Annotated in this window: 53 protein-coding genes (1 of these 53 running past the window's edge); 28 read left to right on the plus strand and 25 right to left on the minus strand. The window is 49.3% G+C overall.

The genetic code is table 11. From position 1 onward, the window contains the following. Positions 1 to 671: the 5' portion of a S1 family serine peptidase gene (locus ACNQKP_RS10360; protein WP_417864646.1), read on the minus strand. Its footprint begins 100 nt before the window's first position; only the first 671 of its 771 coding nucleotides appear in the window; its start codon is at positions 669 to 671; its stop codon lies beyond the left edge, outside the window. A gap of 277 nt (positions 672 to 948) precedes the next feature. Here ACNQKP_RS10360 and ACNQKP_RS10365 point away from each other — a divergent pair, with 277 nt between their 5' ends. The 6 genes from ACNQKP_RS10365 to ACNQKP_RS10390 all read left to right on the plus strand — a co-directional run bounded on the left by ACNQKP_RS10365 (position 949) and on the right by ACNQKP_RS10390 (position 10,019). Next, entirely contained in the window at positions 949 to 2,478 is a 1,530-nt protein-coding gene (locus ACNQKP_RS10365; protein ID WP_417864647.1) for a carboxylesterase/lipase family protein, read from the plus strand. Positions 2,479 to 2,598: 120 nt separating this feature from the next. Next, positions 2,599 to 4,062 carry a xanthine dehydrogenase small subunit gene (locus ACNQKP_RS10370; protein WP_417864649.1) on the plus strand — a complete coding sequence of 488 codons (1,464 nt, stop codon included), beginning with the start codon at positions 2,599 to 2,601 and terminating at the stop codon, positions 4,060 to 4,062. After that, a complete protein-coding gene (xdhB, locus tag ACNQKP_RS10375) occupies positions 4,053 to 6,380 on the plus strand; it encodes a xanthine dehydrogenase molybdopterin binding subunit (RefSeq protein ID WP_011165030.1) in 2,328 nt (775 codons plus the stop codon). The genes ACNQKP_RS10370 and xdhB overlap by 10 nt, the downstream gene beginning before the upstream one ends. Continuing rightward, the gene (xdhC, locus tag ACNQKP_RS10380; protein ID WP_417864651.1) at positions 6,373 to 7,164 is read left to right on the plus strand and encodes a xanthine dehydrogenase accessory protein XdhC; all 792 of its coding nucleotides are present in this window, start codon (positions 6,373 to 6,375) and stop codon (positions 7,162 to 7,164) included. The genes xdhB and xdhC overlap by 8 nt, the downstream gene beginning before the upstream one ends. Next, positions 7,161 to 8,921: an adenine deaminase gene (gene adeD, locus ACNQKP_RS10385; protein WP_417864653.1), complete on the plus strand. Its 1,761-nt coding sequence runs from the start codon at positions 7,161 to 7,163 to the stop codon at positions 8,919 to 8,921. The genes xdhC and adeD overlap by 4 nt, the downstream gene beginning before the upstream one ends. A gap of 114 nt (positions 8,922 to 9,035) precedes the next feature. After that, complete coding sequence (locus ACNQKP_RS10390; RefSeq protein ID WP_417864655.1) at positions 9,036 to 10,019, plus strand: PHB depolymerase; 984 nt, start codon at positions 9,036 to 9,038, stop codon at positions 10,017 to 10,019. On the opposite strand, the gene ACNQKP_RS10395 is transcribed toward ACNQKP_RS10390, so the two are convergent. After that, positions 10,016 to 10,429 carry a group II truncated hemoglobin gene (locus ACNQKP_RS10395; RefSeq protein ID WP_417864657.1) on the minus strand — a complete coding sequence of 138 codons (414 nt, stop codon included), beginning with the start codon at positions 10,427 to 10,429 and terminating at the stop codon, positions 10,016 to 10,018. The genes ACNQKP_RS10390 and ACNQKP_RS10395 overlap by 4 nt on opposite strands. 139 nt (positions 10,430 to 10,568) lie before the next feature. Between ACNQKP_RS10395 and ACNQKP_RS10400 the strand changes: the two genes are divergently transcribed. Both ACNQKP_RS10400 and ACNQKP_RS10405 read left to right on the plus strand, forming a co-directional pair. Next, positions 10,569 to 13,397 carry a hypothetical protein gene (locus ACNQKP_RS10400; protein WP_417864659.1) on the plus strand — a complete coding sequence of 943 codons (2,829 nt, stop codon included), beginning with the start codon at positions 10,569 to 10,571 and terminating at the stop codon, positions 13,395 to 13,397. A 13-nt stretch (positions 13,398 to 13,410) separates the two neighbouring features. Then, the gene (locus ACNQKP_RS10405) at positions 13,411 to 16,056 is read left to right on the plus strand and encodes a CHASE2 domain-containing protein (protein WP_417864661.1); all 2,646 of its coding nucleotides are present in this window, start codon (positions 13,411 to 13,413) and stop codon (positions 16,054 to 16,056) included. Positions 16,057 to 16,088: 32 nt separating this feature from the next. Here the strand turns inward: ACNQKP_RS10405 and ACNQKP_RS10410 are convergent, their stop codons facing one another. Together ACNQKP_RS10410 and ACNQKP_RS10415 are read right to left on the minus strand one after the other, a co-directional pair. Then, positions 16,089 to 18,068, minus strand: a complete 1,980-nt coding sequence (locus tag ACNQKP_RS10410; protein ID WP_417864663.1) for a tetratricopeptide repeat protein — start codon at positions 18,066 to 18,068, stop codon at positions 16,089 to 16,091. Between the two features lie 30 nt (positions 18,069 to 18,098). Continuing rightward, positions 18,099 to 19,016 carry a FecR family protein gene (locus tag ACNQKP_RS10415; RefSeq protein ID WP_417864665.1) on the minus strand — a complete coding sequence of 306 codons (918 nt, stop codon included), beginning with the start codon at positions 19,014 to 19,016 and terminating at the stop codon, positions 18,099 to 18,101. Between the two features lie 251 nt (positions 19,017 to 19,267). Here ACNQKP_RS10415 and ACNQKP_RS10420 point away from each other — a divergent pair, with 251 nt between their 5' ends. The 8 genes from ACNQKP_RS10420 to mtnN all read left to right on the plus strand — a co-directional run bounded on the left by ACNQKP_RS10420 (position 19,268) and on the right by mtnN (position 27,595). Then, positions 19,268 to 21,937, plus strand: a complete 2,670-nt coding sequence (locus ACNQKP_RS10420; RefSeq protein WP_417864667.1) for an RCC1 domain-containing protein — start codon at positions 19,268 to 19,270, stop codon at positions 21,935 to 21,937. Positions 21,938 to 22,049: 112 nt separating this feature from the next. Beyond that, entirely contained in the window at positions 22,050 to 22,670 is a 621-nt protein-coding gene (gene udk / locus ACNQKP_RS10425) for a uridine kinase (protein ID WP_417864669.1), read from the plus strand. 113 nt (positions 22,671 to 22,783) lie between these two features. Next, a complete protein-coding gene (locus ACNQKP_RS10430; RefSeq protein ID WP_417864671.1) occupies positions 22,784 to 24,532 on the plus strand; it encodes a GMC family oxidoreductase N-terminal domain-containing protein in 1,749 nt (582 codons plus the stop codon). 142 nt (positions 24,533 to 24,674) lie between these two features. Further along, a complete protein-coding gene (locus tag ACNQKP_RS10435; RefSeq protein WP_417864673.1) occupies positions 24,675 to 25,292 on the plus strand; it encodes a hypothetical protein in 618 nt (205 codons plus the stop codon). Between the two features lie 80 nt (positions 25,293 to 25,372). Beyond that, the gene (locus ACNQKP_RS10440; RefSeq protein ID WP_417864675.1) at positions 25,373 to 25,747 is read left to right on the plus strand and encodes an META domain-containing protein; all 375 of its coding nucleotides are present in this window, start codon (positions 25,373 to 25,375) and stop codon (positions 25,745 to 25,747) included. Beyond that, complete coding sequence (locus ACNQKP_RS10445; protein ID WP_417864677.1) at positions 25,744 to 26,484, plus strand: substrate-binding periplasmic protein; 741 nt, start codon at positions 25,744 to 25,746, stop codon at positions 26,482 to 26,484. The genes ACNQKP_RS10440 and ACNQKP_RS10445 overlap by 4 nt, the downstream gene beginning before the upstream one ends. A gap of 32 nt (positions 26,485 to 26,516) precedes the next feature. Then, the gene (locus ACNQKP_RS10450) at positions 26,517 to 26,873 is read left to right on the plus strand and encodes a zinc ribbon domain-containing protein YjdM (protein WP_417864679.1); all 357 of its coding nucleotides are present in this window, start codon (positions 26,517 to 26,519) and stop codon (positions 26,871 to 26,873) included. Beyond that, complete coding sequence (gene mtnN, locus ACNQKP_RS10455; RefSeq protein ID WP_417864680.1) at positions 26,873 to 27,595, plus strand: 5'-methylthioadenosine/S-adenosylhomocysteine nucleosidase; 723 nt, start codon at positions 26,873 to 26,875, stop codon at positions 27,593 to 27,595. Before ACNQKP_RS10450 ends, mtnN begins: the two co-directional genes overlap by 1 nt. On the opposite strand, the gene ACNQKP_RS10460 is transcribed toward mtnN, so the two are convergent. Beyond that, positions 27,596 to 29,020, minus strand: a complete 1,425-nt coding sequence (locus tag ACNQKP_RS10460) for a glycosyltransferase (protein ID WP_417864681.1) — start codon at positions 29,018 to 29,020, stop codon at positions 27,596 to 27,598. It lies immediately after the preceding gene. Further along, complete coding sequence (locus tag ACNQKP_RS10465; protein WP_417864682.1) at positions 29,020 to 29,766, minus strand: hypothetical protein; 747 nt, start codon at positions 29,764 to 29,766, stop codon at positions 29,020 to 29,022. Before ACNQKP_RS10465 ends, ACNQKP_RS10460 begins: the two co-directional genes overlap by 1 nt. A 170-nt stretch (positions 29,767 to 29,936) precedes the next feature. Here ACNQKP_RS10465 and wecB point away from each other — a divergent pair, with 170 nt between their 5' ends. Together wecB and ACNQKP_RS10475 are read left to right on the plus strand one after the other, a co-directional pair. Next, positions 29,937 to 31,100 carry a non-hydrolyzing UDP-N-acetylglucosamine 2-epimerase gene (wecB, locus tag ACNQKP_RS10470; protein WP_417864683.1) on the plus strand — a complete coding sequence of 388 codons (1,164 nt, stop codon included), beginning with the start codon at positions 29,937 to 29,939 and terminating at the stop codon, positions 31,098 to 31,100. Positions 31,101 to 31,108: 8 nt separating this feature from the next. Beyond that, the gene (locus tag ACNQKP_RS10475) at positions 31,109 to 32,263 is read left to right on the plus strand and encodes a hypothetical protein (RefSeq protein ID WP_417864684.1); all 1,155 of its coding nucleotides are present in this window, start codon (positions 31,109 to 31,111) and stop codon (positions 32,261 to 32,263) included. Here ACNQKP_RS10475 and ACNQKP_RS10480 read toward each other — a convergent pair. Then, complete coding sequence (locus ACNQKP_RS10480; RefSeq protein WP_417864685.1) at positions 32,257 to 33,495, minus strand: glycoside hydrolase family 113; 1,239 nt, start codon at positions 33,493 to 33,495, stop codon at positions 32,257 to 32,259. The two genes, ACNQKP_RS10475 and ACNQKP_RS10480, sit on opposite strands and share 7 nt — an antisense overlap. A 136-nt stretch (positions 33,496 to 33,631) precedes the next feature. On the opposite strand from ACNQKP_RS10480, the gene ACNQKP_RS10485 reads away from it, so the two are divergent. Then, positions 33,632 to 34,087, plus strand: coding sequence for an SRPBCC domain-containing protein (locus ACNQKP_RS10485; RefSeq protein WP_417864686.1), 456 nt, complete (start codon positions 33,632 to 33,634; stop codon positions 34,085 to 34,087). A 214-nt stretch (positions 34,088 to 34,301) separates the two neighbouring features. Then, entirely contained in the window at positions 34,302 to 34,733 is a 432-nt protein-coding gene (locus ACNQKP_RS10490; protein ID WP_417864687.1) for a hypothetical protein, read from the plus strand. A 51-nt stretch (positions 34,734 to 34,784) separates the two neighbouring features. On the opposite strand, the gene ACNQKP_RS10495 is transcribed toward ACNQKP_RS10490, so the two are convergent. Genes ACNQKP_RS10495 through ACNQKP_RS10505 form a run of 3 tightly spaced genes read right to left on the minus strand, consistent with a single transcriptional unit; the run spans position 34,785 to position 36,060 of the window. Beyond that, positions 34,785 to 35,393, minus strand: a complete 609-nt coding sequence (locus ACNQKP_RS10495) for a M15 family metallopeptidase (RefSeq protein WP_417864688.1) — start codon at positions 35,391 to 35,393, stop codon at positions 34,785 to 34,787. Further along, positions 35,390 to 35,785, minus strand: a complete 396-nt coding sequence (locus ACNQKP_RS10500) for a hypothetical protein (protein WP_417864689.1) — start codon at positions 35,783 to 35,785, stop codon at positions 35,390 to 35,392. The genes ACNQKP_RS10495 and ACNQKP_RS10500 overlap by 4 nt, the downstream gene beginning before the upstream one ends. Further along, the gene (locus ACNQKP_RS10505) at positions 35,782 to 36,060 is read right to left on the minus strand and encodes a hypothetical protein (protein ID WP_417864690.1); all 279 of its coding nucleotides are present in this window, start codon (positions 36,058 to 36,060) and stop codon (positions 35,782 to 35,784) included. Before ACNQKP_RS10505 ends, ACNQKP_RS10500 begins: the two co-directional genes overlap by 4 nt. A gap of 208 nt (positions 36,061 to 36,268) precedes the next feature. Here ACNQKP_RS10505 and ACNQKP_RS10510 point away from each other — a divergent pair, with 208 nt between their 5' ends. After that, complete coding sequence (locus ACNQKP_RS10510; RefSeq protein ID WP_417864691.1) at positions 36,269 to 36,658, plus strand: hypothetical protein; 390 nt, start codon at positions 36,269 to 36,271, stop codon at positions 36,656 to 36,658. Here the strand turns inward: ACNQKP_RS10510 and ACNQKP_RS10515 are convergent, their stop codons facing one another. From ACNQKP_RS10515 to ACNQKP_RS10540, 6 genes are all read right to left on the minus strand, one after another. Continuing rightward, entirely contained in the window at positions 36,659 to 37,453 is a 795-nt protein-coding gene (locus ACNQKP_RS10515) for a hypothetical protein (protein WP_417864692.1), read from the minus strand. 54 nt (positions 37,454 to 37,507) lie between these two features. Continuing rightward, positions 37,508 to 38,209, minus strand: a complete 702-nt coding sequence (locus tag ACNQKP_RS10520; protein ID WP_417864693.1) for a hypothetical protein — start codon at positions 38,207 to 38,209, stop codon at positions 37,508 to 37,510. A gap of 152 nt (positions 38,210 to 38,361) precedes the next feature. Then, the gene (locus ACNQKP_RS10525) at positions 38,362 to 38,733 is read right to left on the minus strand and encodes a response regulator (protein ID WP_417864694.1); all 372 of its coding nucleotides are present in this window, start codon (positions 38,731 to 38,733) and stop codon (positions 38,362 to 38,364) included. Further along, a complete protein-coding gene (locus ACNQKP_RS10530) occupies positions 38,730 to 39,152 on the minus strand; it encodes an Hpt domain-containing protein (protein ID WP_417864695.1) in 423 nt (140 codons plus the stop codon). Before ACNQKP_RS10530 ends, ACNQKP_RS10525 begins: the two co-directional genes overlap by 4 nt. Before the next feature lie 114 nt (positions 39,153 to 39,266). Next, the gene (locus ACNQKP_RS10535) at positions 39,267 to 39,773 is read right to left on the minus strand and encodes a hypothetical protein (protein ID WP_417864696.1); all 507 of its coding nucleotides are present in this window, start codon (positions 39,771 to 39,773) and stop codon (positions 39,267 to 39,269) included. A gap of 149 nt (positions 39,774 to 39,922) precedes the next feature. Continuing rightward, positions 39,923 to 40,993, minus strand: a complete 1,071-nt coding sequence (locus ACNQKP_RS10540) for an NADH:flavin oxidoreductase (protein ID WP_417864697.1) — start codon at positions 40,991 to 40,993, stop codon at positions 39,923 to 39,925. A gap of 198 nt (positions 40,994 to 41,191) precedes the next feature. Here ACNQKP_RS10540 and gstA point away from each other — a divergent pair, with 198 nt between their 5' ends. After that, entirely contained in the window at positions 41,192 to 41,800 is a 609-nt protein-coding gene (gene gstA / locus ACNQKP_RS10545; protein WP_417864698.1) for a glutathione transferase GstA, read from the plus strand. On the opposite strand, the gene ACNQKP_RS10550 is transcribed toward gstA, so the two are convergent. From ACNQKP_RS10550 to ACNQKP_RS10585, 8 genes are all read right to left on the minus strand, one after another. Beyond that, positions 41,797 to 43,344, minus strand: coding sequence for a hypothetical protein (locus ACNQKP_RS10550; protein WP_417864699.1), 1,548 nt, complete (start codon positions 43,342 to 43,344; stop codon positions 41,797 to 41,799). The genes gstA and ACNQKP_RS10550 overlap by 4 nt on opposite strands. 9 nt (positions 43,345 to 43,353) lie before the next feature. Next, positions 43,354 to 44,574: a hypothetical protein gene (locus ACNQKP_RS10555; RefSeq protein ID WP_417864700.1), complete on the minus strand. Its 1,221-nt coding sequence runs from the start codon at positions 44,572 to 44,574 to the stop codon at positions 43,354 to 43,356. 8 nt (positions 44,575 to 44,582) lie between these two features. After that, complete coding sequence (locus tag ACNQKP_RS10560) at positions 44,583 to 46,499, minus strand: leucine-rich repeat domain-containing protein (RefSeq protein ID WP_417864701.1); 1,917 nt, start codon at positions 46,497 to 46,499, stop codon at positions 44,583 to 44,585. Between the two features lie 21 nt (positions 46,500 to 46,520). Beyond that, entirely contained in the window at positions 46,521 to 46,958 is a 438-nt protein-coding gene (locus ACNQKP_RS10565; RefSeq protein WP_417864702.1) for a hypothetical protein, read from the minus strand. Positions 46,959 to 46,969: 11 nt separating this feature from the next. Beyond that, positions 46,970 to 47,407 carry a hypothetical protein gene (locus ACNQKP_RS10570; protein WP_417864703.1) on the minus strand — a complete coding sequence of 146 codons (438 nt, stop codon included), beginning with the start codon at positions 47,405 to 47,407 and terminating at the stop codon, positions 46,970 to 46,972. Positions 47,408 to 47,556: 149 nt separating this feature from the next. After that, positions 47,557 to 48,762, minus strand: a complete 1,206-nt coding sequence (locus ACNQKP_RS10575; protein WP_417864704.1) for a hypothetical protein — start codon at positions 48,760 to 48,762, stop codon at positions 47,557 to 47,559. 137 nt (positions 48,763 to 48,899) lie between these two features. Then, positions 48,900 to 50,045 carry a winged helix-turn-helix domain-containing protein gene (locus ACNQKP_RS10580; RefSeq protein ID WP_417864705.1) on the minus strand — a complete coding sequence of 382 codons (1,146 nt, stop codon included), beginning with the start codon at positions 50,043 to 50,045 and terminating at the stop codon, positions 48,900 to 48,902. A gap of 50 nt (positions 50,046 to 50,095) precedes the next feature. Then, positions 50,096 to 50,662 (minus strand): hypothetical protein, encoded by a 567-nt coding sequence (locus tag ACNQKP_RS10585; RefSeq protein WP_417864706.1) that lies wholly within the window; start codon positions 50,660 to 50,662, stop codon positions 50,096 to 50,098. A 603-nt stretch (positions 50,663 to 51,265) separates the two neighbouring features. On the opposite strand from ACNQKP_RS10585, the gene ACNQKP_RS10590 reads away from it, so the two are divergent. The 3 genes from ACNQKP_RS10590 to ACNQKP_RS10600 all read left to right on the plus strand — a co-directional run bounded on the left by ACNQKP_RS10590 (position 51,266) and on the right by ACNQKP_RS10600 (position 53,565). Continuing rightward, positions 51,266 to 52,183 (plus strand): type I restriction endonuclease, encoded by a 918-nt coding sequence (locus ACNQKP_RS10590; protein ID WP_417864707.1) that lies wholly within the window; start codon positions 51,266 to 51,268, stop codon positions 52,181 to 52,183. A 20-nt stretch (positions 52,184 to 52,203) separates the two neighbouring features. After that, a complete protein-coding gene (locus tag ACNQKP_RS10595; protein ID WP_417864708.1) occupies positions 52,204 to 52,626 on the plus strand; it encodes an NfeD family protein in 423 nt (140 codons plus the stop codon). 150 nt (positions 52,627 to 52,776) lie between these two features. Continuing rightward, positions 52,777 to 53,565, plus strand: coding sequence for an SPFH domain-containing protein (locus ACNQKP_RS10600; RefSeq protein WP_417864709.1), 789 nt, complete (start codon positions 52,777 to 52,779; stop codon positions 53,563 to 53,565). 84 nt (positions 53,566 to 53,649) lie between these two features. Here the strand turns inward: ACNQKP_RS10600 and ACNQKP_RS10605 are convergent, their stop codons facing one another. Beyond that, a complete protein-coding gene (locus ACNQKP_RS10605) occupies positions 53,650 to 54,138 on the minus strand; it encodes a hypothetical protein (RefSeq protein WP_417864710.1) in 489 nt (162 codons plus the stop codon). Positions 54,139 to 54,891: 753 nt separating this feature from the next. On the opposite strand from ACNQKP_RS10605, the gene ACNQKP_RS10610 reads away from it, so the two are divergent. The 3 genes from ACNQKP_RS10610 (at position 54,892) to ACNQKP_RS10620 (ending at position 57,417) form a co-directional block, all read left to right on the plus strand. After that, positions 54,892 to 56,316, plus strand: coding sequence for a hypothetical protein (locus ACNQKP_RS10610; protein ID WP_417864711.1), 1,425 nt, complete (start codon positions 54,892 to 54,894; stop codon positions 56,314 to 56,316). Positions 56,317 to 56,319: 3 nt separating this feature from the next. Next, entirely contained in the window at positions 56,320 to 56,610 is a 291-nt protein-coding gene (locus tag ACNQKP_RS10615; RefSeq protein WP_417864712.1) for a hypothetical protein, read from the plus strand. 153 nt (positions 56,611 to 56,763) lie between these two features. After that, positions 56,764 to 57,417 carry a helix-turn-helix domain-containing protein gene (locus ACNQKP_RS10620; RefSeq protein WP_417864713.1) on the plus strand — a complete coding sequence of 218 codons (654 nt, stop codon included), beginning with the start codon at positions 56,764 to 56,766 and terminating at the stop codon, positions 57,415 to 57,417. Positions 57,418 to 57,671: the final 254 nt, after the last annotated feature.

The raw sequence follows: 57,671 nt of genomic DNA on the forward strand, positions 1-57,671 counted from the left end.
CCAACCAAGTATGTCTGGTTGTTTTCGTCCTGAGCTACCAATGGACCACCAGAGTCACCTTGGCAAGAGTCTTTTCCGCCACCTTCATAACCAGCACAGATCATGCTGTCAGTAATACCGTTGTTGTAAGCTTTGTTACAAGCTGCTGTAGAAACCAATGGAACGTCCACTTTTTGCAGTTTTGTCGGCAAAGAGTAAGAACCTTCACGAGTTGCACCCCAACCAGCCACTGTCGTCAAAATTTCAGAGCCGTCAGTTGGAAGAGCGATTTCAGCAGGGTTCAACGCCACTGGAGCATAAGAAGAATCCTGAGAAAGCTCGATCAATGCAAAATCGTTTTCCATTGTGCGTGCATTGTAGTTCGGGTGAGCGATGATTCTTTTGGGAGCGATGGATTCTGCATTCACCGCATTTGTACGGTCATGCAAGCCGATCACAACTTTTTTAACCGTGCCGCCACGAACACAGTGAGCTGCTGTCAATACCCAGTTCTTCTTGATCAAGGAACCGCCGCAGAAATGGCTGCCGCTCTGCAAAGACACGATGTATGGGAACTCACCGATGGAAGCCTCAACGCCACCAACGATTTTAGCCCCTACAGAGCCAGATTTCGCGAATACTGGAGCAGACATCATCATAAGGCCTGCGATAACAAGATGGTTCATTTTCATTTTATTCCCCTCTGGTCTTGAATCCTTCAAAACCTGATATCAATCGTTGTCTGTTTTTTCCCAATGCTCAAAGACTCTCGGCGACCCACTTTGGAACTGGCCTTTTTTCGGACCTTTGCAGAGGGGAAATTATTGCCCCCAAACATTTCTTCCTCGACGGTAATTACCGAATTTTTTAAAAGAACTTGCCAAGCCTGCATGATTTTTATGAAATTCGTTTTCTTTATTCTTGGAAGATCCTCCGAAGCTCGCTAAGACTGAAATTGACGGAGGCCCCATGCGATCACTTGCTTACTCTGCTTTTTTGCTGGTCTTGTTTACTGGATGGTCCTGGAATTCACAGGCGGCGCAGCCTTCTGCTCGGGTGGCTGATGGAAAGATCCAAGGCCTTCGTACGGCTCACAACACCGAAGCCTTTCTGGGAATCCCTTACGCCGCTCCTCCGGTGGGTTACCTTCGCTGGAAAGCACCCAGATCCCCGGCCCCTTGGTTCGGCACTCTCAACGCCACAAAACTTCCTGTCGCCTGCCCTCAGAAAGGAAACTTCTTTGCCAATGTGCCGCCAGAAAAATTCGGAACTCCGGTTGGCAATGAAGACTGTCTTTATCTGAACGTATGGAAACCGGTCGCGGCAAAAAAACGCCCCGTGGTTTTATGGATTCACGGCGGATCGAATTTCAAAGGCACTTCTGCCGATCCTCTTTATGATGGCGCGTGGCTTGCTTCTTCTTCAGACGTTGTCTTTGTCAGTGCCAACTATCGCCTGGGCATGCTGGGCGCATTGGCGCACGAAGCTTTGAATAAAGGCAGCAAGTGGGACAGTTCCGGCAACTACGTGACCCAAGATCTGGTCGCCGTGCTCAAGTGGATCCACACTAACATTGAAAACTTCGGCGGAGATCCTGACAACATCACCATCATGGGTCAATCCGCAGGCTGCATGAATGTGTGGGGTCTTTTGCAGACGCCCCTTTCCAAAGATCTTTTCCACCGTGCGGTTTGTTCTGCGGGTGTGCCGAATGCCTATCCTCGCTGGGTTGCGGAAACCCGCTCTGAAGACTTCATCGAAAATCTGGTGGTGAATGCCGGCTTGGTGAAAGTAAAATCCCAAGCGGAAGCGTATCTGCTAGCCAAGGGCACCAAGTGGATCCGCCAGTTCCTGTATTCCCGAACCACCGAAGAACTGGTGCAGGCGCAAGAATACATCGTGCCGTTTCAGCACTTCAAAGATGACGCCGTCTTCCCACATGGGGTGGAGGGAATCTTATTCGGAAACTTCCACCGCGTTCCGCTGATCCTGGGTTTAACCACGGATGAGGCGACCTATCTTTTGGGCGGCGCCCTGATCAAGCCCACCGATAAAGAGCTGTGGTCCCTGATCCAAAATCCTCCAGCAGATCTGAAAGAGGAAGACCTTATCAAAGACAACAAGGTGACTCTGTACCATTCCAGCACCGCTGCCGGGTCCCTGGCGATGCAGATGACGATGGAAGAAATCTTCTGGGCAGTGAAAGCCTACAACCCACAGACCTATCGTTATTCCTTTGAATGGAAAGAAACCCCCTCCCCGTGGAAAGAAGTTTTTGGCGCTGTGCACGGCATGGATGCGATGTTCTACCTGGGGAACTTTGAAACCGAAAAGCCCAGCTTTGCCCGATTTGCCTGGACGGAACAGAATCGTCAGTCCCGGGAAGCTCTGCGGGACTCGATGGCGCCGTACTTCAAATCCTTCTTCTGGGACGGAAATCCCAACACCCAGCTCCCCGCCCAAGCGCCCGTCTGGGACGGCCGAATGGTCTTTAAATAGACTTGAGGCGGCTTAATGGCTCACATTTGAATTTTTGAGGACATTGAGGCCCCCAAAAGGGGCTAAACTCATAAGGGAAATTCTATTGTCATGGGACCCCTTTTATGAGAACCAATTTAGATGTCTGAAAACAAAATTCGCAACGAAATTCATGTCTTTATCAACGGCGCTGAACACCGCATTTCCGGCGAAAAAGCCTTCCTTCCGCTAGCCCAGTATTTACGCTATCACAGCTCCCTTCCGGGAACGAAAGTGGTTTGCGCTGAAGGCGACTGCGGTGCCTGCACGGTGCTTTCAGCAAAACTTGAAAACAACAGCTGGTCTGAATTCCAAGCCATCAATTCCTGCATCGCCCCGATGTACCTTTTCGACATGGGCTCACTGGTCACAGTGGAAGGTCTTTCTGAGCAGGACGACTTAAGCGAAGTGCAAAACAAGATGCGCGAATTCCACGGCGGTCAGTGCGGTTACTGCACGCCGGGCATGGTGTGTTCGTTGTCTTCACTGGCAGAAAAAAGCGCGTGTTCAGGAAAAGCCATCACCGAGAAAAAAGCCCGCAACTTCCTTACCGGCAACCTGTGCCGTTGCACCGGATATGAACCAATCCTGGCGGCAGCGACCAATCTGGATCTGTCAAAATGGAAGTCTCTGTCTGCCAAGTACTTGACGGACAGTCAGAAAAAACAATTCCAGCCACTGGCTTCTGATTCTTTGATGATTGAAGCTGGCGCCAAGAAATTCACCGCCCCGGCGAACTTCCAGGTGGCGACCGAGCAAAAATCCAAATCCCCACAAACTCGTCTGGTGGCCGGCGCCACTGATTTGGGCGTTTTGCACAACAAAGGCAAAGCCTTCATGGATGACGTGATGAGCTTGCACAAGATCACCGACACCAATGAAATCAGAATGACCGCTGACGGCGTGTGGGTCGGAGCCCGCGTCACCCTGACAGCCCTGGAAAACTTCCTGGAAGACAAACTGCCAGAGCTTTCGCGCCTGCTGCGCATCTTCGCTTCACCGCAAATCAAAAACCAAGGGACTCTGGTCGGTAACGTCATGAACGGCTCCCCGATTGGTGACAGCATCCCCGCTCTTTTGGCGCTGGATGCGGAAGTGCACTTGCAGTCCACCAAAGGTCTTCGCAAAGTGGCTTTGCCAAAGTTTTATAAAGCCTACAAGGTCTTTGACGTGACTGCGGATGAGATTGCCACAGGGATTCTGATCCCGGTGCCGGGACCAGAATGGAAGTCCAAGTTCTTTAAAGTGTCCCTGCGTAAGGATCTGGATATCTCTGCGGTGACCTTTGCCGCTTTGCTAAAAGTCGAGGGCAATACCATCAGTGACGCTCGCATCGCCATGGGCGGTGTCGGCCCCACAGTGGTTCGTCTAAGCGAGATTGAATCCGCGATGAAGGGACAAGCCTTCAGCGAAGACACCTTTGCCCGTATGGGTGAAAAGGTGCGCACTTTGATCAAGCCTATTTCTGATCTTCGCGCCACGGATGAATACCGCCTGAAGGTCGCCGAAAACTTATTCAAGAAATGCCATATTGAACTTCAACAGGAAATGACAGCATGTCCGTAGGTCAAAACATCCCTCATGATTCTTCCCGTGGCCACGTCACTGGTGGCAGTGTGTTTATCGACGACCGCCCGATGATGGCGGGCGAAGTCTTGGTGCTGCCAGTGGGTGTTCCCGCGGCCGCCGGCCGCCTGAAGTCTATTGATTATTCCCAAGCCCTGAAGTGCCGCGGAGTACTGGCGGCCTTCACGGCCAAAGACCTTTCCCACAATTCCTGGGGCACCATCGTCCCAGAACAGCCTATTCTGGTTGCCGACAAGATCGGCCACTATGATGAACCGGCTGTGCTTCTGGTCGGCACCGACATGGAAGACCTGTTGCGCGCGAAAAAACACGTGCAGTTTGAAATTGAAAAAGAAAATGGCGTCTTCACCATTGATGAAGCCATTAAACTGGATCGTTTCATCTATAAAGCCAACGCCTTCAAAGTCGGCGATGCCGACGCCGCGATGGCCCAAGCCCCGCACCGCCTTAAAGGCGCCTTTGAGTGCGGCGGTCAGGAGCATTTTTATTTAGAATCCAACGCCTGCATTGCCTACCCAATGGAAGACGGTCAGATCGAAGTTCACGCCAGTTCCCAGCACCCGACTGAAACCCAGCACGTGGTGGCCGAAGCCTTGGGCCTGAGCCTGCATGAAGTCGTCTGCGTCGTTAAACGCATGGGCGGCGGCTTTGGTGGCAAAGAAAGTCAGGCCGCCCCGTTTGCGGCGATGGCAGCATTGGTGGCAAGTAAAATGAAACGCCCGGCTCGTTTGTGTTTGTCGAAAGACGACGACATGATGATGACCGGAAAACGCCACCCGTTTAAAAACTATTACGAAGTGGGTTTTGATAACGACGGCCGCATTCTTTCTTTGAAGGCGCACCTTTACGCCGATGGGGGCGCTTACGCCGATCTATCAAGCTCGATCCTGGATCGGGCGATGTTCCACGTTGATGGCGCGTACTATCTGCCCGCCGCGCACATCGAAGGTGCCGTGGTTCGCACCAATCTATATTCCAACACCGCCTTCCGTGGTTTCGGGGGCCCGCAAGGGACCATGACCATTGAAAGCATTATCGAGGACATGGCCCTGCACCTGAAAAAGGATGCTCTCGCCATCCGCGAACTGAATTGTTATCAAAAAGATCACAACAACGTGACCCACTATGGTCAGGCGCTGGGACACAATCCCCTGCCAGAACTTTTTGCGGATCTTAAAAAGTCTTCCGACTATGAAAAGCGCCGTCAAGAAATCGACGCCTTCAATGCCAGCAGTAAAACCGCTGTGCGGGGGCTGTCCATGACAGCGACCAAGTTCGGTATCGCCTTCACCGCACGCTTCCTGAATCAAGGAAATGCTTCGGTGAACGTTCACAAAGACGGCACCGTGCAGGTTTCCACCGGCGCCACCGAAATGGGTCAGGGTGTGAACACCAAGATCCAGCAGGTCGTGGCTCACGCCTTTGGTATTCCAGCCCACGACGTCAAAGTCATGGCAACCTCGACCGAGAAAAACCACAACACGTCACCTACGGCGGCCTCCAGTGGATCTGACATCAACTGTGCGGCAGCTTTGAAGGCCGCCGTCGGGATTCAGAAACGTCTGGCATGGTTGTTCCAAAACATTCTGGCTGGCACACCGATGAACGACATCGCCGAATGCCCGCCTTTGGATGAAGCCAAATTGAAATTTGAAGAATTCCATTTTGAAAACGGACTTCTGACTCACAAACCCTCCAGCAAATCCATGACTTGGCTTGACGCTGTTAAACAAGCTTACTTCAACCGTCTTTCTTTGGGAGAGTACGCTCACTTTAAAACCGAGGGCCTTGGTTTTGACAAAAAGACCAGCCAAGGGACGCCGTTTAAGTATTTCACCAACGGTGTTGCCGTCAGTGAAGTGCAGGTGGATCTGTTCACAGGTGAGTATAAAGTTCTTCGCACCGACATCCTGATGGACCTGGGCCGCCGAATCAATCCGGGTATCGACAAGGGCCAAGTCACGGGTGCGTTCGTGCAAGGCATGGGCTGGGTGACTTCAGAAAAACTTTTCCACAACAAAGAGGGAAAACTTTTAAGCCACTCCCCGACTACTTACAAGATCCCGAACGTGCAAGACACGCCAAGGGTGTTTAATGTGGAATTCATTGAAAACCACGAGAACCGCGAAAACGTCCACCGCTCCAAGGCCGTGGGGGAACCGCCGTTCTTATTGGGAATCAGCGTATGGACTGCTTTGAAAGACGCCGCCAATGCCAAAAGCAAAGGCCTGATTTCGACCCTGAAGTCCCCTGCCACCCCGGAAGAAATGCTGATGGAGATCGCTCGTCATGAGTAAAATGAACTTTGAAGACTATCTGTCCGCGATGAAGTCCCTGCAGGACTCTGGAAAGTCCTTTGTCAGCGTGACACTGGTAAAACAACAAGGATCCTCGCCCCAGGACGTGGGCGCTCGGGCGCTCGTGTCAGCCGACGGATTGGAATACGGCACCGTGGGTGGTGGCAAAGTTGAAAAACGCGCCATCGAAGAAGCCCAGAAAATGATCCGCGAAAAGAGCCATCATCACTACGCCGACTGGAATCTGCAAAAAGATATCGGCATGACCTGCGGTGGTGTGGTCAGCTTCTTCTTTGAATTCTTTGAATACAACCACCCGTTCAACATCTGGGTGTTCGGTGCCGGGCACATTGCCCAGGAACTGGTGCGCCTGTTGATGCGCTTGGATTGCAAAATCACGTGCGTGGATCCGCGCCAGGAATGGATCGACAAACTTCCGACCTCCAGTCGTCTGACCACAGTTTGCACCGAGGACATGAAGGGCCTGGTTTCCCGAATTCCAGAAAAGTCCTTTGTGACTTTGATGACCATGGGCCATGGCACTGACCTGCCTATTTTGGTGGAAGTCATGAAACAGCGCGATCGCTTCGCTTATGTGGGTAACATCGGCAGCGACCAAAAAGCCCGCCGTTTGCGTCAGGACTTGATCGATGCCGGCATTGCTCAAGAGTCACTCGACAAGTTCCACTGCCCTATGGGAGAAAGCTTTGGCACCAACGCGCCAGTGGAAATCGCCTTCAGTATTGTGGCGCAGATTCTTAAAACAAGGGATTTGGTTCTATGAGTTTAAGCAACAAGAAAACCCAAAAGATCGCCTCCGACCTTCTGCCGGCCCGCCTGTCCCAAGCACGGGGCGATGGCACCTTGGATCTGCTGATCACGAATGTGCAGATGCTCGATGTGATCACAGGCGACATCTATCCCACGTGCATTGCCATCGGTGGTGAACATATCGTCGGCGTGGGGATGGAATATCAAACCCAGTCCGCCCGTCGCACTTGGGACGCCCAGGGGGCCTTCGTGACTCCGGGGTTCATTGATGGTCACCTGCATATTGAATCCTCAATGATGTCGCCTTTTGAATTTGAAAAAGCGACGTTGCCGCTGGGAACCACCACGGCCATCTGTGATCCGCACGAAATCACCAACGTTCTGGGTGGCCGGGGTTTTAGCTGGTTCTTGCGTTCTTCTGAACTGATGCACCAGAATCTTTTTGTGCAGATGTCTTCCTGTGTTCCAGCTCTTCCGGGTTTTGAAACCACCGGCAGTGACTTCCCATTGGAAGAAATGAAATCCTTCAAGGATCACCCTTCCGTTTTGGGTCTGGCCGAGATGATGAACTTCCCCGGCGTGATTCACGCCGATAAAGAAGTCCTGGCAAAAATTGAAGCCTTTGATGATCTGAACATGGACGGCCATGCGCCCCTTTTGCGCGGTAAAGCCTTGAATGCGTACCTGCTGGCGGGAATTCAAAACTGCCACGAAACCGTGACGCTGGAAGAAGGCCGCGAAAAGCTGCAAAAAGGCATGGGCCTGATCATTCGCGAAGGCAGTGTTGCCAAGAACCTGCGCACTCTGGCTCCGCTGGTGAACGAGTTCTCGTCCCCGCAGTGCTTGCTGTGCACCGATGATCGCAATCCCTTTGAAATTGCACACGAAGGACATATCAACTATCTGATCAAAGAACTGATCAACAAACACGGCGTGGCTGTGCATGTGGCGTACCGTCTGGCGACTTATTCCGCCGCCCGCCACTTTGGTTTGAAACGTCTGGGGCTGGTGGCACCGGGCAAGAAAGCCGATCTGGTTTTCCTGAAGGACCTGAAAGCTGTCGATATTCAGGAAGTGATGATCGGTGGGAAGTTTGTTTCTGAATTAAAACTTCAGGATTCATTGCAGGAAAAACTGCAGACGTCGCAACCACCTCTTGAAAACACCATGAAGCGAGCGTCATTGACAGAAAAAGAACTGACCGTGAATCTGATTCCGGGAGTTTACAACGTGATTGAAATCGTGCCTCACGAAATCATCACACAACATCTGACCGTGGCTTTTGACGGGCAAAAGTTTGCTGAAAGCGATGTGCTTTACATGGCCAACATCGAACGCTATGGCAAAGGTTTGCCTCCGGCGTTGGGCCTTGTAAAAGGCATGGGGTTAAAAAGCGGCGCTCTAGCCAGCTCTGTGGCGCATGATTCTCACAACATCATGGTCATCGGGACCAACCCGGCGGATATGGCTTTGGCCGTGAACACATTAATCAAATCTGGCGGCGGCTTTGCCGTGGCTGATCAGGGTGAAATCAAAGCCCTGGTGGAACTGCCAATCGCGGGTCTTCTCAGCCTCAAGAGCGCCGAAGAAATCAAAGACGGCATCGCCGACCTTAAAACCGCCTTCCGATCCTTGGGAGTCCATTTAGATGAACCGTTCATCCAAATGGCTTTCCTGGCTTTGCCGGTGATTCCAACCTTGAAGCTCACTGATCGTGGGTTGGTGAACGTCACAAACTTCAGCTTCATACCCTTACAAGTAGAGGCTTAGGTCCTTGAAGCAATTACTCTAAAGCCCCTTTCTGACAGAACGGGGCTTTTTCTTCTCGACAGTCCAGCAAATTCCGTGATTCATTCGGGGTGATTTCTTCATCAGGAGGTCACCATGTTTGAAACATTATGCGCAATGCTTGTGCCCTTTTGCATTCAGGCTTCGGATCCTGCCACCGACAGCTTAAAAAGTTACAACATTGATCCCCACAGCATCACTATTTCCGGTGTTTCCTCTGGCGGCTTTATGGCCGTGCAAATGGATGTGGCCTTTTCCTCGGTCTTTTCCGGAGCTGGTGCGATTGCTGGTGGCATTTACTGGTGCTCAGAAGGCGAATCTAAAAAAGCCCAATCCCAGTGCATGGGAAATCCTGATAAAATCGACAGCCGCTTGATGATTGAAAAGGCCCGTGAATTGTCAGCCCAGGGTGATATTGATTCTCTTGAAAACTTAAAAGATCACCGCATCTATATTTTCGCCAGCCCGAAAGATTCCGTAGTGAAACTGGGTAACAGCGACAAGCTGATTGAGTTTTACGAAAGCTATGTTCCTAAAAATCAAATCCATCGGGTGACGACTCCAGAAACCGCCCACGGCTTCCCGACCCTTTCCAGTGGTGGTCCATGCTCGATAGCCGCCCTGCCGTGGCTTTTGAAATGCAACTTTGATACAGCAGGCGACATTCTTTCGCACATGTATACGGATTTAAAACCGCGCGGGACAGCGGTGGCGGAAAATCTGCACAAGTTCCAGCAGTCCGATTTTGGTGACAGTAAAACGCCGCTTTATCGCGATGGCTGGATCTATGTTCCCGAAGCTTGCAAAAAAGGAGCTTCCTGCAAACTGCACGTGGCGTTGCATGGCTGCCAGATGAATCCGGATTTTATTCAAGATAAGTTTGCCACCCAGGCCGGATACAACGACTGGGCTGAAAGCAACAACATCGTTGTGCTGTATCCACAGTCGGCCCGCGACAGCCGCGGAAATCCTTATGCGTGCTGGGACTGGTTTGGCTTCACCGGACCTGATTACGTCAGCAAATCCGGCGCACAAATGTCGGCTCTGATGAAAATGATCGAACGCGTGCGCGGACTTTAATCCGCGCTTTCCGGAAATTCGGGTTCTTCCACATTTCTCATGTGATCTGCCAGACGCAGCAGTGAATGCAAAAGTTCACTGCGCAGCGGCTCGGCGATATTCACCTCATCAAAAGCCTGAACCATGCACATCATCCACTGATCGCGCTCAGACTTTCCAATCTTGAACGGAAAATGGCGCATGCGCAGTCTTGGGTGCCCGTATTTTTCCACGAACAACCCAGGTCCTCCCAGCCAACCGGACAAAAACATAAACAGCTTTTCCTCGGAACCTTGCAGGTTCCCTGGATGCATGTCGCGGATGCCTTTGGCTTCCGGAAGGGCTTCCATAATCTCATAGAATCTTTTGCACAGACGACGAAGGACTTCTTCGCCACCCAGCAATTGGTAGGGCTTTTTCTCTTCAGACATTACAAGAACTTACTACTCCCGGACCAAAGTATCAACTCGCTTCATTCTGAGACATCTTGAGACTTAATTGAGCCCGAGATTTCTTCAGATTCCCTGTAAAAAAGCCGATAAAAATGAACACGCCGTGGAGTCTAAGTTCATGAAAAAATTAAATATTCAGCAGGTCACTTCGATCCTTTCCATGCTCTTGTTATTGAGTGCCTGTGATCGAATGGCCGTGGAAGACAGCAAAGTCTCTTTGAAACTTCCAAAAACCGTTTCTGGAAAAGCCGGTGCCCAATCCGTTTCTGCGCTAAAGCACATTGCCGTGCAAGTCACCGCAGCGGATATGGCCGAGCCGGTCACGTTGATTTTGGATTCCCACGACAGTCAGTCTCTTCCCTCTGAGGTGACTCTGGAAATCCCTTCCGGTAACAACCGTCTGATTCAAGTGCTTGCGGCGTACGGCACTGGAAGCAATGATGACAATGCGATCATCTACTATGGCGATGTGACAAAAACTTTGATCGGCGGAACCGATTCAGCGGATGTGCCGTTGGATAACCTCAGCGGAACGCAACCCGAAGAAGAAGGTCGTGTGTACGGTCGCTACCTGACGGCTGCGAATCAAGGGCCTTCCGGGGAATTGAAGATGGTCTACCGCCCTGCTGGCAAGCCTGGCATTGTGGTGGATCGCCGTCACATTCTGGGTGGTTGGTTTGAAGCGACTGTTTTCAAAAACGTGGCTGTGGACTATGTCCTGCCCGACGGCTCATTGCTGGGAAATCAATGGACTTTGGATTCTTTGCCAGTTTCAAAACACCTGATGCGCATTCGTATGCCTGCTCATTCGGAGCGCAAGTGGGAGAACAACTCAAACTATTGGCAGGATCGTGGTATCGACAACAGATTTCTCGGGTTCTTTGCCGCTCAAGCGGCGCTGTTGGATGATAAAAAAGTCTGCTCTTTCAGCAAGACCACCAAAAACAATGGCGACGTCTATTTCGGGAACAAATACCTAAGTCACTCCGTTTTGGACATCATGCCAATCAAGGCTTTCTTTACAGGCACAACGCCGCAGGTGTCGGCGGGTTTTGCATCCATCATCGGAGGTATGGACATCACCGCCTGCTCTTCACTGCCATTGGCGGAAGAATTCAAGCGTTATCTGATTCTGGATAACTCGAGTTTCGGCAATGAGCTCTGGGAATCGATTGAAGGACTCTCTGGTTTGCGCCGGGGATTGGCGGCCGTCAGAGAAAAATCCACTGATGGAATTACAACTTATCGCAACACCTTCAAGCAGGGAGCCAATGCCAACGGGCCTTACTTTGAAGTCTCTCTTTTGCCGGGCCTTAAAGAGGCGGTCACAAGCTATCAAATCTATAAGTCAACCCAGAGCACCTACGCACCAATGGGGTATGACAATCGCTGTGAACCCGAAGAACTGAGTAAGCAAGGCTGGTCTTTACTAAGAACCAACTCACTTCCGGGCGGCCCCGGTGACTCCGCACAGTTCTCTATAGGCAATATTGGATTTACACCTGATCAATACACCAACTACATCATTTGCCTTAGCAAAAACAACATCCCTTTTGGCTCTCAGGTACCATTTAGCATGTGGTCCTTTTCCTCCCAGCCTCCTACAGGCATGAACCTGCATCTGGGCAGCAATCAATACAATCAATCCTCCCAACCTCTGGTCAATGAATGCCGCCGAATCGAAGTCACGCTGACAAGTTCTGCCGGAGGAATCTTAAATGCCAACGGAGTCACGGCAACAATCGATGCGGAAGGACAGTCCGTTCTGTACACCAATGCCACTTGCACCAGTACCAGCGCATCAACAATAAATGTGACCATGGCAGCAGGAAGTACCTTTGTCCACTTCTACACGAAAAGTGCCTCTCCGCTGTCTTACAACATCAGCGTAACCAGCAACTCAGCAGGCTTGACCCCGCCGGCTCCGCTTTATGTTTCAGTCACAGAGCCGCCGACCACCATTTATCAGATGGAAATGGCGATGAACTCTTCAAGTTGGTATTCAGGCACGACTGCCGAACTGAAGCTCTTCAAAAATGGCTGTTTCCCGATGATGGTGCGCCTGACAAACTCAGGTTATTCCGTCGAGTCCTCCGGGACAGTGGATCTTTTCTGGTATAAATTGGATGGAAGCACAGCTTACACTCCGCCAGCCGGCACGCGCCTGGTGAATAACTGCATCACCAAATCCCCTATCACCCAGCTAAGCTACAGCAATTCCGCTATCGCCGAATTTGCAATCGAAGTCGGTACTGAGATTCCAAACAACGCCACCTTAAAAGCCGAGGGCTTTGGCAACACCGTTCAAAGCACTATCAACAACTCTCCGCTGGTTCATCATTTGGCGGTGCGTTTGCCGGGCGGCTCGACTTCAACCCCTCCGGTGGGAAGCTGCCAGGCACTGGAGTTTGTTGCCAAAAATGCCTCAGACCAGGACGTGACAATTCCGGCCGGGCAGATTCTGAGATTTATGCCGACAACGATCATGCAAGGTTCGGGTTCCACCGCCCTTGTTGATTTCTATGACAGCAGCAGTTGCAGCTACAATTCCAACAACTACACAATGGCCGCAGGTGAAAGTGTCAAAACCATCTATATGAAGGCCAAAAGCCCTCAAACGGCAAATATCACCTATAGCTCTGAACATGCAGAACGAACTCAAGGTTACAATTCGGATCTGATCAGTAAACTGACCATCAATCCGGTGGTCATGCCTTTGCTTGTTCCGGTGCCGGATCCGATAGTTCTGGTTGGCAACTCGATCACGCTTTATATCCAGGGTGGTGTACCTCCGTACACTGTTCAAAAAACTTCGGGTGCAGCAAGCCACTACTATTCTGAGTACAGCAGTTCCATCTCTGTCACCGCCGAAGGGGTCGGGGCCATTCAACTGTCTGTGACCGACAGTATGGGAAATGTTCAGCTTATTAACTTAACAGGGCAATAAAAGAATACACAGCATGAAAACAGAAAAGATTAGCATCCTGATTGGCATCACCGTGTCGGCCCTCTTCATGTGGTTCGGGTTCCATTACTTCAAATACGTCGACACCCCCGCGATCCAGCGCCCCTACAGCCCCTTCCTGGAAGGCATTGAGGTTCTGGATCTGCGCTTTAACGATATCAAATACAAGCTCCGCCCCCCGTCACAAAGTCAGGCCCCCGTGGCGTTGATTGCGATTGACGATGCATCGGTGCGCGAAATAGGTCGTTTCCCATGGAGCCGTGAAATGGTCGCGGAGATGACTGACAACCTGCTGAAGCTTGGCGCCAAGTCCATCAGCTTCGATGTGATCTTTGCCGAACCAGAAACATCCAACCCACAGGCCGACACTGCCTTTGCCAAAGTGATCGCGGACAACCCGGATCGCATTGTTCTGGGAACTTTCAGTGAAAACCTGGTCGACTTCCAGCCTCATCAAGACCTTTGCGTGGCAGAAGCTTTTCTGGCCACTGGCGGAGACCAACTGGTTAAAATCAATCCCAGCTTTGCGATTGATGAAGAAACCCATGCTATCGATGACCTGAACTGGGCACCGCTCTTCACCGCCCTGTTTCAAACCATTCAGGATCGTGAACAAAATGACCTGCTAAAAAGCCTGGGAAAAAAATCCCCTGAAGACCTTTCAACGTTCCAAAAGAACAATCTAAAGGCCCGTCAGTCCATGGCGTTGTTTGAATACTGCAAAACCTGGCTGACCAAGCACGACATCTTCCTGTCGCCAGAAAATATCGGTCAGGTCGAAACGCTTTACCATGACGTTGTCGCCGAAGCTCCAGATTTGAAAAATCTGAAATTCGAAGACCTGCGTTCCCGCATTCGTAAAGCCTATAAAACCCATCCGATCCCGCAATACGGCGAATGGACTCCGAACACGCTGGAACTGCAAACTCCGGCGAACTACACCTCAAGCTTTATCGCACAGCTGGATGCCGATGGTTACGTTCGTCGTTATCCCCTGTTCTTCCGGTCCGGTCACAAACTGGGCACAAGCTTCATTCCTTCCATGGCCTTGCAAAGCTTCCTGCTGTCCGGCCCATATCGGGCTGAACTGAAAATGGCGACCGCCAAAGACGGCGAAAAAAGTCTGGAGCAGTTTAATATCTATGACACCTCCCAAGAACCGGAAGTCAAAATCGCAAGTTATCCAGTGGATGGATCAGGCCAGCTGTTGATCAACTATTATGGCCGTCAAATGTCCTTACCGTATGTTTCCGCCAAAGAGCTGTTCAATGACGAACCGACCGTGAAAGTCACCACCAGCGTGATGAATCAGGACTCCAAGCAGCTCGTGATCGAAACCAAAGAATACGACAAGAAAGAATTCTTCAAAGACCGCAGCCTGATCGTGGGTGCCACCGCTGTGGGCCTGTATGATCTGCGTAATACTCCGCTAGAAGCCAACTATCCCGGGCCAGAGCTGCATCTGACCATGCTGGCGAATCTTTTTGACAAACACTTCCTAAAACAGTGGAACCAAGAAGCCCAATGGCTTCCGGTGGTGCTGTTTGCGGGCGGAACCGCCTTGGCCGTCGCTTGGGCTTTGCTTGGATCGTTGTCATCCCTTCTGGGCTTTGTCGTCTTCATCCTTGCCCTGGGGGCCTTGGATCTATGGCTGTTTATCAAGAACAACTTATTGGTTCATTCCTTCCTGATTTATGCCTGTGCCTTTGTGGGCTTTGGTGCGATTCAGGTCTTTAAGTACTTCACGGAAGAAAAGAAAAAGAAGGAACTTAAGTCGACCTTCTCTAAATACGTCTCCCCGGCGGTCGTGGATGAACTATTAAAAGACGCCGCAAACCTGAAATTGGGGGGCCGTCGTGAGCGCATGACAGCGTTCTTCTCGGATGTTCGTGGATTCACGACAATTTCAGAGAAACTTCCGCCGGAAGAACTGTCCCGCGTGCTGAATCTTTATCTGACCCCCATGACCGATATCGTCTTTAAAAACAGCGGTACGCTCGACAAATACATGGGTGATGCGATCATGGCCTTCTTTGGTGCCCCGGTGAAAGACCCGAATCACGCCGCCCACGCCTGCCGTTGCGCTCTGGAAAGTCTGGTGAAACTGAAAGAACTGCAAAAAGAGTTCTCGGACAAGGGACTTCCGCACATCGATATCGGGATCGGCATCAACACCGGTGAAATGAGCGTGGGTAACATGGGCTCCAACATCGTTCAGAACTACACGGTGATGGGTGACTCAGTAAACCTGGCGTCCCGTCTTGAGGGGATTAACAAAGAATACGGCACTCGTATTGTGATCAGCGAATTCACCTACAATGACGTCAAAAGTGCCTTTACGGCCCGCGAAATTGACCGCGTGCGAGTCAAAGGCAAACTTGAACCCGTGCGCATCTTTGAACTGGTGTGCGAGGGCCCGGCCAAAAACAAAACCGCCGAATTAATGACATCGTTCCAGTCAGGATATGAACTGTATCATCAAAAACGCTTTGCCGAAGCCAAAGAGGTCTTTGAAAAAGCCCAAAGCAACTGGGGCTCGGAAGAACCCGTCAGTGAGCTTTATATTGAGCGCTGTCAGGAGTATCTGGATTCTCCGCCACCACAGGACTGGGATGGGGTTTACGTCATGAAAACAAAATAAAAGAAGCCACCTTCAAGGTGGCTTCTTCATTCCTACTTACCCAGAATACTGTGGGTGAAGGTGAAAAGACTGGTCACAACGAACTTGTTGTAATCGTAAGAATCCTCGTCCGAGTCCCCCACATTGTACTGCAGGCTTAGGAGCATGTTCACATTGCGCTTTAGATCCTTATTAAAGGCAGCTGTCACAATGGGGTTCGTATCAATACGCGGGCTTGTGGCTTCGTCATAGTTCTGACTGGAATACTCGCCACGCAGACTGCCATTGAACTTCCACCACGCCGGGAAGGCATAAGTCAGCCCCAGCGCCGAACGTTTATAGCGGTAGTTGCGCCCTTCTGCCTGATTGATCAGATAAGATGCATCCAGTGTCAGGGACTTTTCGCCCTTCAGATCCAGAATCCAGGTGGGCAACAGCGTGAATCCGTAACGAAGAGCGGTCTGGTCATCATCCCCTACCGAGGTTGCCAGCAGCGAACGCTCATGGGACACATCCAGTCGACCGGCCATCAAGACATCACTTTGAATCGGTGCTGACAACGTGGTGTTCACACCCAAAGAACTAATCGCTTCTTTGCGCGTACCGCCCGTCGGGCTCATAAAGATGCTCTTGTAAGTCGGCACAAGCTCCCAGTTCAAAGAGCGCTTGGCGTATTCAAATTCTTTATGGAACGGAAGGCTCAGGTCAATCTGCAAAGGGTCGGCCGTCTGCAAGGTCGCGTTGTCCTTAAAGCTTGTATCTGTACTATAATAATCCGAAACACCAACCTGGGTTCCAAAGTCCGAAGTCGGTGTGCGATTCCAAACGGCCAAAGCACTGGCACCAAAGTTCAAACGATAAGCCTTCACATCCGTGCTGACATTATTTTCCGCCACATTCAGAACGTTGCCATCATAGATGGCACCGATGAATCCGGTGAAACGGTACTTTTCTTTTTTACTTTCATAGAAAGACTGCATTTTGTCGATCTGAGCCAGCAGGTCTTCGGCTGCGCGGTCCATCTGCGGATCCTGAGAATTATCCAGCACGTATTCCATGCTGGTGCGGGCTTCCGGGAACTTCTGCTGCTGCATTTCGATATTGCCGGCAAAGAAGGATGCCGTCGGGCTTAGCGCCGGGTCATTTTCAGAGCGGATTTCAATCAGCTCTTTGCGGGCTTTGTCATAGTCTTTCAGCTTCAGATGATTCAGCGCCACGTAATAGTCTTTTTCCAAAGACATATCCATCGGCACATCCGCCATGGAAAGTGTCGCCAAAGACTTGTTGTAGTTGCCAACCTTGTACAAGGTCACGCCATAACGGTAATAATAAGAGTCTGATTCTGGATCCAGATCCACGGCGGCGGCGTACTTCTTTTCAGCCTCTTCGTAATTCTTTTGGGCATAGAACTTATCAGCTTCTTTAACCAAACCGATAGCTTCTTCTTTTTTGCGTTTTTTCTCTGCCGCACTCATTGCCGCTTGCTGTTCCAGCATGGCCGCTCTTTGTTTGGCCTGCTCTTCTTCCAGCATCAGCTGAGTTTTTTCCTGAACACGCTTCTGTTCACGATCCTGTTTTTCAAGTTTGCGGATATTTTGTGGAGACATCACCTGGGCCGCCGCCACCGGCTTTACCACCTGCTTCTTTTCATTGGCTGCCACAAACTTGGCCAGTTCATCAGCCGACTTGAAAAGCACAATGCGCTGAACAGTTTCACCCGGAATCGCATAAGCATAATAAGGTGGCTTTCCGGGGGCTGAAAACTCCAGCACACGCGGACGATTGTCGCCGATAAAGAACTGAATAATAAAGAACCCGGTCAGGGGACCGGCAGCGCCGCCACGGCGGTTCAGCATCACCTGGGCCATTTTGCCCGATTCGCTGTCGCGCACACGCAAGGGACGGGCGTCAGCCCCGCCCTCACTGTCCTGCAATTCAATTTCCAATGATTGTGTTTGAGAGATTCGTGCATCCAAAGCATAAGCCGAATTCACGATCAAGGTTCCTGCTAAACCCAAAGCTGCCAGTTTCATACGCTGCATTCTCGATGGTTGAAGTGGTTATTAACGCGGACGAGGTGTAATGACGACCTTGGTTTTACCGTTGATGGCACGATTGACGTCCTTCAATGTGTCCTGAGTCGGAGCTTTCACCACCGTTGGCGGAGCCACCACTGGAGCCGCGATCGGTTTGATTTCCTGAGCCATCCCCAGATCCATATCCTTGCTGTCGATCATCGACGTCGGTGCGGCTGGTTTGTCGGCGCCTGCAACCGGGGCTTCAGAAGCCACGTCACGGTTGTTAGCTCCGGCTTCAACTGCCGCAGTTTCAATTGGAGCCGTCACCGCGGATGCCACAGAATCCCCGTCGATTTGTTTCATTTCCTCTTTAGGAAGTGCTTTAGGTGGTTCTGGCGCCGCATTTGGAGCCGCCGTTGTCATCTCACCTTTTTTAACCATCACAGGGCTACCAACCATTTTACCTTGCGCATTCACTGCTGCCAAAGACACGGCCCCTTTGAAGGTCACAATCGAAGTCATCTGAGTTTTTACGTCAAATCCTGCCTGGAACTGAGTCCCACGCACACCCGCGACAGCGGTCGGAGTTTTGATCTGGAATTTGCTTTTTTCGCCATCATAAGTTTGTTCAACGTTACTGCGAATTTTACCGCCAGAAAGTTTGATCTCGACGTTCTTTTTGCCCGTGGCCGCGTCGTTCTGATATTGAGTGATTTCAATTGTTGTGTCCGGGCTGAGATTCAGAACGTTGCGGTCTGACATCACGATCTTGGCGCGAGAATCAGCGGCCGTAACGACCTTGTCGCCTTCATAAACCTTTGCGCCCACTTTAGCAGCAGCAGTTTTTCCCTCTGTGTGAATCTGCACACCGCCCTTCACTACCATAAAGACACCATACATTTTATCAGCGGCATGAACTTGAACGCACAATAAGAAACAAACAAAGCCAACGACTTTAGCCATTTACGCCATCCTCTAATTATTAAGTACCTCTATAGTTTAGATGAGAAATTCTTGGATTAGAAAAACACTTTGTCCCCCGTCTCGGTTTTAGACTGAGGTCTCAGACTCAACACTGGACGATGGGCGTGTTCGGTAATGTTTATTTCAAGCCTGAAATTTCCCAGACCCAAACAGAGATTTTAATGAATGCCTGAAAGTGGGACGTGATTTTAAGTATTTAGAGCCCCTGACAAAAAGCCGACAAGAACAGTATGAAAAAACATCATGTTATTCTGATTATGGCTCTTTGGGCGCTGACGGCGTGTGATCGTCTTTCTTTGGATGAATCTTCCAAAGTTAAGATCACCTTCCCCAGCACACAATCTCTGTCTTCCAAAGTCGAAGCCATGACCACGAGCGGAAGCACTCGCCCCGTACCAACGGGATTTACCGGTGATCGCCCCATCAACTGCTACATCATTGGTGCCAGTGGTCCTGAAGCAAACATGAGAAGAAACGTCTGCACTCGTGATGATGGCAGCATGACACCTAAATTTATCGGCGAATGGGTTGGTGGCGTGCCTGCTGGTGGTTCCATTACTATGGATGTCACCTCGGGCAAAGACCGCGTGATCACCGTCGTCGGCTTCTATGCTCCGGAAGGCACCTGCAAGGACTTTAAAGGAACTTCGGGTCCTGGTGATGCTTTGTCTCAGCCTTATATTTTGGGTGAAGTCGGCAAGCTGCTCTTGGTCGCTGGCGAAGAAAAGAAAATCGACATCGACATTACTTACGATCCGGAAAAGTGGTTTGATTCCTGTGATGGTCCCGATTTCCCGGATGACGGTCCCGGTGGTGGCGGCAGCGTCATTCCAACCGTCCTGGCAATTCAAAAAGATTACTTCCCTCCAAATACGCTGACGACCTATTCCTGCAGCAGTTTTGGAGTGGCGTTGCGTGATGCTCAGAATCGCGAAGGATCCTTGGCCACCGATACTGTGTTCTCAGTATCCGCCAATGGCTCACCGTTGGAAATCTATCCGTCTTTCAATGAGTGTCAGCAGAGCATCGGTGCCTACAGCACGGCCGTCATCCCTGCAGGACAGTCCTTCAAAGATGTCATCGTAAAGGCGCCGGACACACCGGGGGCCTTGGTTATTGCCACCACAGTTGTGTCATCATCAGCGGTACTAAGCACTCCAACGGCGAACTTCCAAAACGTCGGATCCGGCGATAAAGGTTTTGATCTCGTGGGTGCTCGCTCAATCCTTGCTGACCTTTGTTATCCATTTACCATCAAACGCCGCTATGTCACAGGAACTGATGAGTACAGCTCCTTTGCGGCCACGATCACACTGGCACCTTCCAGTGGGCTGACCGTCTACGGTGATTCAAATTGCTCGTCATCGATCACAACCGCGACAATTTCAGCTCATACCTATGGCACAAATGTGTTCCTGAAAATGACCGGCGCTCAAGGGCAAAACACCCTGACCATGTCCGGCTCAGGTTACCTGACTCTGACTCAGTCTGTTTACCGTGGTGGCGGAACGAACGTTCCGTTTGGTTTTGAAGTTCGCGGTCACCGTGATGGCCCAACTCGCGGCCAGTGTTACAACTCGGCTTATGAGGCCGTACTGGTGAACGCTCAGCACACGGCCGTTATGGCTCCGACTCAGATGCCGGTCGTTCTGGGTTCGGGTAACACAGAGTTTTACAACGAAAGCAGTTGTATGACGACACCAAGCCCGAACATGACCTTGTACGGTGGTCAGTACTCACTGCCGTTCTATATCAAAACCATGCAGCCCATCTCCCTTCCATTAAGCGCCAGTTCTCCCGGTCTTAACAATGGTGTTTACAACATCAACGTTCGCGGTCCGTTGGCGATGGGTGCTGAAAACATCAACGTGTCTCCGTTCAATGGGGCCTGCGCGAAAGTTCCTTACGGCACCTTCTGCTGGGGTAACAACAACGGCGGTCGCATCCTGAATGGGGCCTCTAACATTCCTGCTTATGTAAATCCAGCCGGTGTTGACTGGAGTTACATCAAAATGGGGACCGACTTTGGCTGTGGTCTTTCCATGGCTGGCGACATCAAGTGCTGGGGGCAGAATGCTCAGGGTCAGGTCGGTAACGGCACGACAGCAACTGTCACTTACCCTGAAGCGCTGGCTGGTGGCGACTATTACATGCAACTGTCAGTCGGGAATATGCATTCCTGTGCGATCACGAACTCGAATGTCCTGAAATGCTGGGGCTCCAACAGTGCGGGACAACTGGGTGATGGAACGACTGTTTATCGCAGCACTCCGGTCATAATTGATGCCGGAACCACCTATAGATTTGTCTCAACAGGGGCCTCCCACACCTGCGCTATCACCACCACCGATCAGTTGAAGTGCTGGGGTAACAACCTGGGTGGCAAACTAGGGAACGGGACAACCTCTTCTTCTCTTTATCCCGTGTTGATCGACTCAGGAGTTCAATACTCCACCGTATCTGCTGGTTCAACGAGCACATGCGGTATCACTAACACCAATGCGTTGAAGTGCTGGGGTGAAAACAGCTTTGGTAACGTCGGGAACGGCACATCCGGCAACAATGTCACCTCCCCTGTGAATGTGGATGCAGCAACAACCTACACGGCGATTTCAGTTGGCGAGCAAATGGCCTGCGGTATCGGCAGCGGCCTGGTGAAATGCTGGGGCTTGAATTCCAATGGCCGCCTGGGCCTTGGCGCTGCCGCCGGAAATCAAACCGAACCGGTTCCAGTTTCCATGCTTTCAGCATGGGGCTCCCCGATTCAGGTATCCACGGGATCTGGTACAACCTGTGCCACCACCTCCAGCCGCGTGGTCTGCTGGGGTGAAGGCATGGAAGGCGAACTGGGTGTGAACACACCGATGAACGCCAATACTCCTATGGAGCTGATCTATTAAATTCTGCCCTGTCCACTTTCTGGACAGTCCGGCAATTACTTCATCCCCTGCCCGGCGCAGTTGATATTCCGCCTGTGAATATGGAAACTGCCCGGATCACAGGGGATGAGCCATGTTAAGACCTCACATCATCGGCGTCGCTGGCGGCAGCGGTTCCGGAAAAACACATTTCGCCAAAGAACTGCAACAGCTATTGGGCGAAGACAACTGCTCCATCATCTATCAGGACAATTACTACATCGATCAATCCGCTAAATTTGACGGCGATGGTGGCTCGGTGAACTTCGACCACCCTTCCAGTCTGGATTTCGGTCTTTTGGCCGAAGGACTGCGCGCCCTGAAATCCGGTCAAAAACTAAACATCCCTATTTATGATTTCGTGACCCATTCCCGCAAAAAAGAAACCCTGCTGGGTGAACCCAAAAAAGTCATCATTATCGACGGCATTCTGATTTTACATTCTCTGGAAGTGCGCGCAGAACTGGATGAAGCCATCTTCTTTGATACCCCTGAAGAACTGCGGTTCGAACGCCGCCTGAAGCGTGACGTGCACGAACGTGGCAGAACTCCGGACGGTGTGCGCAAACAATTCGAACTGCAAGTGCGCCCGATGCACAATCAGTTCGTGGAACCTTCCAAAGACCACGCTCACACGGTGATCAAAGACCTGGGTGATTACAGCCAGGCCTTACATATCTTCCGTCAGAAACTATCCCAAAAGTTTTTGCAATAGTTGAGACCTGACAACCAACTGGACCCTTACCCGGTGACAGTTGGCAGGATTCGCAAGCCAGCATACCCAACAAAGCCGCCCGCCCCTACCCTGATTTCACAAGGGGGCCCCGGGTGAAATCAAACTTTTCACGACGATCCTTTCTTAAGTCATCTCTGGCTGCCAGTGCACTGGGTTTCTTTCGCGGTGAAAAAGCCGAAGCCGAGCCCAGAACCCAAGACGTCAATCTGACCATGAACTACACGCGCCTGGCAGAGTCCGCGGACGAGCTTGAAAACTTCTACGAAGTTCTGATCATTGGCTCAGGATATGGCGGCTCCGTGATGGCGGCGCGCCTCAGCCGCCATCATCAGGTCGCCCTCTTAGAGCGTGGCCGTGAATGGGTCCCCGGAGAGTTCCCGGAAACATTTCAGCAAATGAAATCCAACCTGTACTGCGAAAGCCATCCCCTGGGACTTTATTCCTATCACACCCACCGCGACATTGACGTCATGTGCGGCAGTGGCCTTGGCGGTACCTCGCTTATCAATGCCGGTGTCGTGATTGCTCCAGACCGTGAACTGTTTCAGAAGAAAGGCTGGCCCGAAGAAATTAAAGAATCCGCCCAAAAGGGTCATTTTGAAAGTTACTATCGCCGTGTCGAGAACATGCTTAACGCTCAATCCTACGACCCCGGCCGCATGCGCATTCATAAAGCCAACAACCTGAAAAACAGCAGCGATCAACTGGGTGATCCTTTTCGCTGGGCCAACATCGCCGTCAATATTCATGGCAGCCACCGCACCCCCCTGGGGGATCGCCAGCCCAAATGTCATATGTGTGGAAACTGCAGCACAGGATGCAACACCGGTGCAAAGAACACCCTGAACATGAACTATCTTCCCTTGGCCAAGAAAAATGGGGCTCGCATCTTTACCCAGATGCAAGTCAGTCATATCGAAAGAAACCGTCAGGGAAATTATCTGATCCGGGGCACACGCGTCAGTGGGCGCGACAAACAGCCCTTCTGTATCGAAGCCCGCAACGTGATTGTTTCGGCGGGCACCATGGGCTCAAATCAGATTCTGCTTCGGTCGCAGAAATGGGGGCACCTGCAGCTGTCCCCTCTGCTGGGCCGGCATTTTTCTGGCAATGGCGACTTGCTGGGACTGGGCTTCAATGGCCGCCTATCCACCGACATGCTTGGCAACAGCACTGCTCGCATCTATCGACCGGACATGCTTTCTGGTGCGACCATCTATGGGATCGCCGAGTACCGTCAGCGCAAAAATGTCTTTGAGCGATATCTGATTGAAGAAGGCAACATCCCTGGCGCCCTGGTGCAAATCGCCAGACGCCTGACCACTTTCGTCAAAGCCCAGACATCGCCGTCAAAAATCTATCGGGCGTGGATTGATTTCATCAACAGCAAGGATGTGGAAAAAGGTTCGCTGAACCATTCCATGGTGTATTTCGGAATGGGCCATGACCGGGCCGAAGGCCGCCTGCAACTGGATCACGCCAATCGTGCGGTGGTTCACTGGCCGGGAGTACAGCAAGATCCGATATTCAAACGCATAATCGCCAAAATAAAGCAGCATGTTGCCGTCAATGACGCCACCTACGTCAAAAATCCACGCTCCACAATTCTGGGCGGCAATAATTTGATCACAGTGCACCCGCTCGGAGGCTGCGGCATGGGTGATTCAGTTCAGAATGGCGTCGTCAATCATCTGGGGCAAGTCTTTCACCGGGACGGGTCGCTGTACCCGGGATTGTTTGTCATGGATGGATCGGTGATTCCAACCGCCGTGGGTGTGAACCCTCTGTTGACGATTTCCGCCCTCGCGGAAAGGGCCGCTGAAAATATGGAGCTGCGCTAGCAGTCCCAATGAAAGCGAAATGAGCCCTGTCTTGAGCGTTTTTTGAGCATTTTATTTCTTATTTGCCAAAGCTCTGATGCAATTACGCGGAATTTGCCGTATTCTTATGGAAGGTACTCAAACTTCAACGGAAGGATGAGATATGGCACAAAGAAAGCCCTCCGCTGCGGGAGTCGCAAATACTCTGCTGGATCTGGTCAGTCAGATCCCCGCCTCCACGCATAAGGTTTCAAACACTCCCGTCAAAGACTCTGCACAAGTGATCAAGTCAGCCTCATTGCGTGCCGCCAGTGTTTCAGCGGCCTTGGCCATTCCGCCAGGCCCTCTTGGCATGGTGACGATCCTGCCGGATTTGATTTTGATCTGGAGAATTCAGGCCCAGATGGTTTCAGATATTGCGGCCATCCATGGCAAAACAGGATTTTTGACCAGAGAGGCCTTGTTGTTTTGCCTGTTCAAACACGGCGCAACCCAGCTTTTCCGCGACATCGTCGTGCGCGTCGGTGAACGCTATGTTTTACGTAAAACCAGCCTGCGCATGGTGCAAAGATTGTGTGAAAGATTGGGCCTTCGGGTGACTCAACGAATGCTGGGCGCAAGCATCTCGCGCTGGATTCCGGTGGCCGGAGCCGTTGCCGTCGGCTGGTATACACGCTATGATACAAAACAAGTAGGTCAGTCGGCTTTGGACTTGTTTTCCAAAGACATCGATACCGACGAATTGAAAGATGTCACCGAGTCAGAAAGGAATCTGCCTTGAATAAAATCACCCTGTTGTCCTTGATCTGTCTTTCCTTGTGGGGCTGCGCCCACAGTGAAACAACACCTGAGGAGACCAGCATGCAAAACACCTCCGCCCCGGCTGCCAACTTCAAAGACATCCGCTGGGAACTTGTCGAGCTGATGGGTCAACCCGTGAAATACGCCAACGCTGATTCGCAAAAAGTTTATATTCAGTTTAACGGTGGTGACAATCGCGTGAACGGAAGCGACGGCTGCAACAGCTTCACCGGAGCATATGAAGAAACTCCAGGTCAGCGCCTGTTCATATCAAAACTCGCCTCCACGAAAAAATTCTGCGTGAAAATGCCGACGGAAGATAATTTCGCCGAAGTTCTGCAGGGCGTGGATAACTACACCGTGGATGGAGACAGCTTAAGCTTAAACAAAGCCCGTATGGCTCCACTGGCTCGATTTAAAGCCGTCAGCAAATGAAACTTTCGTTGATTCTGCTCGGTGCGGCCTTCCTGGCTACACCGCCTCTGCATGCTCAATCCCCTTTCACGGCCCACAAGGGACGCGAAGTGGTCTATCAGGGGTTGACCGAAGACTTCGTTCCCTTCAACTATCAGGAAAATGGCGAAGTCAAAGGCACGGCCACCGAAGTGGCGAAGGAAGCTTTTAAGCGCGCAAAGATCAAAGCCACTTTCACAGTCTGGCCCTGGGCCCGCGCCTATAAAGCCGCATTGGAAAAACCCAAACACTTTGTCTATTCCACTTCACGCACTCAAGAGCGCGAAAAGCTCTTTAAATGGGTCGGCCCCATCGTGAAAGATGAAGTTCATCTGGCCTGCCTGCAGAACGCTGACTATCAACCCCACGCGGATTTCACCACCTTCAAAGCCCATAGCGTCGCGGGTCAGTATGGAGACGCCCCAATAGAATTTTTAAAAAAGCACGGCTTTAAAGTGACGATCTATCGTGAAGAGGACGAACGCATGCAAGCCTTCAAAAAAGGCCGCATTGCGCTGGATATTGTGACGACGGGCAGTCAAAAATCCTATGAGAACAAGTGGAACGTCAAATACAAGAAGCTGGCTTACTTGTATGCCACAGATTACTGGCTGGCATTCCATCCCAGTACGCCTGATTCTGTTATTGAGGCCTTGAACGGTGCATTGGAGTCCATGCGCAAAGATGGCACACTAAAAAATATCACCGCTAAGTACTAGCTTCCGTGGTCTTGATATGATTTAAATGTTCCATGAGTACTGAATCCAAATGCCCAAAATGCAATTCCGAACATATTTACCAAGACGGCAACCTTTGGGTCTGCCCAGAATGCGCCCACGAATGGAGCGCCCACGCTGCAGAAGCTCCGATGGAAGAAGCCGTCGATGATGGTGTTATCAAAGATGCCAACGGCAACATCCTTCAAGATGGTGACACTGTTGTAGTAATCAAAGATCTGAAAATCAAAGGATCTTCATCCGTCGTCAAAGTTGGAACCAAAGTAAAAAACATCCGCCTGCAATCCGGCGGAGATGGTCACGACATCGCCTGCAAGATTGATGGCTTTGGTGCCATGAATCTGAAGTCTGAATTCGTAAAGAAGGCCTGATGACCAAGATTCTGATTCTGACGGCCATGAAAGAAGAGCTCAAGGACGTCGCGGGCCTGCCCTCAACGCCCACGGCTTCTTTGGCACCTTTTGCGACCCCCGTGTGGAAGCTGCAAAAAAATGAATCAGAAATTCTTATCGCTCAGACTGGCATTGGTCCCATCAATGCCAGCTCGGTTCTGACGTCTTTCTTAAGCAACTATAAATTGGATGTCGTCATGTTGCTGGGTTTGGGTGGAGCTATCGACCCAGAGCTAAAGCTTGGCGATATTTGCATCGCCACGGACGTCATTCAGCACGACGCCATTTGTTCCTCCAACCATGGATTAGAGTACATGGCCAGTGGTGACCTGCACCTGTCGTTACCTCCGGAAAAGCGCAAATCGCTTAAGATCAAAGCCTCGACACAATGGAATCAGAAGATCGACACACTATTGAAGAATAGCCCCTACGCTGTTCACCATGGCACTGTTTTATCTGGATCTGAATTTGTCGGCGGCACGGTTCGCAAGGACTTGCTGAAACGCACGTTTGCTGATGCGTTGCTGGTCGACATGGAGGCTTGCTCCATCGCTTATCTTTGTGAAAAAGCCCAGGTGCCTTTTGTCATCGTCAAAACTGTGGCTGACACCACTCACAGCAAGCCCACTGATGAATACGTCAACTTCCTGACTTCCAGTCAGAAAAAAACCGCCGATATCATCGACGGCCTTTTAAGCTGATCATCCCAATTCTACATCCGCCATCGGGGCCGATGGCATGGCTGCCCCGCCTTCAACGCCGAAGTGCGCTGGCATCTTGTGTTCGGTCTTGATCCATACAGGACGCTCGCCGGTTCTTTGGCTTTGCCTGAACATACGATGTGCCTTCAATGACGCCAAAAGGTTGACGACATTAGCCAGCACCCAGCGCACCGGCACCATCAGGGCCTGACTGAAATCATTCACCCGAGTCACCGCACGCATTCTTTGCAGAATACGAAGACCCATGGCCACCGCATTAAAACTCAAAAGTGCCACAAAGAACTGACTTTGCAGCAGGCTTGGCGTTGCCTCCCCTTGCAGGCGCAGGACCAGCATCCCCAGCAGAACCAAAATAGAAAGTAAAACCAGAATGCTGTTCGCCGGTCCTTTTCGATCCCGCAACAGGAAGTACCTGTCCACCAACGTTCCACCCCATTGAAGGTTGTGAAAGCCCTGATAGGCAATCCCCAGGGTCCATCGTGATTTCTGACGGACGCTCGCCATAAAGTGGCTGGGGAAATATTCCCGGGTCGCGATAAACTCTTTTTGCCCATCCGGCTTCACCAGTTCAGCACAGACGAAACGACTTATAAAGCCCATGGGTTTGGCGATAATTCCCAGATGATAGTCTTCAGTCAAAGTGTCTTCTTTTAAAAGCTGTCCATTCTGACGTTCAATCATACCCGTCACCAGATTGCGCGACATACAAGTCCCCACTCCGGCCGAAGGAATGGCTGCGCCCAGCTCTTGTCGCACTAAAAGATCCTTGGTGTGCGCTTCACTGAATTCGTCAATATAAATGCCCCCGACTAAAGAGGACTTGGGCACATCAAATGAAAATACCGGGATCTGAATGAAGTCAGCGTCACGGCTGTGATAGTTCATCAAGGTGAATGCGTGAGGGTGCAATACATCCTCTGAATCCTGCAGCAAAAAAAGATCCATCGCCTGCCCGGTGGTCTTTTCAGACTGAATAATCTGCCGGGCAATCTCATTCAGCATCTGCCCCTTGGAGGTTGGTCCCGCCTGGGTGTTTACAACTACGACAACTTTGTCCGGAAAGAGGCGCTCAAGTTTACTGGCCTCTTCCCATGTTGCTGTGTCGTTGGGGTAAACACCCAGAAAGAACTTATAATTCTGATATTCAATACCTTGTACATTCCCTCGGATCATCGGCCCGATAACGTCGGCTTCTTTCCAATTGGCGATCATGATGGCGATATGCTTTTGTTTCAGCGACTTCATCGTCAACAACGTCGAATGCCCAATACGCTGAGGCCTAAGCCCTCGCAGCAAAGCCACCAGATCAATAAACAAATCATCCAAAACAAAGACCGTCGTCGCCAGCACCACCAGCCACGTCAAGAGCGAGAAGGCATCGTGATATTCCCAAGTCCACGGCATCAGAAGATTCCTCCGACGACCAGAAGACCTTCAAGTTCTCCGCTGTGTGTGTGCTTTTCCAACGGGTGAAACAACAGGGCCGACATATTCCAGGAGTTTTCAAACCATCCTGTGCGCCCACCCACACGCCATTCCGTCATGGTCGGCCCCAAATCAGCACTGCGACTTTCACGTGCATAGAATTCACCATAAGCGTCCACTTTTAGCTTCATTAGCGGCGACCAACGATAGCCCTGCTTCACCCAGGCCATAGACACCGGCGTGGAAGACAGGCGCGGCACATAGGATGCTTCCCCATAGACATCAGTGAAGACCTGCGGAACCGGCCAGCTAAAGAAATATCCCGCTGCTGCGACCATGCGCGGATCCCATGTTGTAGCCGCCGGTTGTTCGTCATTGCCGACAACCGTGCGATAACCCACCTGGGCCCCGACACTCATCCACTCGACCGGACGAAGCTGCAACCCCACCTGCGGGTTCACCGTGTTATCATAGTACTTGGCTTTCGCTCCGGAGGATTGATACTGAATATTGGCACCCAAGTACGCTGCGACCTTCGCCGAAAGAATCTCAGCAATTGGATGGTAATAGCGAAGGCGCGTGTCGGTGACGAAATCATAGTCGTAAAAATAGCTGCTTTCAGAATAAAGTTCGACAAAGCCCTTCGGTGCAGGCTTTGCACTCATCACCATTTTCTCGGCCAGCACATCCTTGGCTTCATCCGCTTTTGCAGTTGCACAACACATAGATGTAATTACAAAAAGTGAACATATATAACGAAACGTCATCCGCAATTCCTTCGCAAAGAGTTCGTGGGAAGGTAGACGGTAAATGAATTTTGCGGCAATGAAGAGTTAAACTCTTGTAAGTATATAGGAGTTGCCAACGAATAATCTGCGCCACTACGGTTGAACGCATGAAAACACTACTCGTTGTATTTGGAACAAGACCTGAAGCTGTGAAATTGGCCCCGCTTATTCTGCAAGCTAAACAAGACTCGCGCTTTCGCGTGATTGTCGGCTCGACCGGGCAACATCGGGAAATGCTTAGACCTCTTCTGAACTTCTTCCAGATTGAGCCCGATTTTGATTTGGATTTGATGAGACCAGGACAAAGCCTTGCAGACATCTCCACATCGGTGATGAAAGGTCTGCATGATTACCTGTCGAACAACAAGGTGGATGGCATCTTGGTTCAAGGTGACACCACGACTTGCTTTATAGCAGGCCTGGTCGCTTTCTATCATCGCATCCCGATCATCCACGTCGAAGCAGGGCTTCGTTCCGGCGACATCAATTCACCCTTCCCGGAAGAGTTCAATCGTAAAGCCACGGGCCTGTTAGCGAAGTTCCACTTCGCCCCCACAGAAACCTCGCGGGAAAATCTATTAAAAGAACACTACCCGTCTGATGACATCTATGTGACGGGCAACACAGGCATCGACACCTTGTTCGAAGTGCGTAAGCGCCTGCAAAAATCAGATATCTATAATCAGGAGCTGAACGAACGATTTGCCTTTTTAGATCCATTAAAAAAGCTGATTCTGGTCACCGTTCACCGTCGCGAATCCTTTGGTACGCCGATGGAAGAAGTGATGAAAGGTCTGGTGGCCCTCTCAGAGCGGCCGGATGTTGAAATTCTGATTCCACTTCATATGAATCCTCAGGTACGGGCCTCGGCACGCAAGATCTTTGGAGATCGCGCCCGTTGGATAGACAAAGGACTGCCAGCGAATCCCGGGGAAAGTAAAATCTGGTTGTGTGAGCCCATCGACTATGTCCCTTTTGTCTATTTGATGGAAAAGGCCCACAAGATCATCACCGACTCCGGCGGTGTTCAGGAGGAAGCTCCATCCTTGGGAAAACCTATTTTGGTGGCCCGAGAAAAAACCGAAAGACCCGAAGCCATTGCCGCCGGAACATCGATGCTGATTCCCCTGCAGGAAAAGGCTTTCTTCGACACTGCAACCCTGGTCCTGGATACACCAGAGATTTTTGCGCGTATGTCCCAGGCTAAAAATCCTTTTGGTGACGGCAAAGCCTCAGAACGCATTCTGGAAGTCCTGGCTGACAAGCTTTAGGGTGAAACATGGAAGTCCTCGTTTTCATTCTGACAACATTGTTCGTGGTGCTGACATCAATCAGTGCCTACGCCCAAGGTGTTACAATGCGAGGCTTGCGCGTGGATCCGGCGTATTTCAGCCGTCTTTATCCGAATCAATCCATTGAAGCGATTGCCCGACGGGTGGTGACTCAAGCCAAGCGCGCTGGCGCAAATACTTTGTTTTTATATGCCTACAGTCCCCTGCATGGCTCGTTCTATCGTACTACCTACCCGTTCACCGAAGTCGAAGAACAGATGGGCGAAGACAATGTGTTCTTGGAAGTTTATAACACCGCCCGAACCCAGGGGCTGAAGGTTGTCGCCGTTATTCCCGTTAATGATTTTAAAAAACTGTGGGAAGAACATCCGGACTGGCGTTCGAAAATGCGCAACGGCCTGGACTATAAACCGTTCTCCCGCACTCATCACCTTTCCGCATGGCATCCGGCCTATCGCGCTTGGTTTCGGGGCTATGTTCACGATTTGCTGCAAAAGTTCCCCGATCTTTACGCCATCGAAGCGGTCGAACCCACTGTGGACTGCTTTTGGACGGGCGAGCCTGACTACAACCCTGTTTCGAACGCCGAATTCCAGAGACGTCATCCCTTGGCGGCCTTAGGCGATGCCACCTGGCTTAAGTTTCGCGCGCAAGGTTTAACGAATCTGGTGGCGATCATGTCGACTGTCGCCCATGAGCATAACATCCTGTCTGCGGTGGTTCATACCTGGCCCGCACACGCCACCGGCCGCCTGATGAGTTCTGAACAAATTCGCGATCAGGTGGGCTTTGATTTTGACGGGACACTAAATCTCGAAGGCCCTGAAAAGATCGACATCATCGTGGGTGAATTCTTGTGGCAGCAATGGGCCGGCGAATACGGAGGATCGGTCTTTACTCCTGAATGGACCCGCCGGGCCTCTTTGGATTTTGTGCGTTTTGTCTCCGGTCGCAGCCTTCCCATCCTCCACGTCGAGATTTCCCCCTGGTACGGACAAGACAGCATGGTGCAGCCCACCCTGCAAGAGTTCCAACGAACCCTGTGGGCCATACGTGATCTGGGTTACGGAATCGACGTCTATGATCACAGCCAAATCGAAGATCGCCGGGCGTGGAGTGTCCTGTCTGACTGGACTCACTGAACTATGAAGTGACGGCGAAAGACTTCAGTGACCGGCGCTTTTCCCAAAGGTGAAAAACCACGGTTCTCTAATAGATCTGTGTCCTCATCCACCAGCACCTGCCAGATGCCCACTCCATACAGGCCAAACTCAGTCGATGCGCGCAGCAACGCTTCCCACGCGGCGGCTTGATGCATGTAATTAATTGGTTCACTGCCGCCTTCATAGTGGTACGGCGAAACAAAACATTTTTCGACACTGCGATAGCCAACTTCCTGCAAACCCACTTCTTTAGAAACTCCAGTGACCTGGGCGATCTGCTCGACACTCTTTTGAATCTGTTGCGCAAAGCCCCTGGTCTGAACAGTCAAATGATTGGCCAGATCCTCGAAGGCTTCGGGGTATTTTGACGTTTTCTTTCCCAGGGAACGGTAAAAATCCAAACCCAGAAAATCCAGGGACCGCCAAAGTTCGCGCATGTTGTTCTGATGTGTGCTCTCTTTGCTGTTTTTGGGTTTAAAGGTGATGTCGTGGCGCCATTGTTCGAGCTCCCCGCCCCAGGTGCGTTTGGCATTTTCCAACACGAACTGATCGGTGAAGTTGGCCCCGTAAGTGACTGCAACACCACTGGGGTGCAGGCGTTCTTTGGCGGCTCTGATGAAGGTCACCCACTTATCCGGAAAGCCGAAGCGCCACTTGGGTTTTCGACTGCCCAAGCCCGAGGTCATCGAATGCATCTCGGCCCCGACGGAATACCACTTGGCCCCGACACTTCCCGCCAAGGTCATGTAGCGTTCGTGAAACTTGAAGTAATTGTCAAACCAACTGACTGGATCTTTCGGTTCGATATTTCCGTGCCACCAGGTAGTACCTTTTTCGGTGTACGGAAATTCGCCTTTGGGGCCTACAACCAGCAATATAGGTCTGAAGGCCACATCCATTCCCAGTTGCTTTGCATAGGCGGCCAGGGCCCGGATGTGAAATTCTTCTTCCGGGCGCAAGGATTCAGGGATCACCGAATTGATCTCACTGCCTTTGCCGGTGATCATGTGTCCTCGCATATTCAAGATCAAAACTTTGACGCCAAGCTGTTGAATTTTCTCCAGCAGGCGTCGCACACGCTGCCCTTGCTCGGTTTCATCGACGCGAAAGCCCAGCGGATGATAGGTGACGATGTTGATGGCGGGCTCAAAAGCGGCCGCCGTCCACGAAAACAGGCCAATAAAAAGAATTAGTCCAAGTTGCATCTTCATGATTTTATTTTAGGTTTGCCTGCGTCTGCGCGATACCAGTTTGTCCCTGAATATTCACACACCTTGCGCGGCAAAAGCTTCTTTTACCATAAAATCTCCGATAGACTTTGGCTTCCAGCAAATACCGGAGGTCGCCATGATTCCTAAGTTTGAAGTTTCCATCATCATTCAAAAGCCTGTGAACGAAGTTTTTGATGCTGTCTACAATCCGAAGAAACTCAGCGCGTATTTCACAACCGCAGGGGCTTCAGCTCCGCTGAAAGAAGGCACCACCGTGCAGTGGGAGTTTGCCGACTTCCCGGGTCCTTTCCCTGTGCCCGTAAAACAAATCATCCAGGACAAGCTGATTGTGATCGAATGGGAGGCCGAAACTGGCGGCTACAACACCAAGACGGAGTTTGTCTTTGAAGCTTTGAACGACAAAGAAGCCAAAGTGAAGATTTACGAAACCGGCTGGAAAGAAGACGAAGCCGGCATCAGCAGCTCTTACAAAAACTGCATGGGCTGGTCACAAATGGCCTGCGCGATGAAAGCGTATTTGGAATACGGCATCAACCTGCGCCAAGGCGCTTACAAGCCGCTTTATTCTTAAATAAGTCACCTTTTTTAGGCTTAGATCCCCTGCCGAGCTTTCGGCAGCCACCGATTCCCCGGCAGAATCACCTGCCGGGTTCCCGGCAGACTCCTTGTCAGATCAAAATAAATGCACTTTTAGCCCTAAACCAGGCTGGCACATCCAGTGCTTTATAGATCTGCATAACGCTGGCGCTGATGCCGGCAAAACAAAAAGAACCAAGGAGTTTCAAATGAAAAAACAAATCGCTGCCCTGATCATGATCGTATCTTCCACTTTCGCCGCTTCTGCTCATGCAGACTACAATCGTTGTACGGATGCTGAACTGGCTTCTGGCATGTGCTCTCTGAAATTGTCAGGAATGATGACCATGGTGATGGATATCAAGATTGCTGATGGCAAAAAAGTGATTTTCTCCGCCAATCCTGTATGTGGACGTGATGTGATTGTGCGTGATCCAAGCAATTACGAGCTGGATCTTCGCGGCGCAACTGACTTCAAAGAATCTGGCATTTACACTGTCACCAACCGCGGGTTCAACAATTGTGAAATCCAGGTTGTGATCACAGCTCCACAGAGTGCCAACAATATGCGCGTGATGAGCGGCGTTTCTGACAATCTGACCTCCCTGCTGACAATTCTGAATTCTTTCAGCAAACCATAATCAGAAACAAAAAACGGGAACCAAGGACGGTTCCCGTTTTCGTTTTTTCGGCTATTCCAGCACCGGATGCTTGCCGTGCACTTGATCCTTGGGAAGCGCATTAAAGTGCCACCATTCATGTTCCAGAACTTTGAATCCCTGATCTTCCATCAGGCTTCGCAGTAACAGACGATTTTGCAGCTGCGCCTCGGTCAGTTCACCGGACTGCAAAAAATACTGTTCTAATTTGGGCTGGGCCAAATCACGGAAATCATCAAACCCGGTTCCCATATCCAGAGGAACGCCCGACTTAGTTTGCAAGCTGAGATCCATCGCCATGCCGAAATTATGAAGCGATCCCGGATAAGGGGCCGCGACATAACTCTGAAACGGCGTTCCCGCCAAGTGGTCATAGAACTGGGCTTGAATACTGCGCGGACGAAGAGCATCCCAGATCAGAAACTGCAAATCCGGGTGCTTTTCACGCAAGACCGTACAGGCTTTCATGAACATCTCATAAGCCACCGTTGAAATAAAACAACGGTCAAAACCTTTATAAATATCAACATTCATAAAGTTGTCGTTGGTGGCGTATTTCATATCCAGAAAAACTTCAGCCGAAGGTTTAATTTCTTTGAAGTTTTCTTCGATCCAGGCAATTTGATTTACAAATGACGTCATGACTTAACGGTACCCGACGATCGGGCCTTCCTCAAGAGCTTGTCAGCAGAATAAACCGTCGCGATAGACACAAAGGCCGCGGCCCCCAGTCCCCCGCCAAAGCCTCGCGCAAAGGGAATCAGAAAGAAATAGATCAGACCATAAATCTGACTGGCCAGGAACACCCGCTTCCAGCCCATGCGCGATCTATCGGTCATCCCGACGAAAGTGGCTCCAAAAAAGGCGGCTTGCAAAACCCCGACAAAGGGAAGATCGAACAGGGCCAGGATTCCCGCAAACACCAACGTCAGTCCACTGGACGCTCGCACAGTCGGGAAATGATAACGATGAATTAAGAAAAAAGTCAGTTCTGCACCCAAAAAGGATAGCAGCATCACCAAAAAGATCATCATAGCCAGTGCCTCATCGCCCATCCCAGCAGGGATGAAATAAAGGCAATCAACCCCAGACGTCCACCCATGCCCTTAAAATAGGGACTGATCAAAAAATAAATCGTAGAACCCAGCACCGACACCCACAGGATCTGCCACGGCCCCGCCTCTACCACGCGCGAACCCATGGCGATAAAGGCACCCATGTAAATGGTGGCGTGAACATGGGTCTTTTCAATGCGTTTGGTGTCCGGGATGAAGGTCCCCAAAAAGCCCGTCAATGCGGCGGCAACCACCGCGCGAAATTGAAACTGTGACTGCAGGAAAAAGCAAAAAAAACTTCCCGATAAAAAGGCACTGAACTTTAATGCCCAAAGCTCAAAATACTTTAATGAACCGACCAAACCAAACCTCGATCGGGAAAATGTACCAGACCGCTGTTTGCTTGCATACTGCGAAATGACGGCCACAGGCTTAGAATAAGGCTACAAAATAGGAGGAGTTATGAGAACTCTTGGCGCCTTCTTACTGGCAACCTTTATGGCCTTCCCCACCTTTGCCGCTGAAACCGTCAGCCCCGCCCCACAGGACATCAGTTACTTAAGCATTGAGTTCGGCGAAGCCTACCTGGAAGAAACAATCTGGGTGGAAATCGGCATCAATGCCCCCAGCGACAAAGCTCTGAAGATCAATGAACTGACGATCTTTGGGGAAATGTACACCGCGACCACCAACTGCGGCGACACCGTTGATCCGGACAAATACTGCGTGGTGGATTTGTACTTCACCCCGAAAGCTCTGGGTGAACACTATGGCGAGATGTACATCGGAACCAGTGAAGGAAACATTCTGTTAAAACTTTATGGTTCAGGAGTCGAAGCGACCCCTGAATGATTAGCGTACACAAAGATAATTCAACTGCTCGGTAGGATTTAAACTGGTGGCGCTGGTGGATTGACTCCACGGCGCCACATACACCCGACCCGATTCCACCGACCAGTAGTCTGTATAAACACCGTTATGCCCGACAGACACACCCCCACCATAATCACCCAACGTCGCCACCGCGATCAGTTCTTTTTCAGTACTGACACGGCCTCCGCGCATTTCACAGGCGATCAGGCTTTGCTTGTAAAGGTCATACATCTTGGTGGCTGTTGGTCGATAGATCGAGCCCTTAAATAACAGCGTCAAACTTCTGCCAGACACTCTTGCTTGGGTGGGAAAGCGAGTCTTTTGAAATTCATGAAAAACGTCCTGCGCCAAGATCTCGGTGGTTTCAAAGGCATCACCTGCCGCCTCAAAACTTTGTGTTTCTCCACTGCGCAGATTTTCGACCATCACCGTGGCGTGCATCCCGCGATTGCCAAAAGCGCGCAGGGTGTAAGTGCCAGTGATTCGGAGGTCGCAAGATTCCTGCGGCACTCTTTCCACAAACTGCAAGTTGCGAACGGAGGGGTTATGAAGACGATAAAGCTGATCCAACTGAGACTTGAAGCTGACCTCCAGCGTGTCCCCCAGGGCCTTGTCCCGCACCGGGTGCTGGGTCGTCAGGTCGACAAACTGAATGCGCGAATAAACTTTGTAACCACCTTGAGGCAAAGGCAACGGCCCCTCTGAGGCTGTCGCAAACACCGAAGAAAAAACAATTAAAACGCCTGCTGCAAAACAAGAGATAAATTGATTCATAGATGCTCCTACGAGGCCTGATTATGCCTCGGGGAATCCACGAAACTCAAATTGTTATAGAACACCCATGGCATATAGAAGTGTGATCGCCGTGACAGAGGTGCCGGTTAGAATAACCCCGCCCTTGACAGCGATCTCCTGGGTAATGCGTGCGTCAGACTGTTCAAGCAAGGCGACACTTTCATTCAAAGACTTGTTACCGACATAGTAAACGTCAAAAGGAACTTGGTTTCCGTCACTGTCTTTGATTCCGTTTTTCAAGATCGAAGCCAGCATCTTGCGTGGCGAGAAATATCCCGTCCGACTGCCGCCCACATAAAGACCCGCCGTTTTCGCCAGCGCCTTGCACGCCGTCTTGCTGCAGGACAATCCATTTTTGTCGTTAAAGGCTTTAAGCTTCACGCGGTCAATGGCCGTGGAATGAATGCGAATAATGACTCCGGCATCCAACAAGTCAGTGGACCTGACTTGGGTTTGGCGACCGATGATATCCCCGTCTAAACGCAGCTTGTTGGCTACCACATAGGCGTGACCGTATTCAGAAAAACCAATCAGTAAATCCTGGGTATTCCCCAGAATCTGCTCGGCCTTGTACATGCGGGAATTGTAGGGAACCTCGCGGAAGGACACCGGCAAGTTATCCAGCACGGCTTCTTTGACTTGAAAACCCGGAATATCAAACAGAACATCCTGGCAAAGGTTGACCGCCCGGGCCGGACCCGAGATCAACATCACAATGAAAATCGCTATCAGCATGAAGGCTCTTTGCATGGACTTCCTTTTTAGGGCACGCACCATACATCCCATAGACGATGGAAACGCACAAAATGCATTTCATGCACTTTGCGAGGCCCTTGCCACTAGAAAAGCAAAGACTGCACCATCAAGGCTGTCTCATAATGAGATTCTTAAGATTTGCTGTATTTTTGCAGAACAGCTTCGACCGTGGCCATGGTCAGAGGCTTTGCCAAGAAGTCATTCATCCCCACTTGTGCGCAGCGGTCTTTTTCTTCGGCAATCTCGGTAGCGGTCATGGCAATGATCGGCAGATTTTTGAACTTGGGGTTTTCACGAATGGTTTGCGTGGCAAGGAAGCCATCCATTTCAGGCATGTGGCAATCCATCAGGATCAAATCGATTTCAGATGTTTGCAGCTTTTCTAAAGCCAGCTTGCCATTTTCCACCATGGTGATGTTATGGCCTAGTTTAACCAACATGCCGCGAACAATCAGTTGATTGACGGTGTTATCTTCGGCCACAAGAATGTTCAATGGTTTCATGGCAGGTCCTGAATCTCTTCAAAAGATCTCATCAAAATTTTTAATTCAAACGCAAATTCCTGGATCTGCACTTGAAGGATCGCAAATTGCGCTTTCAACTGCTCGTGTGTCCAGTCATCAGTGTGGATCTCTAAAATCCGGGCCGTTTCCGCCACATCAGGGCGGTGAAAGTTCGAAATCGCCCCTTTGATCTTGTGAGCCGCAGCAAAAGCTTTCTTGCGATCCAGATTTTCGATCAGGTTCTGAAGCTCTTCAAGTTCCTCGGCGTATTCGTAAAGAAAGATATCCGCCGCCGCCGAAAAGATCGAAAAATTCCCCAGAAAACGTGTGTCCAGCATCTGGCTTAAAAACACCGGGTCCAAACCCGATGCCACCACGTCCGGGCAAAGTCTTCTGATTTTTTCTTCGGTATTAGTCATGCGGTGTCCTTTTCATAAGCATACCGCAAAGAAGGCTGGCGACAACAAGTATCATGAATTGATCGGCAGGAAAACAAGCCCAGGGATTTCCCCGGGCTCAAGAAGGCAGAAGAATTAGAACTGAGCTTTTTTAAGAGTCTCTGTAACTTCGATGGAAGTTTTCAGCTCACCATCACAGAAGTCACCACCGCAGGCGTCGCGCATTTTAGCTTCATCAATGAACATCTGATTGGTATCAACTGTGTATGTGATGTCCTGCATACCAGCTTCGTCGCGATAAACCAAAGCTTTGATTTCATAGATGCCCGCAGACTTGCGAACTGCAGATTTGAAATCCAGAACATGATCGATTTGGAAACTGGTAGAGATATTTCCCATCTCAGCAAAAGCCGTGAACGTCAAATAGATGGAAGCCGTCGGGCTGACATCTGTAGATCTGCCATGGTCTGTAACAACCACATTCACAGTTTTCAATACAGAATCACGCTCCACTTTCGCCAGTTGAACAACTTGGGATACGGAAGACACTGGGATTTTCTTGTCGTCAGAGGCAATTGTTTTTGCCTGAACAGAAACAGAAGTCAGAAAAGCAGCGAACGGAAGCAATAATGCTTTTTTCAAGGGGATCTCCTTTGGTTTGTTTAACGGACAGGAAGGTACCTGTTCCTTAGAAAAACCGAAAGAGGGCTCATAATGGATTACTAATTTGTACAAGAGGACTGCCAAAATTCGTTGTTTTAGCAGCCCTTTTTCACGGAATCGCCAGGAACCTATGTCAGAATTGCAAGGTCCGCAGGGTTAAAGCCTTTAAGCTCACCAGTGCGAGCGTCTTTTACTTTCTTCACCCATTGAGGATCAGTCAATAGAGCACGGCCCACAGCCACCAAGTCAAAGTCCCCGCGATCCAATCGGCGGGTCAATTCATCTAGCCCCCCGACCTCGGCGCCCTGCCCGCGGAAGCTGTTTAAGAAGTCTCCGCCACTCAGGCCGATAGAGCCCACCGTGATCGTTGGTTTGCCGGTGATTTTCTTAGCCCAGCCCGCGAAGTTCAAATCAGAGTCCGCAAACTCAGGCTCCCAGAAACGTCTTTGAGAACAGTGGAAGATATCCACGCCCGCTTCAGAAAGTGGCACCAGCCATTCTTCCATTTCTTTCGGAGTCGTTGCGACCTTTGCGTTATAATCTTGTTGTTTCCACTGCGACAGACGCAAGATCACCGGGAAGTCCGGGCCCACTTTCGCACGAACGGCTTTCACCACTTCAGCAGCGAATGTATTTCGAGCAGCGATAGTGCTGCCACCAAAACGATCGGTGCGGGTGTTCATCCCCGGCCAGAAGAATTGATCAATCAAGTAGCCGTGGGCGCCGTGAAGTTCAACGGTGTCAAAGCCCAGGTTCTTGGCATCCAAGGCCGCTTGCGCATAAGCGTTGATGGTATTTTGAATGTCTTCCAAAGTCATCTCGGCCGGGCCTTCAAATTCAGTCGGCGGCAGCCAGCCTGACTGGCTTGGTTTCATTTTGCCCATGTGCCAGATTTGTGGCGCCATCTTACCGCCGGCTTGATGAACGGCCGTGATAACCTGTTTCCACTGACTCAAAGACTTTTCACCATAAAAATGAGGAACATCTTTTTCGTTTGAAGAAGCTGGGCGATTGATCACGGTGCCTTCCGACAAAATCAATCCCACGTCGCCTTCGGCGCGGCGCTGGTAGTACTTAGCGACGTCTTCAGTGGGCACACCGTTCGGGGATTTTTGACGCGTCATCGGCGCCATAACGATGCGGTTCTTAAGGTTTAAGCCTTTAAATTGGAAGGGCTGAAAAAGTGAATGGGTATTCAAGAATGCTCCTTTGAAGGATCGATAGAGCAATAATGTTACTATTATTGTTGCATTAATGGAAGCCCCTCAACACACCACATGATGATCTGGGCCACTAATCAAAAAACACCTCAAATTCAGGGTTGAGACTTTACTTATGTAACAATAATGGATACATTTCAAAGGTCTATTGGTCTTAACATAAAAAGGAATCTGAAAATGAATCTGTTCTATTCTCCAGGTGCTTGTGCCCTTGCGTCTCAAATCGCTCTGCGTGAAGCAGGCATGAACTTCGAAATGGTTAAAGTTGATCTGAAAAACAAAGAGTACGCTGGCGGCGACTACAAAAAAGTAAACCCTAAAGGCTACATCCCGGCCCTGCAGCTTCCGAACGGTCACTTGATGACTGAGGGTGCGGTGATCTTGCAGTGGATTGCGGATCAGGCCCCAGAAAAAAATCTTCTGCCAAAGTTCGGCACCATGGAACGCTACAAAGCGATGGAGTGGCTGAACTTTATCGCAACAGAAGTGCACAAAGGCATTGGTTCGCTGTTCAACTCGGCCCACATGAACGACGAAACCAAAGCAGCGATCCAGGCAAAAATCCAATTGCGCCTGGGCGTACTGGATGATCACCTTAAAAACAACGCCTATATCTTGGGTGACAATTTCTCGGTTGTGGATGCTTACGCGTACAACGTTCTTCGTTGGACGAATCTGGTTCATGTGGACACAACAAACCACAAGGGCATCCAAGGCCTTATGGCAAAAATGGCCGAACGCGCTTCCGTGAAAGACGCTGTCGCTGCCGAAGGCATCCGTCTTTAATTAGTGCATTTGGGCTCAAGGACTTTTCCGCGAGCCCACACCTTATAGTCCGGGCACTTTTCTGCTGCCACGGAAAGCAAGAAATCGCTTTCGCTCACCACAAGATTTTTCAACCCTGGAATCGCCGAAACGGCTTCCCAATCCCCGACCGAATTTCCTGAAACATCCAGAGTTTCCACCCCGGCAACAGTCTGCAATACCGTCACATCTGAGATGTTGTTTCTTTTAAGATTGATGAATTCTTTTTCTGGCAGGTTTTCCAAGAAATCCAGATGTTCGATTTCCATTTTAGAAAGATCCAAACGCGGACTTTCATTCAGGTACTGAAAAGCAGCCCCACAACTTCCCGCAAACTTGTCCGTCAAAGTTTGAAATACTTTATCGCTGGAGTTTTGACACCAGTAGAGAAAGGTCGGAATTTTTGGAAAGGTCACGGTATCCTGCCTTAGATTGATTTCACAGGTCTGCAGGTTTTGGAAACAAGCAAGGACTTGATCCTCGATCTGAATTTTGGCTTGATTGATGTTTTCTTTAGCTTTGTCCCACATCTCGCGATAAGCACCGGGGACAGAGACAATACTTTGCCAGCTTTCCATTTGCCCTGACGTCACTTGCAGCTTGCGATATTCTTCTGACAGGACTTTCAGCTGTTGCAATGTCTGTTCTTCCTGCGGGCTGAATAGCGGACTCTTTAACTCTTTCCAGTTAAAGGAAACGATTGAAGATGAAGCCCCACCCGTTAGGACCTGCTGAAGCAAACCGGTTTGTTTGTTCAGAGCATAGCTTGTCAGGGATTCATAAATCTCGGCACAGGCATTCAGATCCGCCTGCATATTACACTGGGCAAGGCCATTAAGTTCATTGGCCGTAAATTTAATAAACTGCTGAGAATCCCCACCCCACTGCAGGGCGGACACCATAAATCCATCTAAAGTTCTATGCTGCTGCAAAACGCGGAATAAGGATTTAAGCGAGCTGCCATCAGCCTGGCTTTCAAAAAGATCGGCCGCCTGACGATTTTGAAAATACATGTCCACTTTCACCAGGATATCGGCGCCAAGGTTTTGGCTTTCTATATAGGCTTGCTGGCAGTCTTTCTGGCTTAGTTTAACTTGATCTAGCTTCAGCGTAAGACCGCGCAAGGAAAGACTGTAAAAAAAGACTCTGCGGAACGATTCTTTTGGCGGCAGTAAAAATCTGTCCACGGAACTGCCCGAAAAGAACGTCTTCTGATTGGGATACTGTCCTTGGTTAAATCCTAAAAGCTCGTAAACTTGATCCGGGGACAAGTTGCGATTCAGACTGTTTTTCAGGACCGGCTCCCCTTGGGAAGTTTTGGTTCCCGCTGCACACTCGCGGCCCACGTCTCCGGTCAAAACGTTGTAGCTTCTGCCCAAAGCCAGATTGTCAGGAATATTACGACGGGTTTCCGTCAAAAAGGCCTGATCATAGTCAAAATCAATATGATGATTGCGCGGCTGCGGACCGCAGCCGATCAAAATTAGAAGTGCACTAAGCACAGGAAGGGATTTTAGAAGTCTCATAGCCGGTTACTACCTCGCGCTTTTGAACATCTCTGAATCTTGCAATTCAAGGACCATGTCTTGTCCAGCCAATTGCTGATACAGGTTCTTGGCGTCTCGAATTTCCAAAATACAGGACTGACTTTTCTGACAGCGATTCATGGAAGCTGCGATCTTGCGAGAGGCACTTTTGGCAAAGTTCAAATACTGTTGAACCGAACGTTGGTGGTTTATTTCCAGCTCGGCATTCGCCAGCAGGATTTCAGCCCTTGCCTGCCTTTTAAGGACGGCGGAATGGACTTCAATAAACTCTTCGATGAATTCAGGGTCTGCCCCACCCGTTTCACTAAAGCTCCAATAAGAAGGAAGCAAGCCTGTTCGGGTGTACGAATCCAGGTTGTATTGAAGTATTGGCGATTCCTCAAGCTTGGCTTCGTTGTATTCCAAAGACGCCATTTGGGCAGCAAAACCCTCGGGGCCATTCACATAGTCCAAAATCTGATTCACGATGTCCCGGCAGGGTTCAACATTGTCGATCCGGCAGCTTTTAATTTCAAATTTCGGCAGTCGGCTCTTGTTCCCGCCAAGTTGCGTGGCCGTTGTTGTGATCAAAGTGTTTTCATGCAGCTTCTGATTAACGACTGTCACCGAATCAGATTTACACAGGCCCAACACGCAGACCTCGGTTTCAATATCAATCTGGTTACGAAAGTACTTTTTAGATAAATCAAGGCGATTATGAATCAGCAGCACCCCACCCATATCGGCACTATCAAGAAAGCTGTTGCCACAAATTTCTTCAAACGCCCTGGGGTCATTCAATGCCAGGGCGTTTTTACCAATCTCGGTCAGCTCATAATCAATCAACGCGGCCGTTTTACCGCGCATTTCATATTTAAATCCGGTGGAACCCGCCATCGTCCCGTCTTCATAAGACGTCGACGTATAAGCCGAAGCACTGCCGCCCAATACGACGGCATTGATTTCAGCAGACACTTTACCACTTAAAGAGGTCTTAATTCCGTTTAGTGATAAGTTCGTCGTCAGTTGCAATTGCCCTTCGGACAGGCCCCGGTAATGAACTCGGCCTTTAAGGCAGCGTGCGCGGGGTTCTTTGGTTTTGGTATCATATCCCGTTCCCAAAGCCCAGGCTTCTTGTTCCGCGCGGGGTACGGCCTGTCCCCACGCTGGCAAGGAAACTCCTGCAAGCAACAATGCTAGAATGTTAACAAGAAGTGCCTGAGCATTCATAAATCGTCCTATTGAGCTAAGCTTTTCCAGAAGTCGGGCTCCGCCTTCACCGCAGCGACCGCGATGTCACAGCTGTACCAGCCTTCCACATTCGAGTTACCGAACTGACCCGGGACCTTAAAGATCGGTGCCGTGTTCAGGGCTTCGGCCTGACGGATATCCACACCCTGATGAAACATCGTTTGGCGCAGCAGATCGCAGGCACGGTTATTGGTGATAATATGATTATGAATGCCGTGATTTTCGTGATTCCATTTGTCTGACAATGGGTTCCCGTAAGCACGAATAGTCACCAGTCTCATGGCAGAAAGTGCTGACAAATTGCTGACGTTGTTATTGGCAAAGTTCACATGGGACAGATTAGGCAATTCTTTCAGTTTGTCGATATTGATCACGCGGTTGTGGTGCATGTTCAAAACTTCCAGGCTTTTCAGGTTCTCAATCCCGTCCAACATGAAGATTTCGTTTTCTGAAACATCCAAAGACGTCAGGGACTTCAAACCGCGCAAGGGCTCCAGGGAAGAAATCTTGGTGTTAGCCAAATTCAGCTTGTGCAGATCCTGCAGATAACGGAATGCTTGGGAGCAATTCATCTTTTCAGAAACTTTTGCAGCCGTACGGATCGCCTTCACTGTTTCCTTGGTGACTGAGGTCTCGTCAGAAAGACCGCAGTAGTCTTCAAAGGTCATCATTTTGGTGATTTCGCGGGAATCATAGAACTTCAGCTTTTCCGTCATACCGGCAAAAGCGTTCACGCAAGAATCCGGATTTTCACGGCAGATCTTGATAGCGTTTTGAACAACGTCAAAGTTATCGCGAATTACCGCCTGCAGAGTCTGAAGACGCGCTTTTTCTTCAGAATGCTCAATGCTGATATCCAGCAAGTCTTGAGTGCGTCCCAAGTCGGCGCTTAGTTTTAGATACTGGCGAACCAAGGATCTTCTTTTTTGTTTGATGTCTTCGCCGATATCCGTGACTTCACTGCTCAGTTCCTGGGCTTCGGAATTAGCATAGCTGGTGTAACCATACTGCATCCACGCCGGACCGTCAGATTTCTGGGGCTGATAGGTCATGTTGTTCAGCTGAGATGAAAACCCGCCCTCTTCAGTCGCATAGTTGATCATCTGAGAGATAGCCTCATAGCACGCTTCGTACTTTTCGATATCGCACTTAAAGATCTGGGCTGTGACGCCTTTTTTGATTTTTTCTTCAGAGGTTTCAACGCCCTTTAAGATATTAGCCAGTTTTGAAACGTCCCCGCCAACTTGAACTGCGGTAACCGTAAACTTCACATCGCGGCCGTATTTTTGAACGGCCGCGTTCATGCGACCGTTCAGTTTGATGATATCCATAATGTTGGCATTGGCATCAGACTGGAAGTTTGCTTTCAAGTCACTGGAAGTGAAGGTGAACTTCACGTTGATCAGAAGCTTTGCTTCCAACGCCAACGAGCGGATGTAGCTGTCACCGCAGACTTGCTTGACGTTGCCTTTGCTAACCGCATCTTTCCCGGCTTGGGTCAGAGTCAGGTTTTGCAAAACAGCGTTTTTCCCGGCCGCACTGATTACATAAGCCGCAGAAACCGAGTTGGAAGTGTTCGCGGTGCTGCCTGTGAAATTCGCAGCCCCACCGGCAGAGATAATATCCAAAGAGATATCTGCTCCGATGGCCATGCCCAGCTCCGTCAGCAGGCGTTCCTGGCTGACACCGGCCTCAACGCCGACATAGCCATTGGAACTGCCCACATAGGCAAGAGTTCCGGTCACGCAAGGCACTTTGAAGGTTTGAGTCGCAGAATCAAAGCCCGACCCCAGAAAGCCTTGTTCTGAAAGTTTGGTGATTGTTTCCGCATACGCTGGAGCAGCACCCGTGATCAGAGCGGCTGCCATGCCTAGTTTAATTTTTTTCAGTAAATTCGTTTTCATATGTTTCTCCAAATATCTCTGTTAGCAGGTTTGAACGCGGCAGACTTCGTGGCGTTTCGGCGGTGGATAGTATTCTTTTTCTTTTTTCGGTGGTGCGGGCGGCGGCGGAGCTAACTTTTCAGTCAGCGACCATTGGCAAACCGCCACGAATCTGACGCCCTCAGGGACTCGGCAGATGTCACCGGGTGCCCAGTTTCGCTCTTCATCACCAAAGACGGGATAATTGACCGTGGTGGTCGACTCTGTGGATGTTTGCTCTGTTTTCACGCCAAAGTATTGGGCCCGGTCCTTGGTAAAATCAAAGAAATGACCGCTGTTTTGCTCAATACAACGATTCAGCCAGGCAATGCGGGATTGAATCTGGGAAACCGTCAACTTTTCAACGGAACATCTTTCAAAAGAAGCGTTGGCGAAAGCGGAGGCCAGTAAAGTCGCAATCGTGATAATGAGTGATTTCATAGCTTCTCCTTTTATTGGCACAAACGACGTGGACACGGTTCTTTAGGCGGACGAGGTGGATCAGGTTTTTTCTCGGGTGGCGGAGTAAATGGATTGGGCATGACGACCTTTTCAGTCACCGAGTTTTCACAGACAGCGATGAAGCGGACCTCCTCAGGCACTTGGCAGACTTCACCTGGGGCCCAGTTTTGTTCGTCATCGCCAAAGACTGGATAATTCACAGTGATGGCTTTCATAACGGAGTTGGCTCGGACGATCGTTCCAAAATATTTGGAGTTTTCAGTGGTGAACTGCAGAAAGGCACCGTTGTTTTCATTGATACAACGTTTTAGCCAGGCCACTCGGGCTTCGGCTTGGGCGATGGTCAGATTTTCCATAGAACATCGGCCTGTGGCACGAGCCGAGGTGGCAGCTAGAATGGTGGCAGCAAATAGAATGAATGACTTCATGGGGTCTCCTCTTTTTTCAGGAAGACCCTTTTGCAAGGTGAAGACCCCGTAATTGGGGCCTGAGGACAGCTTTATTTCGTTTTAAGGCCCGGAATGTCTGAATTTCCGGAAGCCGTCCGAGAAAAAGGACGGACAAGCCCGGCATCCGGTTACCGTGCTACCCAATTGCCTCTTTCACACTTGTGGTTTTTCGTGCCTGATTGGTCTTTATAGCATCTCGCAGTGGAACTGATGCAATCGGTCTCGCGCTCGCAAATTCCAACCAGCGTGTTGCTGTTGAGCAAAGAGCGTACGATGAATCCCCGATGATTGGCACCATCTTTAATGAAGTCATAAACCCCGCCCGGATATGGCAGCGGATTATTCTGACCAACACGTTCTTTAAACACACTGTATCTTTCAGAATTAACGAAGATATTTTTAGCTTCTCTGGTGTTGTAGGAACGAGCCTCGCCCAAACCAATCTTCGTACAGTCGTTGCGGTCTTTCTTTTCACAATGCCAGATCTGCAAAGCTGTCGGTGTCACGCTGTTGAAATAGTTATAGTGAATCAAATTGTCATTGGAAAAGTCCCGAATCTTGATCGCGTGCCCGGACAGATTGCGAATAAATCTGTTTCCATAAAAGGTGTTATTGGAAGAAAAATGAGCTGCATAATATGCGTGCTGAGAGCCGCCACTGCGTCCCACATTATAAAGGTCTTTAAAGTCGTTATAGCGAAATTGTGAACTTTTGACGTTCACCATACGAATTGCCGCAAGGCCCGCTCTGCGCTTCCCGGCTGCATCCAAGATCGCCGCATGTTCACTGCCAATTTTGTAGAACTCCAGATGCTCCAGGACAAGACCCGAAATGCCTTGCGTGATTACATCGCGACTTGGAGCAATCAAATCAATGCCCTCAAGATAGTTCTGCAACTTCATATGAGAAATAGTGATCCTATACTGGCCTGCTTTTGCGGGCCTTAAATTTAAAAGCGAAACCGTGCTGCCCAGAGCGGCGTTAGCACTTGCTCGCCCATCAAATATCGGTTTGCTGCTGCCATAGCCACGGATAATCAGACTGCCCGCTCTAGGCACGGCCGTCCAAACTATGTTCTGACCATAGTAAACACCACCACGAATAAAGACCTGAACATGGGCATCGGGACGAAGTTTATAAATAGCTGCGACTGCCGCATGCGCCCTCTTTAATGTCAGAAATGGTCGTTGCGCGGTCCCATCACCCCGATCATCACCATTTGCGGCAAGATAAACATTCTGAGGCTGCTCAACCCCGCCGGCATTTATAAAAAAGATATTTGAGATGAAAATAGCAATAGCAAGCAAAGCTGACTTTGCACTGATCAGACGCATGGAAATCCCCCTGGGATTCATCATAGACAAGAATTTTGACAATAAGTACGAAACTCACCGAGTGAATCAATTTAAGACGGCGTTTTATTTCAGTTCCGTCTTTTCCCGGTAATTAGAAGGGCTGTCAGCAGGTAGCCTTAAGTCCCCAACTGGAACTTCTCAAAGCGATGAAGCTCTTTTTCGATTTTCTCTTTATTGGCCTTGGATTTGTGTTTACCAAGCCAGCTCCATTGTTGGATCAGAAGCTCTTGGTTTTGGCGATCGGTCTTAAGATCAATGACCGCCACGGCCTGATCCCCGATGATCACGGGCAAGGCGAAATAGCCGTACTTGCGTTTTTCTTTCGGGACGTAGGCTTCAAAGCGGTGGTCGTAATCAAAGAACATGTGAAAGCGCTTGCGCTGAATGACCAGCGGATCAAATGGCGACAGGATGTGGGTCATGTCGTTGGCTTCAGGCATTTCGCTATCAAGTGTTTCTGCTGCGATCCAGAAGGCTTCTTTTTCAAGACCCTTGATTTGGACTGGGACCAGGCTCCCCTTTTTGACACGGGCTTCGATGCGTTTAAGGATTTCTTTCTTGAATGGAGCTTTGGTCATATAGGCTGCGGAATCAAGGCTGATAACGCCCTGGGATCGCAAGGCCCGGTCAATGTAGTATTCGCACACTTCAGCCGGTGTTGCGGCCTTGGGGCGTTTGTCCCACGCAAAGTGACGGTCAGTCAGGTCATACTTTTTCAGCATGCCTTGGCGTTCGGCTATGACCAGGTCCCCGCCGTTAAATCCGCATTGCAGGAATTTCTTTGAAGGCTTTTTACTGCCCCATGCGTGAGTCTTTTCAACCAGTACATCATCGGTCACATCGCGGATGCTGATGGGGCCTTGTTTTTTGATGGTGGCCAGGATCCCCTTCACGTCTTTTTCGGTGACGGAAGAATACCATTCGGACGGATTGGCCTTGCGGCGGTTCATGTCGTTGATGAAGTACTTAAAGTCATCAGTAGCGACGTACGCCAGGGCGTGGGTCCAATACTCGAAGATCGTCTTATCTTTGCTTTGCGCTTGGTGAAGGTGCGAGCGTTTGTAGTCCGGGATGCGTGAAAACAAGATATGGTGATGGGACCGCTCGATCACGTTGATGGTGTCGATTTGAACATAGCCCAGGTGTTTGATGGCTTTGACGGTGGCTTTGGGGCCTTGACCGAAGGGTTTGACTTCGGTGAGGCCTTGGGATTGGAGCCAGAGGGTGCGGGAATTTGGTTTAGTAAGTTGTATCTTCGACATGGATTCTTTTTACCATAATATGAGGACAAATGTCCCTACCTACCTACCACTCAGACGGATAAAAATGCGGCCACAAGAATGAAGATGACCATTATCGCTGCCAGAATATACCTTCCACTGCCTGGCAAAGCGTACAAATCCATCGCAAATGCTAAGGGATAAATATCTAATGGACCAACGATCCCCGCCCCTGGAATTTTATGTGAAAGGAATTTCCCAAAACTATTCAGCTCTTCCCATATCCCCAGCTCATTTTCCCTTTGCAGGAGAGAACGTCCGAGCGAAATATGTTCACTAGAAATACTAATCAAACCAGCCTGAACTCTGTGGTAGAAAGACAATTCCCTATTTTTTACCAGCCCATCTTGTCTCATCGCCACACGAAGAAAATTCAAAAGACGCTGATGATCTTCTTTTTCCACGTCAGCTAATATCTCCCATAGGTTGTCAGTGGAATGTCCATGTAAGAATTTATTAAGGATCAACCTTTGGCGGAATGTCGCGCCGTAATTTCCAGCAATTGCAGAAAACCAAAGTCGCTCATTGCGATGAATTGAATCATCTTCGGCAAGCATCAAGGCCACGACTTTTAGAACTGCGAAATGGTTTTGATTCATAGAACCAGCATACAAAAGTCACATCCACTTCACAAACTTTCCCACAAAATCGCGAGAACCAAATCGTAAAAAATTCTTTACAAATGTAATAAATCTGAACCCAAGTGTCCCATTAGTGGAACTCTCTAAATATATTTATAAACATGCCGAAGTATACCATCAAGTACGTTTCAAGGAGCAAATGGCAATGACCATAGGAAAGATAGCAGACTATTTCACAGTAGTGTCCATTAGCATCACCTTCATATATGGTGCTCCCACACTGCTAGCTCTTACCAAAAGTGAACGATCCAATACCAGTGAAAAATCAAAAGTAAGCTCTCCAAAGATATCCGAAAGAAGTCTGAGGCAAAATCCTCAATTGAAGTCACAAAGAACCATAGCAAATCAAAAAATAGAAACTACGTCGCCGCCCACTTCTCGCAGCGAACACGATCAAGCCATCATCGATCGGGTCAGAATGGGATTAAAAAATGGCGAGTACACAAAATAGCCGTTTCCGCGACTGTTAAAGATCTATCAAAACAACGTCTGCATTATATTTAAGCACGCCTAAACTTTTGGCTAAACAATCCGAAATGTAGCCCACAACAAGGAGCAAAGATGTCTAGAGAGACAAAACAAGACAGAATCGTTCGCAACCTACTTGATCAAGCAACAGAACATCTGCATGAACTAAAGAGCTTGGATGCAAATCCTAATACCAAAGAGCTTGATGTCGAACGTTGGGCGCAAAGCTTTCTAAGAAACTGTCTTGGCTATTCTGCTTCAGCGGGCTACTCCATCCGCGCACAGGAAACAAAGGGCAAAATGCGCCCTGACCTTGTGGTGCTTTATCAAGATAAGCCTATCTTTGTTGTGGAAGTGAAAAAAATGGGGTTTGACCTAAATAAGTCCGACTTCCGCTGCGGTAAAGTTCAACTTAAGGAATATCTAAGCCTGATTGGTGACGTTCGCTGGGGTATTTTGACCAATGGTTGTGAGTGGAAGCTTTATGATTTCTCCCTGCCTGAATATGGCGGCATTGAAATCGCCAGCTTCGATCTGAAGTCAGAAGACGTTATCGAAGTCTCCAAGAAAGCTGTGGAAGAACAGGCTTATGAGTTCTTTGACTTCCATGAGAGCTCTTACACCACCTCCACATGGCCTGAGCTTTCTAAAGAAGCTATGGCTTTCTCTCCTGAGTCTTTGGCGAAAGCCATTCTGTCAGTAGATGTTGTTCGCTATGTCGCAAAATATGTTCGCGGCGAACATGAATTTAAAGCTAATCACGAGATTTTGACTGACCGACTTTACTGGTTACTTGAACAAGGCCTCAACGACGCCATCAAAGGCTGGAACGACACTAAGGCCGCCGAGATTCACAAGTTCGTGAAGTCTCAAAAACGCGCTTCTCGCAAAACCAAGAGAACACGCAAGTCTACTGCTGCAGTTGATGACCACGGCCCAACAACGCCGCTTATGGATATGCAACCACCAACGGCAGTTGAAGCCAGTACTGAAGACAAAACAGCTTCATAGGTCTTTCTGAGGGGTCAGCAATGGAAACATGGATCATGTGGTTTGTCTTAGCGGGCCTAGTGCTGGGGCTAGAGCTTCTCACCGGCACTTTCTACCTGGTAGTCATCTCAATTGGGATGGCCGCGGCGGGCATCTCCGCCCTACTGGGGGCTAACGTTAGCTTGCAAGCTATCATTGCTGCAGTCATATGGGTGGTTTGCACCCTAATTCTGCGGAAGTCTCGCTTCGGTAAACCTCGTCATGTGCAAAGTGAATCTGATCCCAACGTCAATATCGACATCGGGCAAACAATCAAAGTGGATGCCTGGAGTTCAGAAAACACCGCACGAGCAACTTATCGTGGCGCCATGTGGGACGTTGAGCTGATCAGCGGTGAAGCTTCCGCTGGCACCTTCGTCATTCGTGAAGTTCGTGGCAACCGACTTTTGGTAGCAAAACCTTAACGGGAGACATCTTAGATGGACCTACAGTTCTTTACTCTAATTTCAGTTGTGATTCTTGTTGTAGCCGTAATCTTTGTACTTAAGACCGTCTACGTCGTCCCCCAGCAACACGCTTGGATCGTCGAACGCCTCGGCAAATACCATACGACGATGGGGCCAGGGCTGCATATCGTTGTCCCGTTCATTGACCGAGTTGGATATAAGCATGAGTTGAAAGAGATCCCTTTGGATGTCCCACCTCAGGTCTGCATCACCAAAGACAACACCCAATTGCAGGTTGATGGTATTCTATACTTCCAAGTAACCGATCCAATGCGCGCCTCATATGGTTCTTCGAACTATATTGCCGCGATCACGCAGCTTGCACAGACCACTTTGCGTTCTGTGATTGGTAAAATGGAACTGGATAAGACCTTCGAAGAACGTGATCACATTAATACGACAATCGTGAATGCAATTGACGAATCCGCCGCCAACTGGGGCGTCAAGGTTCTGCGTTATGAAATCAAAGATTTGACACCACCAAAAGAAATTCTGCATGCGATGCAGGCCCAAATCACGGCCGAGCGTGAAAAACGCGCCCTGATTGCGGCGTCTGAAGGTCGCAAGCAAGAACAGATCAATCTCGCTTCGGGTGAAAGAGAAGCTGCTATCGCAAAGTCTGAGGGTGAAAAACAGGCATCAATTAACAGAGCCGAGGGTCAGGCAGCTGCTATCCTATCAATTGCAGAAGCCAGTGCCGAGGCCCTAAGAAAGACGGCCGCGGCCATCCGTGAGCCTGGCGGAGCGGATGCTGTGAGTTTGAAGGTGGCTGAGCAGTATGTGAATGCATTTGGTGAGTTGGCTGCTACGAACAACTCTATCATCGTACCCGCGAATTTGAGTGATATGAGTGGGTTGATTGCTAGTGCGATGCAGATTGTGAAAACTCAGAAGTAGCAGACCTATATGAGGCCCGTATCTTACGGGTCACAAAAAAGCCTGACCATTTCTGATCAGGCTTCGATTTGGAATCAAAGGATATTATTCACATACTGCGGAGAAAGTTGCGGCGTTTGGAGCTCCCAATTTTTGGGCCGCTTTAGCAATGTCCTCTATTTTTGCCGTCTCAGAGGCTGAGCCTCGTCCATCCCACATAATCATGACTTGGCTATTACTACCTGTCCAAGCCGCTATCCCGCTACTTTCTTCGTTAAGCTTGAATGTGATAGCTTCCATAATTTCATTATTTAAATTGGCGGCCCCCGACATCGCTAGCAAAAGCACTTTATCAAATCCATTTACATCTAGCTTTAATTTATTCTTTTTACAGAAAGACTTTGCATGTTCTTCAGAAGAAAACTTAACCTTGGAGATCACGAAGGGCTTCTCATCACCATATTGAAGCTTCATCATGCTAGAGTTTGATTTGATCGCTCTAAAACCTGATATCTCAAGGTCTTTTAGATCATCAGCCAATACCGTAGAAAAACAGAAAAATGTAAGAACACCGGCCGCAACTTTTTTAAACATAATATCCTCCATAGCTTTTGTTTATGCAAAGCATGCCAACTGTCTCTATTTGAGAATTTGGCCCTTGAAGGTCGTATATTGCTTAATTCGACCTAAGCTCTTGTCTAAGGATTTTTGAAGTGCTGCCAAAAAAGGAATAACCATAAGGCATCTTGCTCAAACACTCATGTTTAGTTGGGAATCAATAGCTTTTGAACTCAACAAGGGTCGAAGAATAACGGCAGATCGCCAGATCTAAAAAATAAAAAAGCCACCTCAATGGGTGGCTTCTTTATTTTTAAAATTGGTAGTGAGAGGCATTAACGCACCGCCTACCCGTTTTTGATCGTTTTTCATGGTGTTTTCCCTCTGAAAATAGGTTTTTTGAGTTTTGCGTTTCAAGATGAAACAGTTCCCCGGGTAGGCGGTCCCAATAACAAAATGCCATAGGGAAAACGCACCAATTCCGTGACCTAATTGGCTGATATAAATTCTTTGAATTTGGGGTTTAAATTATTTAGACATAAAATTTAGCGACTTTATTTATCAACTCGCGCGCAATTTCAATAAATCTACGAGTCTTTCCTTTTAGAATGCCAGGAGAAAGGTCCACAACTCTCCTTCTCTTTAGATATAGCATCTCTCTTTAAAAAATCAAATTTCGAGCCGACTTTCCTAGAAAGTGTAAGTCATACACACTTTTCCCCATTAAATGGGTCACCTCTTTAGTTTTCCCAAAATAACTGATTCAATTTATGTATGGAGGAAAACATTATGAATAAGGAAGAAAGGAGTACAGACCTGAATTCTACAGAAAACAGGAAAAAACCGTTCATAGCAATAGATCGCATAGACATCTCAATTCATCGAAAGGCAGGGAAAGGATATCATGATATTAAAAAGCCACAACTTACCACGTCTATCTTGGAGAGAATCCATAAGAAGGCTTATTATCTATCTGCTTCTGGCGTGTTCTTGGGCCGAGGAAAGGGATCTGGCTTCACCAACGGTACAAAGCTATTCTTTCATTATTTAGGTCTCAAATATGAAGGCCAAGGAAAAAAATCCAAATACTTTAATACCAAAAATCAAATACCGGATAACCTCTTGATTAAAGCTCACGAAATAGAAACCCGTATTCCCTTTCCTACGTTTCAACTAGATCTCTGTGAAAATCTACTAGTAGATATTAGAAATAATTTGGATGACTCACTTCCAAAAGGCGAAATAGAATTTCGATGTTCGGGTCTTGAAGTCTACTTTGAAATCCCTAAAAATGCCGAAATAGAAAAGGTACGTGAGCGAATATACGAATACCTTTCTACAACATTTACTAGCGTACCTACTACAAGATCTCCACAATTAGGTCAGAATGGCCCCCTACAAGAGTGGAGCATTTATCTAAAGGAATATTCTTACAAAATCCCCGCAAGACTTACTACTTACTCAAAAGGCGATAGAACCAGAATTGAGTTAAAAATTGATAATATTCCCTGTAGATCCAGCACTACCTCGGATCTCATCAGTAGCCTAAAAAGGTATGCAACGGAAGCATCGGAAATACTCACTAAAGTCAGCATTGCTATCGAAGATTTACAATTCACCCAATGTCTTTACAATTTCGATAATAAGATATTCACTAGGCAAGTTCTTGGCCTGATTAATGGTAAAACGACATTAAGCTCAATTGGCCTGTTCTGTGAGCAAATACAAAAGGATGGCTATGTATTCATGCCAAAATCACAGGCCCAATACAAATCCTACAAATACTTCCTGAACAGACTGAGGCAGTTAGGTATAATATCAACTATTAAAGGTACCTCACTCGATGGAAGCACTATACAAGTATCTTCTAAAAAGAAGGGCCTATATCAATTAGACCCTAACTGGCAGAAGACACTTAAGAATGCAGTAAAAGCGAAACGACGAAATATACGAAAACAAAAGGTAGTCAATAAAGCAGCTACACAGAGAAGTAGTAACAGCAAAATCCACATAATAACTCAATCTCTTCTGAACCAGATAGCGACTATGCCACTGAGTCAACAGTCGAAAATATTATCAATACTCACCGCTACACATATCCCCACAACGATTAACTATTCATATCCAAAAACAGTAGCCGAGTATTTAGATCTGCATTCACCTAATATGTACAGATTACAAAACTCATTTCCAAAGAATAAGCCTAATCTATAAGGTATGGAATGGCTGCTCGGACAAGAGTTACTATTATTTGCACTGGCTCAAGAGAACAATCGTCTGAAGCATGAAGCTTCACGACGACTTGATTCGGATGAGCCAGTGCACACACAACAGGAATCTTGCCCTGGCCGCCCCGAGAAAATGAGCCTCCCCGACTTTAGGCTAGCTTACGAGCGATATTGGCTCTTCTCATTCCTCGATGAAGAAAACTACTCAGTAGAAGAGTTTTGTGAGATTCACGGAATATCAAGAAGGACATACTTCAATTTAAAATCAAAATTAAAATAGCCTACAGAGATATATAATCAATTATTTCAGTTAGTTGTGCTCATCAAGCAAATATTGACTACTGTCGCATAACTGTCGTAAAAGTGCCGTAGGTATGTCGTCACTGTTCTAATACAATTCGGTTTACTTTCATTCAAAACGAAAGGAACCAATATGGAAGAAAATATGGCTAAACATTTAGGCAGAGCAAAATTAGTTAAAAGACAACGTGCCGAACGGGCCTGGCCCCAGAGACAGCTAGCTGAAGCGGCCAAAGTTAATCTCCGAACAATTCAGCGCCTAGAAAGGGATGGCTCAGCGTCGTTCGAGACGCTATTGGCAGTTGCAGGGGCATTTGACATTGACGTCAAGGACCTCACCCCAAGCTCAAATGTTCGCAAAAAAGCAAAGCCACAAAAGAAAGTGCATCTTCTACCCCGCCTCACTTCAGGTAAAGACCTAGCATCAATCATAAGCGGTGCAGATCTATTTCAGGTTGAACGCGATGAGGCTGACGATAAAAGAGCGCAAGATGCTATGATATCAATTTTAGAACTTCTCAAAGGTGACATCGTCCGCTGGCATGATTCAGACCTAGCTGGAAAACTAAAAATCGAATTTGAAATTTCGGAAGAGATCAAAGGTCTAGAGAAGTTTGGTTTTTACTTGTTTGGAGTAAATAGAAATATTCCACGTGCCGGTGCCAAGACAAAAGAACGTCTATCAATGTGCACGATCTATATGAGCCATTCACGGTCCCCTAAAATTGTTCGAGATAAGAATTCCAATATGGTGATCCCGGCACTATTAACCGAAGTCGCAAGTTGACTGTATAAATTTCATTTTCGCTCTCTAACAGCTGTGCAGAAATAAAAAGCCTAATCTTCTCTTAGAGAGCGTCCTTTGTGTATGCGAATTCTATCTGTCGTTTTTCGATGGAAATTCGTAAAGGCACTTCCTCGTCCAAAAATCTAAAAGATTTAATACACAAAAAAGGAGATCAAATGGCACAACAAGTCCGAATTAAAATTACTTTCTTAGATAACGAGGACAGGTGTTTACGTTCTGTACAATTTACAGTT

The sequence above is a fragment of the Bdellovibrio bacteriovorus genome, assembly GCF_048286975.1.
Lineage (GTDB): Bacteria > Bdellovibrionota > Bdellovibrionia > Bdellovibrionales > Bdellovibrionaceae > Bdellovibrio > Bdellovibrio bacteriovorus_H.

Coding starts and splice junctions, on each gene's coding strand:
- ACNQKP_RS10365 (WP_417864647.1), top strand. CDS start 949: ATGCGATCACTTGCTTACTCTGCTTTTTTGCTGGTCTTGTTTACTGGA.
- ACNQKP_RS10370 (WP_417864649.1), top strand. CDS start 2,599: ATGTCTGAAAACAAAATTCGCAACGAAATTCATGTCTTTATCAACGGC.
- xdhB (WP_011165030.1), top strand. CDS start 4,053: ATGTCCGTAGGTCAAAACATCCCTCATGATTCTTCCCGTGGCCACGTC.
- xdhC (WP_417864651.1), top strand. CDS start 6,373: ATGAGTAAAATGAACTTTGAAGACTATCTGTCCGCGATGAAGTCCCTG.
- adeD (WP_417864653.1), top strand. CDS start 7,161: ATGAGTTTAAGCAACAAGAAAACCCAAAAGATCGCCTCCGACCTTCTG.
- ACNQKP_RS10390 (WP_417864655.1), top strand. CDS start 9,036: ATGTTTGAAACATTATGCGCAATGCTTGTGCCCTTTTGCATTCAGGCT.
- ACNQKP_RS10395 (WP_417864657.1), bottom strand. CDS start 10,429: ATGTCTGAAGAGAAAAAGCCCTACCAATTGCTGGGTGGCGAAGAAGTC.
- ACNQKP_RS10400 (WP_417864659.1), top strand. CDS start 10,569: ATGAAAAAATTAAATATTCAGCAGGTCACTTCGATCCTTTCCATGCTC.
- ACNQKP_RS10405 (WP_417864661.1), top strand. CDS start 13,411: ATGAAAACAGAAAAGATTAGCATCCTGATTGGCATCACCGTGTCGGCC.
- ACNQKP_RS10410 (WP_417864663.1), bottom strand. CDS start 18,068: ATGAAACTGGCAGCTTTGGGTTTAGCAGGAACCTTGATCGTGAATTCG.
- ACNQKP_RS10415 (WP_417864665.1), bottom strand. CDS start 19,016: ATGGCTAAAGTCGTTGGCTTTGTTTGTTTCTTATTGTGCGTTCAAGTT.
- ACNQKP_RS10420 (WP_417864667.1), top strand. CDS start 19,268: ATGAAAAAACATCATGTTATTCTGATTATGGCTCTTTGGGCGCTGACG.
- udk (WP_417864669.1), top strand. CDS start 22,050: ATGTTAAGACCTCACATCATCGGCGTCGCTGGCGGCAGCGGTTCCGGA.
- ACNQKP_RS10435 (WP_417864673.1), top strand. CDS start 24,675: ATGGCACAAAGAAAGCCCTCCGCTGCGGGAGTCGCAAATACTCTGCTG.
- ACNQKP_RS10440 (WP_417864675.1), top strand. CDS start 25,373: ATGCAAAACACCTCCGCCCCGGCTGCCAACTTCAAAGACATCCGCTGG.
- ACNQKP_RS10445 (WP_417864677.1), top strand. CDS start 25,744: ATGAAACTTTCGTTGATTCTGCTCGGTGCGGCCTTCCTGGCTACACCG.
- ACNQKP_RS10450 (WP_417864679.1), top strand. CDS start 26,517: ATGAGTACTGAATCCAAATGCCCAAAATGCAATTCCGAACATATTTAC.
- mtnN (WP_417864680.1), top strand. CDS start 26,873: ATGACCAAGATTCTGATTCTGACGGCCATGAAAGAAGAGCTCAAGGAC.
- ACNQKP_RS10460 (WP_417864681.1), bottom strand. CDS start 29,020: ATGCCGTGGACTTGGGAATATCACGATGCCTTCTCGCTCTTGACGTGG.
- ACNQKP_RS10465 (WP_417864682.1), bottom strand. CDS start 29,766: ATGTGTTGTGCAACTGCAAAAGCGGATGAAGCCAAGGATGTGCTGGCC.
- wecB (WP_417864683.1), top strand. CDS start 29,937: ATGAAAACACTACTCGTTGTATTTGGAACAAGACCTGAAGCTGTGAAA.
- ACNQKP_RS10475 (WP_417864684.1), top strand. CDS start 31,109: ATGGAAGTCCTCGTTTTCATTCTGACAACATTGTTCGTGGTGCTGACA.
- ACNQKP_RS10480 (WP_417864685.1), bottom strand. CDS start 33,495: ATGAAGATGCAACTTGGACTAATTCTTTTTATTGGCCTGTTTTCGTGG.
- ACNQKP_RS10485 (WP_417864686.1), top strand. CDS start 33,632: ATGATTCCTAAGTTTGAAGTTTCCATCATCATTCAAAAGCCTGTGAAC.
- ACNQKP_RS10490 (WP_417864687.1), top strand. CDS start 34,302: ATGAAAAAACAAATCGCTGCCCTGATCATGATCGTATCTTCCACTTTC.
- ACNQKP_RS10495 (WP_417864688.1), bottom strand. CDS start 35,393: ATGACGTCATTTGTAAATCAAATTGCCTGGATCGAAGAAAACTTCAAA.
- ACNQKP_RS10500 (WP_417864689.1), bottom strand. CDS start 35,785: ATGATGATCTTTTTGGTGATGCTGCTATCCTTTTTGGGTGCAGAACTG.
- ACNQKP_RS10510 (WP_417864691.1), top strand. CDS start 36,269: ATGAGAACTCTTGGCGCCTTCTTACTGGCAACCTTTATGGCCTTCCCC.
- ACNQKP_RS10515 (WP_417864692.1), bottom strand. CDS start 37,453: ATGAATCAATTTATCTCTTGTTTTGCAGCAGGCGTTTTAATTGTTTTT.
- ACNQKP_RS10520 (WP_417864693.1), bottom strand. CDS start 38,209: ATGCTGATAGCGATTTTCATTGTGATGTTGATCTCGGGTCCGGCCCGG.
- ACNQKP_RS10525 (WP_417864694.1), bottom strand. CDS start 38,733: ATGAAACCATTGAACATTCTTGTGGCCGAAGATAACACCGTCAATCAA.
- ACNQKP_RS10530 (WP_417864695.1), bottom strand. CDS start 39,152: ATGACTAATACCGAAGAAAAAATCAGAAGACTTTGCCCGGACGTGGTG.
- gstA (WP_417864698.1), top strand. CDS start 41,192: ATGAATCTGTTCTATTCTCCAGGTGCTTGTGCCCTTGCGTCTCAAATC.
- ACNQKP_RS10550 (WP_417864699.1), bottom strand. CDS start 43,344: ATGAGACTTCTAAAATCCCTTCCTGTGCTTAGTGCACTTCTAATTTTG.
- ACNQKP_RS10555 (WP_417864700.1), bottom strand. CDS start 44,574: ATGAATGCTCAGGCACTTCTTGTTAACATTCTAGCATTGTTGCTTGCA.
- ACNQKP_RS10560 (WP_417864701.1), bottom strand. CDS start 46,499: ATGAAAACGAATTTACTGAAAAAAATTAAACTAGGCATGGCAGCCGCT.
- ACNQKP_RS10565 (WP_417864702.1), bottom strand. CDS start 46,958: ATGAAATCACTCATTATCACGATTGCGACTTTACTGGCCTCCGCTTTC.
- ACNQKP_RS10570 (WP_417864703.1), bottom strand. CDS start 47,407: ATGAAGTCATTCATTCTATTTGCTGCCACCATTCTAGCTGCCACCTCG.
- ACNQKP_RS10575 (WP_417864704.1), bottom strand. CDS start 48,762: ATGCGTCTGATCAGTGCAAAGTCAGCTTTGCTTGCTATTGCTATTTTC.
- ACNQKP_RS10580 (WP_417864705.1), bottom strand. CDS start 50,045: ATGTCGAAGATACAACTTACTAAACCAAATTCCCGCACCCTCTGGCTC.
- ACNQKP_RS10585 (WP_417864706.1), bottom strand. CDS start 50,662: ATGAATCAAAACCATTTCGCAGTTCTAAAAGTCGTGGCCTTGATGCTT.
- ACNQKP_RS10590 (WP_417864707.1), top strand. CDS start 51,266: ATGTCTAGAGAGACAAAACAAGACAGAATCGTTCGCAACCTACTTGAT.
- ACNQKP_RS10595 (WP_417864708.1), top strand. CDS start 52,204: ATGGAAACATGGATCATGTGGTTTGTCTTAGCGGGCCTAGTGCTGGGG.
- ACNQKP_RS10600 (WP_417864709.1), top strand. CDS start 52,777: ATGGGGCCAGGGCTGCATATCGTTGTCCCGTTCATTGACCGAGTTGGA.
- ACNQKP_RS10605 (WP_417864710.1), bottom strand. CDS start 54,138: ATGTTTAAAAAAGTTGCGGCCGGTGTTCTTACATTTTTCTGTTTTTCT.
- ACNQKP_RS10610 (WP_417864711.1), top strand. CDS start 54,892: ATGAATAAGGAAGAAAGGAGTACAGACCTGAATTCTACAGAAAACAGG.
- ACNQKP_RS10615 (WP_417864712.1), top strand. CDS start 56,320: ATGGAATGGCTGCTCGGACAAGAGTTACTATTATTTGCACTGGCTCAA.
- ACNQKP_RS10620 (WP_417864713.1), top strand. CDS start 56,764: ATGGAAGAAAATATGGCTAAACATTTAGGCAGAGCAAAATTAGTTAAA.